This window comes from Angustibacter speluncae, assembly GCF_054777815.1.
In genome coordinates this window covers 1-57,671 of record NZ_BAAHAF010000035.1, presented here as the reverse complement: position 1 = coordinate 57,671, position 57,671 = coordinate 1, and the positions used below count along the sequence as shown (strand labels likewise).

The following is a 57,671-nucleotide window of genomic DNA, read 5'->3' as shown; positions in this document are numbered from 1 at the left end:
ACGAGCACGCCGCCGGACACCTGCCGGAGCTCGGCGGGGTCGCGGCGGTAGCCGTCCGGGAGCTCGAGCAGCCGGATGTTCTTCCTCTGCGACAGCAGCGCGAAGGCGTCGTCGTCGAACGACGGGGCGACGACGACCTCGGTGAACACCTCGGCCACCTGCTGCGCCATCGCGAGCGTCACCGGCCGGTTGGCGGCGATCACGCCGCCGAACGCCGACACCGGGTCGCACGCGTGGGCGCGGGCGTGCGCCTGCGCGACGTCGTCGCCGACCGCCAGCCCGCACGGGTTGGCGTGCTTGATGATCGCGACGGCCGGCCGGTCGAAGTCGTGCGCCGCGCGCAGGGCGGCGTCGGCGTCGACGTAGTTGTTGTAGGACATCTCCTTGCCGTGCAGCACCGTGCCCTGCGCGATACCGGGCGTCGCACCCTGCTCGACGTAGAGCGCGCCGGCCTGGTGCGGGTTCTCGCCGTACCGCAGGACCGCGGCCCGCTCGAGCGCGAGGCCGGTGTACGCCGGCCACCCGTGCTCGCCCACCTCGTCGAGGTGCAGCGCGCACCAGGTGGCGACGCCGGCGTCGTAGGCAGCGGTGTGCGCGAACGCCCGCGCGGCGAACCGGCGCCGGGCGGTGAGGTCGAAGCCACCGGCGCCCGCCGCCTCGACGACCTCGCCGTAGGCACCGGGGTCGACCACGACGGCGACGCTGGCGTGGTTCTTGGCCGCCGCGCGCACCATCGACGGGCCGCCGATGTCGATCTGCTCGATGACCTCCTCCGGCCCGGCGCCGGAGGCCACGGTGTCGGCGAACGGGTAGAGGTTGACGACGACGAGGTCGAACGGCTCGACCCCGAGGTCGCGCAGCTGCTGCTCGTGGTCGGGGTTGCGGCGGTCGGCCAGGATGCCGGCGTGCACCCGCGGGTGCAGCGTCTTCACCCGCCCGTCCAGGCACTCGGGGAAGCCCGTGAGGTCCTCGACCCGGGTGGCCGGGACGCCCGCGTCGGCGATGCGCGACGCCGTCGAGCCGGTGGAGACGAGTGCGACGCCCGCGGCGTGCAGGCCGGTGGCGAGCTCGGCCAGCCCGGTCTTGTCGTAGACCGAGATCAGCGCCCGGCGCAGCGGGCGGTGCTCGGAGCCGGTGGTCGGGGAGGCAGTCACGGGACGGTGACCCTTCTGTCGGTGACGGTCCAGCCGGAGCGGACCATGCGGCCCACGGTGTCGACGAGCATCGCCCGCTCGACGGTCTTGATGCGCTCGTGCAGCGACTCGACGTCGTCGTCGTCGAGCACCTCCACGGCGCGCTGCGCCACGACGGCGCCGGTGTCGACGCCCTCGTCGACGAGGAACAGGGTGCAGCCGGTGAGCTTCACGCCGTAGGCGAGGGCGTCGGCCGGGCCGGACGTGCCGGGGAACGACGGCGACAGCGCGGGGTGGGTGTTCAGCACCCGGCCGCCGAACCGGGCGAGGAACGCCGGGCCGGTGAGCTTCATGAAGCCGGCGAGCACCACCAGGTCGGGCTCGTGCGCCTCGACCGCGGCGGTGAGCGCGCGGTCCCAGGCGGCGCGCTCGGGGTGCTCCTTCAGCCGCCGGGCGAAGGTCGGGACGCCGGCGCGGGTGGCGCGGGCGAGGCCCTCGACCCCCAGCCGGTCGGAGCCGACGGCGACGACGCGGGCGCCGTAGGCGGGGTCGTCGCAGGCGTCGAGCAGGGCCTGCAGGTTCGTACCGGCGCCGGAGACGAGGACCACGATCCGCGCCGGGCGCCCCGCGGACGCCAGCGGGGGCACCCGGGTGCGAGACTCGGCCGTCACGGGTGCCGACGATAGCGGTGCCCCGCCCAGCCGCTGGACCGACCCAGGACGGAGGCCGTCGTGCCCGACCTCGCGCAGCGCGAGCCCGCACGAGACTCCTCGGTGCCCGGAGCCCGGCCGGACGCCCGCTCCTCCGGCCGGGTGCTGGCCTGGTGCCTGCTCGGCGGCGTGATGGCCTCGCTGCTGCCGCTGCCGTGGTCGTTGGCCTCGGGGGTCTTCTACCTGGCGGCGGGGGTGGCCGCGGTGGTCACCCTCGTCCGCCTGGTGCGCGGCGGCAGCCGTCGTCCGCTCGGCCTGGCGCTGGTGTCGGGCGGCCTGGTCCTGTCCGGCCTGATGGTGCTCGGCGTGCTCGGGCAGCTGCTCTTCTACCCGCTGTTCAGCGAGGCGCAGACGTGCCTGCGCACCTCGCTCACCGAGAGCGGGCAGGCCGAGTGCGAGGCGGAGTTCAGGCGGAGCGTGCTCGAGCTGCTGACACCCACGCGCTGACCCGCCGTCCCGCGAGCACCACCCCGACGAGCACGCCGACGGCGACCTCGAGCACGACCACGCCGGTGAGCAGCAGGGGCTGCGGGCCGACCTGCGCCAGCCGTCCCGGGCCCGCGGCGCCGGACGCCGCTGACGCGACGAGCAGCACCACGACGGCGACGCCCAGCACCAGGCCGGCGGCGTCGACGACGAGCGCGCGCCAGCCCGCCTCGGGGTCGCGGCGGGCGAGCAGCACGCCACCCACGGCGCCGCAGGCGACGACCACCAGGACACCGCCGAGGGCGAGCGCGGTCGGGGCGCTGGTGCCGGGGTCGGGCAGGCCGCCGAGCACCGGGAGCGCGGGCAGCGGCCCGAGCACCGTCCCCGCCGGCTGCACGAGCGTGCCGGCACCGACCGTGAACCCGGGCCCGGCCAGGTAGGAGAGCCCCCACACCGCCAGGACGGGCAGCAGGACGAGCTGCAGCAGCACCAGGCCGACGTGGCCCGCGGGACCCGGGTGCAGGGCCTCGTGCACGGCGAGCACCCGCTCGCGGCCGGCCCACAGCGCGACCAGGGTGAGCAGGGTCGCCGCAGCGGCGAGGGCGCCGAGCAGCCACGCGGCGGCGCGGGCGACGCCGAGCACCCGGTCGCGGTGCGTCCAGCGGCCGAGCCAGGCGGACAGCATCGGCAGCGCCGCGCCGACGAGGGACACGGCGACGGCGCCGACCGCGGCCTGCGGCGTCAGGGGGCGGGCGACGCCCGTCCCGGCCGCGAGCGCGCCGGCCGCGGCGGGCACGGCGTACCCCAGGACGAAGCCCGCCAGCGCGAGACCGAGCGAACGGCGCGGGACGGGGTCGCGCAGCGCCCGCAGCGCCTCGTGCACGCGGCGCCCGCCGACCCAGCACAGGGTGAGGGCGAGGGCGGTGAGCCCCAGGGGCACGAGCGAGAGCTCGCCCGAGGGCAGCGCCACCGCGGCGCCGTGGGCGAGGGCGAAGGCGTCGGCGCCGACCCGCGCGGCCTCGGTCCAGTGGGCGCCGACCCGCGCGGAGGTCAGCCAGACCAGCATCACGGGGACGAGCGCGAAGACGAGCCCGGCCAGCACGGCCTGGCCCCCGGCGAGCACCCCGACGAACACCGGCGACCCGAGCGCGGCGCGCTCGGGCGGTCGGGGGGTGCGCTCGCGCGCGGGGGTGCGCGGCTCGCGGGTCAGCAGGCTCATCGCGTCCATCGTCACCCGGCGGACGCCGAGCCCGGTGCTCCCACGCCGGGGAGGGGCGGGTCAGCCGGCGGTGTCGTCGAGGTCCAGGTCGCGGGTGCGCCACTCGTCCGCGAGCAGCGCGTAGGTCAGGCCGTCCATCCACTCGCCGCTGCGGTGCAGCGACTCCTTGACCGCGTGCGTCTCGCGGCGCATGCCGAGCCGCTCCATGAGCCGCCAGGACGGCCGGTTCGCCGCGAAGCAGTGCGCCTCCGCGCGCCGCAGGCCCATGTCCCAGAAGCACATCCGCAGCAGGTCGGACACGGCCTCGGTGGCGTAGCCCCGCCCGCCCGCGGCCGGGTGGAACGCCCAGCCGAGCTCGACCTGGGTGCCGGCGGCGCGGTCGCGCACCTCCGCCTGCGACCAGGCGTCCTCCACCCGCACCATCAGGTCGCCGACCACCTCGTCGGGCACGTCGCGCAGCGCCGCCACCACGGTGACGGCGAGCCGGTCGGGGGTCTGGTGCGCGGTGAACGCGTCGAGGTCGGCCGGTGCGGACGTGAGCCACTCGCTCACCTCCGGCAGCCGCCGGTACGCCCACATCGCCGGGACGTCGTCCGGGGTGGCCCGACGCAGCAGGAGCCGGGCCGTCTCGCGCGGCCAGGTGAGGCCCGCGAGCCGGTCCGGCTCCTGGTGCTGGTCGGTCACGGCGCTCCCCGTCAGAGGGACTGCATGATCTCCCGCATCAGCTGCGCGGTCTCGCTCGGCGTCTTGCCGACCTTGACGCCCGCGGCCTCGAGGGCCTCCTTCTTCGCCTGGGCGGTGCCGGACGAGCCGGACACGATCGCGCCGGCGTGGCCCATCGTCTTGCCCTCGGGGGCGGTGAAGCCGGCGACGTAGCCGACGACCGGCTTGGTGACGTGCTCGGAGATGTAGGCCGCGGCCCGCTCCTCGGCGTCGCCGCCGATCTCGCCGATCATCACGATCGCCGCGGTGTCGGGGTCGTTCTCGAACGCCTCGAGGCAGTCGATGTGGGTGGTGCCGATGATCGGGTCGCCGCCGATGCCGACGGCGGACGAGAAGCCGAAGTCCCGCAGCTCGAACATCATCTGGTAGGTCAGCGTGCCCGACTTCGACACCAGGCCGACCTTGCCCGGGCCGGTGATGCTCGCCGGGATGATGCCCGCGTTCGACTGCCCGGGGCTGATCAGGCCGGGGCAGTTGGGGCCGATGACCCGGGTGGTGCCCTTCGCCTTGGCGTGCGCCCACAGCTCGGCGGTGTCCTTGACCGCGACGCCCTCGGTGATGATCACCGCGAGCGGGATGCCGGCGTCGATCGCCTCGACGGCGGCGGCCTTGGTGAAGGCGGCGGGGACGAAGACCACCGACACGTCGGCGCCCGTCTCGGCCATCGCCTCGGCGACGGTGCCGAAGACCGGGACGCTGACACCGCCGTCGAACTCGACGGTCTCGCCGGCCTTGCGGGGGTTCACGCCGCCCACGATGTTCGTGCCGGAGGCGAGCATGCGCTGGGAGTGCTTCATGCCCTCCGAGCCGGTCATGCCCTGGACGATGACCTTGCTGTCCTTGGTGAGGAAGATCGCCATGTCGTCGGAACTCCCTGTCTCAGTTGGCCGAAGCCAGCTCGGCGGCCTTGCGGGCCGCGCCGTCCATGGTCTCCTCGATCGTCACGAGGGGGTGGTTCGCCTCCGCGAGGATCGCCCGTCCCTCGTCGACGTTGTTGCCGTCGAGCCGCACCACGAGCGGCTTGGTGGCCTCGTCGCCCAGCAGCTGCAGCGCCTGCACGATGCCGTTCGCCACCGCGTCGCACGCGGTGATGCCGCCGAAGACGTTGACGAATACCGCCTTGACCTGCTCGTCGCCGAGGATGACGTGCAGGCCGTCGGCCATCACCTGCGCCGACGCGCCGCCGCCGATGTCGAGGAAGTTCGCCGGCTTCACGCCGCCGAACTCCTCGCCCGCGTAGGCGACGACGTCGAGGGTGCTCATGACCAGGCCGGCGCCGTTGCCGATGATGCCGACCGAGCCGTCGAGCTTGACGTAGTTGAGGCCCTTCTCCTTGGCCTGCGCCTCGAGCGGGTCGGTGGCGGCCTTGTCCTCGAGGGCGGCGTGGTCGGGCTGACGGAAGTCGGCGTTGGCGTCGAGCGAGACCTTGCCGTCGAGCGCGACGACCGAGCCGTCCTCGGTGCGCACGAGCGGGTTGACCTCGACCAGGGTGGCGTCCTCGTCGCGGTAGACGACCCACAGCTTCTGCAGGACCTCGGCGACCGGGCCGCGCAGGTCCTCGGCGAACCCGGCGGCGGTGACGATCTCGTCGGCCTTGGCGGCGTCGATGCCGGTGGCGGGGTCGACCTCGACCTTGGCCAGCGCCTCGGGACGCTCCTCGGCGAGCTGCTCGATGTCCATGCCGCCCTCGACCGAGCACATCGCGAGGTAGGACCGGTTGGCGCGGTCGAGCAGGAGGGAGAAGTAGTACTCCTCCGCGATCTTCGCGCCCTCGGCGATCATCACGCGGTGCACGGTGTGGCCCTTGATGTCCATGCCGAGGATCTCGCCGGCCTTCTCGGCCGCCTCGTCCGGGCTGTGGGCGAGCTTCACGCCGCCGGCCTTGCCGCGGCCGCCGGTCTTCACCTGCGCCTTGACGACCACGGTGCCGCCGCCGAGCTCCTCGGCCGCGGCGCGCGCCTCCTCGGGCGTGGTCGCCACGACCCCGCGCAGCACGGGCACCCCGTGCTTCTCGAACACGTCTCGCGCCTGGTACTCGTACAGGTCCACGGGGTCCGTCCTTCGTCGTCGAGCGGGTGGGCGGCCCCGCAGCCGGCGCCTCGCGGGCGCGGCGGGAGGGGAGCCGGGGCGAGCCTAGCGGTGCCCCGACGAGGGTGCCGCGCGGCAGCGGGTGAGGCCGCTCACGCCTCGACAGATCGGTAACCGCGTGGTTACCTGTTCGTGTGGACGCCTTCGCCGCCCTCGCCGACGCCGGCCGGCGCGACCTGCTCGCGCACCTGGCGCGGACGGGTCCGTCGAGGGTGGTCGACCTGACCCGGGTGCTGGCCGACCGCGGCAACCCGGTGTCGCGTCCGGCGGTGAGCAGGCACCTGCGGGTGCTCGGCGAGGCCGGTCTCGTGCGCGCCACGACGTCCGGCCGCGAGCGCCACTACGAGCTCGTCGACGCCGGGCTCGACCCCGTCCGGGCCTTCGTCGGCGCCGTCGGCGCGCGGCCGCCGGTGCGACCCGAGCACCTCGACGCCCTCGACCTCGAGGTGCGTCGCACGGTCCGCGACGGCGCGGGCGCCGACCACCACCAGCAGCAGGAGGAGACGGCATGACCGCCACCCGCACCCCGTCCGGACGCCGCGAGCCGCGCGACGGGACGCCGCACCTGGTGCTCGACCGCACATTCAGGGCCCCCGTCGAGGACGTGTGGGCGGCGGTGACCGACCCGGCGCGCCTGGCGCGGTGGTTCGGCACCTGGCGCGGCGACCCGTCGACGGGGCGCCTCGAGGTGGCGATGACGTTCGACGGGATGCCCTTCGAGCCCTACGTCGTCGAGGTGTGCGAACCGCCGCACCGCCTGCGGGTGCGGTCGGTCAACGACGCGCCGGAGGAGAACTGGACGCTCGACCTGCGCCTGCGGGCGTCCGGCGCCGGCACCGCGCTCGAGCTCGCCCAGGTCGTCGACGCCACCACCGACGCGGCCGACGTCGGTCCCGGGTGGGAGTACCAGCTCGACCGGCTCGACGCCGCCGTGCACGGGTCCGACGAGGACGTCGCCGCCGTGGTGTTCGGCGAGCCGTACCGAGCGCTGGCGCCGCACTACCGGTCGCTGTTCGGTGCCCCGGGAGCCGGAACCGCCGCACGGGGTTAGCGTGGCGGCATGGCTCCTCGACCCCTGGTGGACGACGTCGACGACTCCGACCTGACGGTCACGGGGCGCAAGGAGTCGGCGGCCGGCCCGCGGGCCGTCGCCATCTCGCTCGAGCGGGCCACGACGCAGATGGGTCCGGTGCGCGCGGCCAAGGCGCTGCTCGCCCTGAACCAGACCGACGGCTTCGACTGCATGAGCTGCGCCTGGCCCGACCCCGAGCCGGGGCACCGGCACACCGCCGAGTTCTGCGAGAACGGCGCCAAGGCGGTCGCGCACGAGGGGCAGCGCGAGGTCGTCGGGCCGGCGTTCTTCGCCCGGTACTCGGTCGACGACCTCGCGTCCGCCTCGGGGTACTGGCTCGAGCAGCAGGGACGCCTGGCGCACCCCGTGGTGAAGCGCGCGGGATCGCGCCACTACGAACCGATCTCGTGGGACGACGCCTTCGCGCTCGTGGCCGACCACCTGCACCGGCTCGACTCCCCCGACGAGGCGGCGTTCTACACCTCGGGCCGCGCCTCCAACGAGGTCGCCTTCCTGTACCAGCTGTTCGCCCGCGCCTACGGCACGAACAACCTGCCGGACTGCTCGAACATGTGCCACGAGTCGACCTCGGTCGCGCTCGCCGAGACCATCGGCATCGGCAAGTCGTCGGTGTCGCTGCAGGACGTGCACGAGGCCGAGCTCATCGTGATCGCCGGCCAGAACCCGGGCACGAACCACCCGCGGATGCTGTCGGCGCTGCAGATCGCCAAGCGCGACGGCGCGAGGATCATCGCGGTCAACCCGCTGAAGGAAGCGGGGCTGCAGGGGTTCATGAACCCGCAGGAGCCGCTGGGCATGGCCGGGCGGACCTTCGAGCTCGCCGACCTCTACCTGCAGATCCGCAGCGGCGGCGACCTCGCGCTCTGGCAGGGCCTGGGCCGGCTGCTGCTCGAGGCCGACGATGCCGCTCCCGGCACGGTGGTCGACCGCGACTTCATCGAGCGGCACACCGTCGGTTTCGCCGAGTGGGAGCAGCACGTGCGCTCGGTCGACTGGGACGACGTCCTGGCCGCCACCGGTCTCACCATGGACGAGATCGGCGAGGCGGCCGCGATGATGGCCGCCTCGAAGCGCACCGTGACGTGCTGGGCGATGGGCATCACCCAGCACCACAACGCCGTGAACACGATCAAGGAGTTCGTCAACGTCGCCTTCCTGCAGGGCAACGTCGGCAAGCCCGGCGCCGGGCTGTTCCCCGTCCGCGGGCACTCGAACGTGCAGGGCGACCGGACGATGGGCATCTGGGAGAAGTCGCCGGACTCGTTCCTCGACGCCCTCGGCGCCGAGTTCGGCTTCGACCCGCCGCGCGAGCACGGCCACGACAGCGTCGACGTCGTCCGCGCGATGCGCGACGGCGAGGTCAAGGTCTTCATGGGCCTCGGCGGCAACTTCGTCCAGGCCATGTCCGACACCGAGGCCGTCGAGCACGCCCTGCGCAGGACCGCGCTGACCGTGCAGGTCTCGACCAAGCTCAACCGCTCGCACGGCGTCACCGGCGAGGAGGCGCTGATCCTGCCGACCCTCGGGCGCACCGAGATCGACCGCACCGGCGGTCGCGAGCAGCAGGTCACCGTCGAGGACTCGATGTGCAACGTGCACGCCTCGCGCGGCCGGGTCGAGCCGGTCTCGAGGCACCCGCGGTCCGAGGTCGACATCGTGAGCGGCATCGCCCGGGCGACGCTCGGCGACCGGTACGGCATCCGGTGGGACGTCTTCCCGACCGACTACGACGAGGTACGCCACCACATCTCGCGTGTCGTGCCCGGCTGCGAGGACTACGTCGAGCGGATCAAGCGGCCGGGCGGTTTCATCCTCCCCCACCCGCCGCGCGACTCCCGCGAGTTCCCGACCAAGGCCGGCAAGGGCATCTTCACGGTGAGCCCGCTGCAGGTCGTGCAGGTGCCCCAGGGCCGCCTGGTGCTGCAGTCGATCCGCAGCCACGACCAGTTCAACACCACGATCTACGGCCTCGACGACCGCTACCGCGGCATCCACCAGGGTCGTCGCGTGCTGTTCATCGGCGCCGACGACCTGCGCGAGCTCGGCCGCACCGACGGCGAGCTCGTCGACCTGGTCAGCGAGTGGGACGACGGCGTCGATCGCTGCGCCAAGGCGTTCCGGCTGGTGGAGTACGACACCCCGAAGGGGTGCGTGGCGGCCTACTACCCCGAGACGAACCCGCTGGTCCCGCTCGACTCCACCGCCGAGGCCAGCAACACGCCCACCTCGAAGTGGGTCGTCATCCGGCTCGAGGACCACGTCCCCGCCCGCGAGAGCGAGACCAAGGTCGACGGCATGCACGCCCCGCAGGGGCAGGAGCGCCGCCCCTCACCGATCCCCCACCACCAGAGCTGAGTCGGCCGTCGGTCGTCCCACCTCGCACACCTGGCGGTCACCTCGCACGCCTCAGGGCGTCTGCGACGTGACCGCCCGGTGCGCGGAGTCGTCGTGGCGGCGGCGACGGTGCGGGAGCGGGACTCAGCCGCCGAACAGGGACGAGGCCTTCACCAGCGTCTGGTAGACGCCGTACGCCAGCGGGATGCCGACCAGCGCCCAGGCGATCGCGATGCGCGCGGTCACCGTCCCACCTCCTTCCGCAGCGACTTCTCGTGGCCGGCGACGTCGACCACCAGGTCCTGCTCCTTCGCCTCGTGGAACCGCTCGGCCACCGGGCGCACCAGCAGGTTCGCCACGAAGCCGATCGCGAGCAGCACGACCATCGTCAGCAGCGCGGGACGGTACGCAGCGGCGGTCAGCTCGCCGGGGGTGCCCTGCGCGTCCAGGAAGGCGTTGACGATGAGCGGTCCGGCGACGCCGGCCGCCGACCAGGCGGTCAGCAGCCGGCCGTGGATCGCGCCGACCTGCAGGGTGCCGAACAGGTCGCGCAGGTACGCCGGGATGGTCGCGAACCCGCCGCCGTAGAACGACAGGATCACCACGGCGAGCAGCACGAACAGCGCCGTCGCGGTCGAGCCGGCGAGGGCGAGCGCGAGGTACGCCACGACGCCCACGCCGAGGTACACCATGTAGATCGGCTTGCGCCCGATCACGTCCGAGGTCGACGACCAGACGAAGCGCCCGGCCATGTTCGCCATCGACAGGATGCCGACGAAACCGCCTGCGACGGCGGCGGACACAGTGGACGTGCTGCCCTCGCGGAAGAAGTCCTGGATCATCGGGGACGCCTGCTCGAGGATGCCGATGCCGGCGGTGACGTTGCAGAACAGCACCACCCACAGCAGCCAGAACTGCGGCGTCCGGACGGCGTTGCGCGCGGTGACGTTCGCGGTCGTGACGAGCTTCTTCTCGCGGATCGACGACGGGTCGAACCCCTCGGGGCGCCAGTCCTCCGCGGGCACGCGCACGGTGAACGCGCCGAACAGCATGTACGCCAGGTAGACCACGCCGAGGGTCACGAACAACATCGCGACCGCCTCGCCCGAGGCGACCGACGCGGGGTCGGACGGGTCGAAGCCGGTGTCGTAGCGCTGCAGCAGCGCGGTCGACACCGGGCTCGCGATGAGCGCGCCGCCGCCGAAGCCCATGATCGCCATGCCGGTGGCGAGGCCAGGGCGGTCGGGGAACCACTTGATCAGCGTCGAGACCGGCGAGATGTAGCCGATGCCCAGCCCGATGCCGCCGATCACGCCGTACCCCAGGTAGAGCAGCCACAGCTGGCTCGTCCAGATGCCGAGGGCCCCCACCAGGAAGCCGGTGGCCCAGAAGCACGCCGAGGTGAACATCGCGGCGCGCGGGCCGTTGCGGTCGACCCAGGTGCCCATCACGGCGGCCGAGAGCCCGAGCATCACGATCGCGATCGAGAAGATCACGCCGATCTCGGTGAGACCCACGTCGAAGTGCTGCACCAGCGCGGTCTTGTAGACGCTGGTCGCGTACGCCTGGCCGATGCACAGGTGCACGGCGAGCGCCGCGGGAGGGATCAGCCAGCGGTTGAAGCCGGGTGCGGCGACCGTGCGGTCGCGCGCGAGGAAGCCGGGCAGCGTCGTCGCCATGGGCAGAGCATCACCCCGGTCGGACGATCCCGCGCGCCGGAACCCGTCCCGCGTGCTCACCGGGACGACGAACGGTCGCTCCCGCACGACGAGCGGTCGCCGTCGCGGCCACCCGGGCCCGCCGCCGGGCCGCGGCGACGGCGCCTTGCTACGTTGCGTACAGGGAGGGCCGACGATGTCGCTGCCGATCGGGTCCGACGCGGACCACGTCCCCGGGCCGCGCCCGGGCGCGCCGACGCGCGCCCCGGCCTCCGGGTTCTCCCGCGCCGGGACGGCCGCGGGAGCCGCCGCCCGCGCCCTGCTCAGCCCGCGCGGTGTCGCCGGCGTGGCCGTCGAGGCCGCCTGGAACGCCGCGCACCTCGCCGTCTACCCGCTCGGGCTGCTGCGCGACCACCACCGCGACCCGGAGGGGTACAGCCTCGACGGCCTCGGGCCGGCCCAGCGCGGTCTGCTCGTCGGCGACGTCGAGGCCGCCGGCACGCCGATCCTGCTGCTGCACGGCATGGTCGACAACCGCTCCATCTTCTCCCTGCTCCGACGCGGCCTGCGGCGCAAGGGCTTCGGTCGCGTCCTCACCCGCAACTACTCCCCCGTCACCAACGACGTGCGCGCGGCCGCGCGCGACCTGGCCGACGAGGTCGAGCAGATCTGCGCCCGCACCGGGTACGAGCGCGTGCACGTCATCGGCCACAGCCTCGGCGGGCTGATCGCGCGCTACTACGTGCAGCGGCTCGGCGGTGACGCGCGGGTGCACACCCTCGTCACGATGGCCACCCCGCACAACGGCACCCACGTCGCGCGTCTGGTGAGCACCGAGCTCACCCGCCAGCTGCGGCCGGGCAGCGACCTGGTCCGCGAGCTCGACGAGCCGACCGACCGCTGCCGCACCCGCTTCATCGCCTACTGGTCCGACCTCGACCAGATGGTCGTGCCGCAGCGCAACGGTCGCCTCACCCACCCCGACCTGCAGGTGCGCAACCACCTCGTCCGCGGTGCCGGGCACATGTCGCTACCGGTCTCCAGCCGGCTCGTGCACGAGATCTCCTCCGTGCTGTGCCGTCTCGACAGCGACGGCTCGGTCGCCGAGCACGGCGTCACCCCCCTGCACTGACACCTTCCTTCTCCGACCCGGACGCACCCGCGGCGGTCGACCGGGTGGTCGACCGCCGCGAGTCCGCCGGCGCGGCTGAGGGGCCGAGATCCCGTCAGCCGCAACCGGTCACATGTCCGGCCGCTGCACCACCGAGATGGCGTTCACGATCGGCGCCTTGTACGAGCGACGGTCCCAGAACTGCACGTCGACCGAGCCGCCCTCGGGCACCTCGATGACGTACGTGTGGGTGTCGGCCGTCAGCAGCCCGACCTCGTCGGCCACGTCGTGGCGCACCAGCGCCCACTCGCCGTTCACGGACACGTCGAACATCCGCCAGTCCGGCACGGCGCGGTTCTTCAGCTCCGCGAACTCCATCGTGACCTCGTACGTGCCCGCCGGCAGCGCGTCGAAGCGGTAGGCGTCCATGCCCTCCCGCTGGTCGCGGTAGAGCGGGTCGTCGACCGTCCCGTTGATCGGGGTGGTCGCCCGGGGCGTCGACACCGCGGCCGACGTGCCGACCCAGCCGAACGAGCCGGCTGCGTACTGCTGGTCGGGCACCCAGGGGTAGCCCTCGGAGTCGGTGTACGCGCCACCGCCGGCGTTGACCGCCGTCCAGTAGCCCGACACCACGACCTCGACCGGCACCGTGATCGCCGGCTGGCGACCGCTGTTCGTCGCGATCACCACGTTGGCGCGGTACACGCCGGCCTCGACCCCGGTGGTGTCGACGGTGACCTCGAGCGTGGTCGAGGCACCCGCCGCGACCTCGCCCTCGGTCGGCTCGACCGACAGCCACGGGACGTCGGTGTACGACGGCACGCCGCTGTCGATGCTGTAGACGGTGTTCGTCAGCAGGGACGCCGTCCACAGGTTGCCGGCCGCGTCGACCTCGAGCCCGCCGAGGGCGAACTCGTCCTCGCCCGGCACGGTGAAGCTGCTCACCGTGTCGCACGTGGCGGGGTCGAGGCGGTACACGGTGTTCGTCGCGCTGCTGGACGCCATCCAGAGCGCACCGGCCACCGAGTTCCAGCCGAGGCCGGCGATGCCGGTCTCGTCGGGGACGCAGCTGTCGAGGACCGCACCCGGCGTCGGGTGCGACTCGCCGGCCACGTGGAAGATCTCCTCGCTGTTCCAGCCGCCCACGTAGAACGTGTCGTCCTCCGGGACGTACGCGAGACCGCGCTGGGACACCGAGGACCACTCGGTGCCGGTGAGGGAGTACGAGACCTCGCCGGAGTCCTCGTCCCAGCAGTGGATCCCGTTGTCGCCGCCGACGGCCACCTGGCACACGACGCCCCGCTGGGTGTCGCGCGACATGTCGCCGGGCCACGTGCCGGCCCAGGGCGTCTCGTGCGAGCGGCCGGTCGCGGTCCCGTCCGCCTCGAACTCGACGTCCTTGGTGGGTGCGGACTCGACGTCCGAGACCCAGACCGAACCGCTCTCGCCGACGCCGACGCCCCACGCCGTGGTGAGGCCCTCGGCCTCCCACGAGGTGAGCACGTCGCCAGGCGCCTGCACGACCGCCTCGGAGCGCTGGCGCTCGGTGAGCGCCACCTTCCGCGACACCGCGTGCTCGTCGACGGCCGCCTGCTGGAAGGAGCTCAGCCGTGCCGGCGCCCCGTCGACCGCACCGCCGCCGGTCTCGGCGACCTCGAACGTCATCGGCGCCGAGCCGTCGTTGGTGAGGGTGAGGTCGGCGGTGCGCTGCGCCCCCTGCGGCAGCAGCCACTCCAGCGACGTCGGGTCGACCGACCCGCGGGCCGTGGCCAGCGAGAAGTCCTCGGTCACCCGGTCGTCCTGCTCGAGCACGACCTCGCGCTCCTGGGTGACGTAGTTCGTCTTCGTCACCGTGAGCGTGTAGGTGCCCACCGGCGCCTGGACGGTGTAGTCGCCGTCGGCGTCGGTCGAACCCTGCCGCACCACCTGCCCCTCGGCGTCGGTGAGGGTCACCGAGGCGCCGGACACGGGCAGGTCGTCGTTGGCGTCGGTCACGGTGCCCGTGACGACCCCGCTCGGCGGCAGGGCGAAGACGACCGAGAGCTCGTCGGACACGGCCGCGGTGTTGTGCGAGAACACCGTCGCCACCGTGCCGGACGCGTTCTCGATGCCCACGGTCGCCGAGTTGCCCGCCTCGCGCGGGACGCTCTCGTCGACGTTGCGGTAGGCCGTCACGACCGACCCGTCGGCGAAGACCATCGCCTCCGCGTCGAACCGCTCGGTGCCCGTCCCGAAGAACTTCACGTCGCGCCACTCGACGACGAAGGCCTGCCGGCCGTCGAGCGTCGCGGTGCCGGTGTAGACGCCCGACTGGGCGTCGACGAGCAGGTCGTCCCAGAACGCGTACACCGCGGCGTTGGGTACGCCGGGTGCCGGGAGCGCCACGTTGCTGTAGGCGGTCGCCGGGGCCAGGAAGTTCACGTGGCCGTTCGTCGAGACGTACGCGGTGGAGTACTCCTGGCCGTAGAACACGACCGGGAACGGCAGCGCCACGCTCGCCGACGACTCGTCGCCGGTGAGGGCGAGCGGGTTCGTCACCTCGGTGTAGACGCTGTCGCGCGTGTAGCAGTAGTAGCCGTAGGCGTCGACGACGTCGGTGAGCTCGAGCTGCACCGTCTCGTCGCCGTCCACGACGACGACCTCGCTGTCACCGCCGGAGCACGCCCCGGCCGGGTCGACCGCGACGGTGTACTCGCCCTCGGGCACCTCCGGGAAGGTGAAGGCGCCCTCCGCGTCGGTGACGGCGGGCTCGAGCAGGCTCGGCTCCAGCGTCACCTGCGCGCCCTCGACGGGCGCTCCACGGGCGTCGACCACCGACCCGGTGACCGCGTGCCGCGGCGCAGCGTCGAGCGCGATCGCGACCTCGGTGGTCGCGTCGACGGTGACCTCGGCCGTGGTCGAGGCCGCGGCGTAGCCGAAGGCCTGCACCTCGACGTCGTAGGTGCCGACCGGCAGCAGCGCCGAGAACGAGCCCTCGGCGTCGGTGGTGAGGGCGCGGTCGACCGGACCGGTCACCTCGACCGAGGCACCCGCGACGGGCTCGCCGGACGCGGCGTCCGTGACGTCGCCCGCGAGCGTGCCGGTGTCGCCCACCGGTGCCTGCTGCGCGGCCGCGAGGACGTCGAGCTTGCCCTCGCCCCAGACGTTGTTGTCGCCCGCGGTGCCGCCGCAGGTGAGGTCGGAGACGTCGATCGCGGTGCTGTCGAGCAGCGAGCGGGTGGAGTCGATGTCGCCGAGCAGCGCCGGCGCCAGCGACCACAGCAGCGCGACCGAGCCGGCCACGTGCGGCGCGGCCATCGAGGTGCCGGTGTAGCTGTCGTAGTCGTCACCCGGGACCGAGGACCGCACGTTCGTGCCGGGCGCCGAGATGGCGGGGCGGACGTCACCGTCCGCACCCGGGCCGCGGCTCGACCCCGGGGCGATCGCGCCGTTGGACTGGAAGTTGCCGACCCCGTAGGAGTACGGACCGTCGGCCGGCGACCCGGCCGTGTCGCAGCCGGGGCCGCTGTTGCCGTTGGAGAACACGCCGAACTGGCCGGCCGCGGTCCACGCCTGGACGATGTCGTCGTACCAGGGGTCGATGGCCGGGCCGTTCGCGCCGCCCCACGAGTTGTTCACGATGTGCGGGCGCTTCGAGACGTCGGGGTTCTCGCCGGCGGTGTCGGTCGGCTCGATCGTCCACTCGCCGCTCGCGAGCAGGTCGGCGTCCGAGCAGCTGCTGGTGCCGCAGCCCTTCGCGGCGATCCAGGTGGCCGCGGGGGCGACGCCGATCTGGTTCGCGCCGTCCTCGCCGACCATCGTGCCCATGGTGTGCGTGCCGTGGCCGTTGTTGTCGCACGGCACGGAGCCGTCGTCGCTGCAGTAGGCGCCCGGGTCGAACCAGTTGTAGTCGTGGGTGAAGGTGCCGTCGCCGTCGTTGCCGCGGTACTGCTCGACCAGGGCGGGGTGGTCGAACTGCACGCCGGAGTCGATGTTCGCGACGACCAGCCCCTCGCCGCGGCTGCCGTAGGTCGACCAGACGTCGTCGGCGTTGATCGCGGCGATGCCCCACTCGACGGCGTCGACGACCGCCTCCTGGGTGCCGGCCGACGGCTCCTCGATCGCCAGCTCGGTGGTCGCCGTGACGCGGCTGACGTTCGGCAGCGCGGCGAGCCGCGCGGTCAGGGAGCTGTCGACGTCCTCGACCAGGACGCGGTTGGAGACCCAGAACGCGCGGTGCGCCACGCCCTCGGCGTCCAGGTCGGCGAGTGCCTCGGCCTGGCTGGCGGCGGCCGTGGCCTTGAGCGCGTCGACCACCGCCTGACCGCGTGCGGTCCAGTCCTCGATCCGGGAGGCGCCGGCGAGGTCGGCGGTCTCGTCGAAGACGAGCCAGGCGTCGGCGCGGGCGCCGTCGGCCGTCGCGGCCGCGAGCGCGGGGTCGACGGCGGCCGGTGCGGCCCCCGTCGTCGTGGTCGCCAGCGACGCGGTGGGCGCCAGGGCGAGGGTGAGCGCGGCGACGGCTGTCGTCGCCAGCGCGCGCAACCTGGCGCGCGCGGGTGGGGCAGAGGGCACGGGACCTCCCGGGGACGACGCGGCGGGATCTCCGGCCGCGTGCCCGGCACCCTCCCGCTCCCGGCGCCGGGGCCCCAGGTCCGGACCGGGTCCGGAGCCGGGCAGTCTGCGGGCAGCAGCCGGGCACGCCGCGGTCACCGAGCACGACCGCCCGTCCGGTCACCGCGCGTCACCGACCCTCACGGTCGGTGCACCCGATGTCGTGAGAAGGGGTGACGAAACGGGCGCGCCGGTGCCATGATCTGCGCACGCTCGGGCGGCGGGGTGCACGGACGGTCCCGGCCCGAGGACGCGATCACGGTCACGGGGAGGACCAGTGCGCGAAGGGGTGGCGGTCGTCGGGCCGAGCGTGCCCACGAGGTCGTCGACCGGGCCGGCGGGCGGCGCGACGCTGCTCGACCTGCGCCCGCTCGCACGGCCCGACCAGGTGTCGGACCAGCGGCAGCCGCCGCCGGCGGAGGACGCGGGCGTCGTGGTCTGCGTGGGGCTCGACCCCGAGCAGGCCGTCGCGGTGCTGCGGCTGCTGGGTCGCGACACCTCGGTGGTGCTCGCCCCCGACGCCGCCCACGCCGTCCGGCTGCTCGGGCGCGGCGAGGCGGCACCGCCCGCCCCGGTCCCGCCGACCCGGCGGCAGGTGCACCGCGTCGGCGACGTCGAGATCGACCCGGACGCCCGCCAGGTCACCTGCCGCGACCAGCCGGTGCCCGTGTCGGCCCGCGAGTTCGACCTGCTGGTGGTGCTGGCGGGGCAGCCCGGCCGCGTGCACGGGTTCGGCGAGCTCACCGAGCGGGTGTGGTCGCGCGACTACCTCGGCGACGACGACTCCGTCGCCTCCGCGGTGAAGCGGCTGCGCCGTCGGCTGGCCGCCGCGACCGACGAGGTGCGCGTGGAGTCGGTGCGCGGCATCGGCTACCGGCTCGTGGTGACCGGCGGCAACGGCTAGAGCTTCTCGACCGGCGCGTACCGCAGCAGCAGCCGCTTGCTGCCCTCGGACCGGAAGTCGACGTGGGCGACCGTCTTGTCGCCGGTGCCGACGACCTCGGTGACGGTGCCGAGCCCGAAGGTGTCGTGGGTGACCTGGTCGCCGGGCTCGAGGTGCAGGATCTCGCGGTTGCCCGGCGAGCGGACGCCGGGTCGCTGCGCCAGCCGCGCGATGGCCGGGGTCTGCCCGAGCCCGACCCGGGGCCCGGCGGTGAGCTCGCGCCGCCAGGTGAGCAGGTGCTCCGGGACGTCGCCGAGGAACCGGCTGGGCGGGCCGTACTGCGGTGCGCCCCAGGCGCTACGGACGGCGGCGCGGGTGAGGTACAGCCGCTGGCGGGCGCGGGTGATGCCGACGTACGCCAGGCGCCGTTCCTCCTGCAGCTCGACGGGGTCGTCGAGCGAGCGCATGTGCGGGAAGACGCCGTCCTCGAGCCCGGTGAGGAAGACGACGTCGAACTCCAGGCCCTTGGCGGTGTGCAGGGTCATCAGGGTGAGCACGCCCTGGTCGACCCGGGCCTGCTCGGCCGCGCCGTCGGCGACCGCCTCGTCCGGCACCTCGTCGGCGTCGGCGACCAGCGAGACCTGCTCCAGGAAGTCGGCGAGCGACCCCTCCGGGTTGGCCTGCTCGTACTCGGACGCGACCGCCGCGAGCTCGGCCAGGTTCTCGATCCGGCTCTCGTCCTGCGGGTCGTCGCTCGCACGCAGCTCGGCCAGGTAGCCCGTGCGGTCGAGCACGGCCTCCAGGACGGTGACCGGCCCGGCGCCGGCCTCGACCACCGTGCGCAGCTCGTCGACCATGGCGTTGAAGCCGTTGATGGCGTTGAGCGAGCGCGACACCAGGCCCGGCGCCTCGCCCGCCCGCACCAGGGCCGCGTTGAACCCGATGCGCTCGCGCTCGGCGAGGAAGGCGATCATCGCCTCGGCCCGGTCGCCGATGCCGCGCTTGGGCACGTTGAGGATGCGCCGCAGGTTGACGGTGTCGTCGGGGTTCGCGAGCACCCGCAGGTAGGCCAGGACGTCCTTGACCTCGCGCCGCTCGTAGAACCGGGTGCCGCCCACCACCTTGTACGGGACGCCGGCCCGCACCAGCACCTCCTCGAACGCCCGCGACTGCGCGTTGGTGCGGTAGAAGACCGCGACGTCGCCGTACCGCACGCCCTCGCGCTCGTGCAGGGTCGCGACCTCCTCGGCCACGAACGCCGCCTCGTCGTGCTCGTTGTCGGCCGCGTACCCCACGACCTGCTCGCCGTCGCCCGCCTCGGACCACAGGTTCTTGGGCCGGCGGTCGGGGTTCTTCGCGATCACCGCGTTGGCCGCCGACAGGATCGTCTGCGTCGAGCGGTAGTTCTGCTCCAGCAGCACCGTGCGCGCGTCCGGGTAGTCGTCCTCGAACTCGAGGATGTTGCGGATCGTGGCGCCGCGGAAGGCGTAGATCGACTGGTCGGAGTCGCCGACGACGGTGAGCTCGGCCGGCTCGAGCACCGGCGCGGACGGGTCGGTGGGGTGCGCGAGGTCGTCGGCCCCGCCCACCAGCTCGCGGATCAGCGCGTACTGCGCGTGGTTGGTGTCCTGGTACTCGTCGACCAGCACGTGCCGGAACCGGCGGCGGTAGTGCTCGGCGACCTGCGGGAACGCCCGGAGCACGTTGACGGTGGTCATGATCAGGTCGTCGAAGTCGAGCGCCTGCGCCTGGCGCAGCCGCTGGGTGTACATCGTGTACGCCTGGGCCAGGATCTTGTCGTCCGGGCTCTCGGCCTGCGCCGCGTACGCCTCGTCGTCGACCAGCTCGTTCTTCAGCGCCGACACCCGGTGGCTGAACCGCCGCGGCGGGTAGCGCTTGGGGTCGAGGTCGAGCTCGCGGCAGGCCAGCGCCATCATCCGCTGGCTGTCGGCGGCGTCGTAGATCGAGAACGACTGCCGCATCCCGATCGTGGACGCCTCGCGGCGCAGGATGCGCACGCAGGCGCTGTGGAACGTGCTGACCCACATGATCCTGGCGCGCGGACCGACGAGCGTGCCGACCCGCTCGCGCATCTCGCCCGCGGCCTTGTTGGTGAAGGTGATCGCGAGCACCTGGCCGGGGTGCACGTCGCGCGCGGCGAGCAGGTAGGCGATGCGGTGGGTGAGCACCCGGGTCTTGCCCGACCCCGCGCCCGCGACGATGAGCAGCGGACCGCCCCGGTGCAGCACGGCCTCGCGCTGGGACGGGTTGAGCCCGACGAGCAGCTGCTCCGCGCGCTCGCGGGCGGCCTGCTCCCGGGTGGCCGGGCGGGCGGGCGTGGGCTCGGGCAGGCCGAGCTCGTCGAACAGGGTGCTCATGTCGCCGTCCACCCTAGGCGCCGCGGCCGACAGCCCGGGCCGCGGCCGCGGGTCACCAGAGGACGGCCACCAGGACGTTCACGAGCGCGAGGCCGCCGACCAGGTGGAACGCCCAGGTGGGGAGCGGGTCGCGGCGCTTCGTCGCCTCGGCGACGCCGGTCAGCACGATGGCGACCGCGAGCTTGACCGCCACCTTCGGACGGTTCGGCTCGTCGTCGAGGGCGCCGGACTCGAGCAGCCCGACCAGCAGGATGCCCGTGACGATCTGGGCCCGGGCGCCCCACACCAGGGCGGACGGGAACCGCGGCGCCCGCAGGCAGGTGAGGTAGCCGCCGACGACGGCGGCCATGCCCACGAGGTGGGCGACGACCAGGACGCTGTGCAGGGCCTCCACGGCGACGAACCTACCGACCGGCGGTCAGCGCCCGGTCGCGTACCCCTGCGCGCCACGCGGGTTCGCCGCGGCGCGGATCCACCCGCCGTCCAGCGCGACGGCGCTGAGCCGCCCGAGCGACCAGCCGTCGACGACCTCGACCTCGTGCCCGCGCTCGCGCAACCCGTCGAGGGTGGACGCCGGCCAACGGTCCTCGGCCACGACCACGCCGGGACGGGCGCGGCGGGGGTAGAACGAGGACGCCACGTGGTCGGTGTGCAGCATCGGCGCGTCGATCGCCGCCTGCAGCGCGAGGTCGGCGCCGCGGTCGCCGTGCACGGCGCGCAGCAGGAAGGTCAGGTGCCACTGGTCCTGCTGGTCGCCGCCCGGCGTCCCGAACGCCGTCCAGGGACGGCCGTCGCGCAGCGCGAGCGCCGGCGACAGCGTCGTGCGCGGCCGCACGCCAGGTCGCAGGGACGACGGCAGGCCCTGCTCGAGCCAGAACATCTGGCCGCGGGTGCCGAGCGGGAAGCCGAGGCCCGGCACCACCGGGGACGACTGCAGCCACGCGCCCGACGGGGTCGCGGACACCACGTTGCCCCAGCGGTCGGCGACGTCGACGTGGCAGGTGTCGCCGCGGGCGCCGAGGTCGCCCTCGACCCGGGCGTCGACCCGGCGGACGGTGGGCTCCCCCACCCCGGGGCTCGGCGTCGCTCCCCCGCCCCCGGTGGCCTCCGCGAGCGACGCGACCGGGGCGGGCAGCCGCGGGTCGGCGCCGCCCAGCCGGCCGGGCCGCAGGTCGTGCGAGGCGCGGTCGGGGTCGAGCAGGGCCGCCCGCTCGGTGGTGTACGCGGCGTCCAGCAGCGCGGCGCCGTCGGCGCCGTCGCCGTACCAGGCCTCGCGGTCGGCCATCGCGAGCTTGAGCGCCTCGACCACCGCGTGCACCCAGGTCGGGTCGGCGTCGTCGAGGCGGTCGGGCAGTCCGGCGCGGTCGAGGACGGCCAGCGCTTGCAGCAGGCTCGGGCCCTGGCCCCACGGCCCGGTCTTGGCGACCTGCACGTCGCGGTAGGTGCCGACCAGCGGCTCCTCGACGGTCGCCCGCCACCCCGCGAGGTCGGCGCCGGTGAGCAGGCCGCGGTGCCGCTCGCCGGAGGTGTCCATCCAGGCGCGGTCGCGGCCGAAGGCGTCGACGGCCTCGGCGACGAAGCCCTCGTACCAGGCCCGTCGGGCCGCCTCGAGCTGGGCGAGCCGGTCGGCGCCAGCCGCCTCGGCCTCGGCGAGCACGCGCTCGTAGGTGCGGCCGAGGCCGGTGAGCCGCAGCCGCGCCCACGGGGCCGGCGCCGCGCCGCCGACCAGGTAGGTGGCCGCGCTCGGCTCCCACTCCTGCTCGAAGGTCGGGGTCATCGCGGCGATCGTCGCGCTCACCCGGGGCAGCACCGGGGCCCCGTCGAGGGCGTACCCGATCGCCGGGGCGAGCACCTCGCGCAGCGGCAGCGTCCCCCAGCGGGCGAGCAGCTCGAGCCAGCCGCCGAAGGCACCCGGGACGACGGCCGCGAGCGGACCCGTGCCCGGCACGGCGTCGAGACCGAGGTCGGCGAACGCCTCGGCCGTGGCCGCAGCCGGCGAGACGCCCTGGCCGCAGACCACGTGCACCTGCCGGTCGGCCTCGCTCCACAGCACCACCGGCAGGTCGCCGCCGGGCCCGTTCAGGTGCGGCTCGACCACCTGCAGCACGAAGCCGGCGGCCGCCGCGGCGTCGAAGGCGTTGCCGCCGCGCTCGAGCACCCCCATGCCGGTCTGGGTGGCGAGCCAGTGCGTCGAGGCGACCGCCCCGAACGTCCCGGCGATCTCGGGGCGGGTGGACGTCAGGGGCATGCCGACACCCTCGCAGACCCGTCGCGACCCGGCAGGACGGGCCGGGACGGGCGCTGCCGAGGGACCTGCGCGGGCGGCCGCGTCAGGCGGCCTCGGGCAGGTAGTCCTCCCAGGTGACGTGCCGGCGCTCGGTGCCGCGGACCACCCAGCCCGCGCCGTGCGGCGCCACCGGGACGGTGCGCAGCGACCAGCCCATCTCCTGCGGGGTGCGGCTGCCCTTGAGGTTGTTGCAGCGCACGCAGCACGCGACCAGGTTCTCCCAGGAGTCCTTGCCGCCACGGCTGCGCGGGAGCACGTGGTCGACGGTGCCGGCCGTGGTGCCGCAGTACGCGCACAGGTGCCGGTCGCGGCGCAGCACGCCGCGGCGCGACACGGGGACCGAGCGGCCGAACGGCACGCGCACGTACCGCGTCAGCAGGATCACCGACGGGCGGTCGAGGCTGAGCGAGCCGGACACGACCGGCTGGTCGTCGGCCGCCAGCACCGACGCCTTGCCGGCCAGGACGAGCACCAGGGCGCGACGGAAAGAGACCACGGCGAGCGGCTCGTAGCCGGCGTTGAGGACGAGAGTGCGCATGCGTTCCACCTCGCTGTGCGGGTCCCGACGGCTTCGGGACACGTGAGGACGTCTGCTCGCACGCCTGACCTGGAGACGACGACAGGCGCCGTCCGGGACGGACGACGCCTGCTGACGGGCTCGCGGTGCGGGCGCACCGGGCGGTGCGGGATCCGGGTCATTGCCCGGCTCCGGCTCCGCTGCGGCCCCCAGCAGGGGCGGCTGCCGGGCAGCACCACACGGCTCCGCGCCCGGTGCGGGCGAAGACGCGCGGACTGGCCACGGCTACCTCCTGGGGTCGAGGTCCGGGACGGCCGTCCCGGACGACGCCAGGGTACGCGGCGGTGTGCGCGAGGTCACCGTCATTCGCGTCGACCCGCGGGTGAACAGTGCTCCTGGCTCGCTGGCGCTCGCGCGGCCCCGGCTCCACCGAGGGTCGACTCCTCCCACCTCGACTCGCTCGCTGGCGCTCCCTCGCTCGGCGCGCCGGAGCCGACCGGAGCCGGGACCGGGACGGGGTGGGACGCGACGCAGAAGAGCCCGGCCCCACGTCGGGGCCGGGCTCTTGCTGGAGGTCGAGGCTTCTTACCCGTTGAGGATGCGGTAGAAGCCGAAGTCCGAGGACCACATCTCGCGCTTGCTGACCACGCCGCCCGAGCTGGGGGCGTCGTACATCATGTTGCCGCCGGCGTAGATGCCGATGTGGCCCGGCTTGTAGACCAGGTCGCCGGGCTGGGCCTGGTCGCGGGAGATCTTCGTCGCCGAGCCCGCGATCGCGCTCGAGGTGCGGGGCAGCGAGATGCCGACCTGGCCGAAGACGTACTGCACGTAGCCCGAGCAGTCGAAGCCGGACGGCGAGGTGCCGCCGTAGCGGTAGGGCACGCCCGTGTAGCGGGCGGCGACGGCCATCACGTTCTCGCGCGAGGCCGACAGGTTGCCGTAGGACGCCGGGGCGGCCGACTCGCCCGAGGACGCCGAGCGGTCCGCGGAGCGCGAGGCCCGGGTCGTCGCCCGCGGGGCGGGCGGCGGCGGGGGCGGCGGCGGCGCCACGACCTGGCCGGCGACCGCACCGACGGCGTCGACGTTCGCGTCGGCCGGGATGCTGAGCGGCGCCTGGACGGCCTCGTCGGCGACCGGCGCGGCCTGCGGGGCCGGGGTGGCCTGCGTGGCGTCGGCCGCGCTGGCGTCGGCACCGCCCGGCAGGTCGATGACCGGGGCGGCGTCCGCGGCGCTGACGCCGAGGGAGACGACCAGGCCGGAGGACGCGGCCAGGACGGCGCCGCGGCGGCCGACGGTGCCGGCTCCGGCGGTGACCTGGGTGGCGATGGTGGACAGGGGTGTCTTGGGGCGGACCGCAGCGCGGTGCCGTCCCGGGACGCGACTCGTCACGAAGTGGGACCTCTCCTACCGCCTACGAGGTGAGCTGTCGGGTTCGGGTGGAGGTTCGTGTCACCCGGCCGGTCCGCAGCGTGCGTCCCGGCTTCACCCCGAGGTCCGTGGCCCCCGGCCACGGTCCAGAAGTGGTTCCCCCGCCCCTGCCAGGCGTCGATCGAGGGGGCCTGTCCGCAGTGGCAGGGCTCGGCGCCTGCGGCAGGGCCGGTCCGAGGGTCCGGAACGGCGGGGAAACCGTAACCCAGCGCCCACGCGAATGTCACACCGCGGTCACGACGGCGCGTCGGGGTGGTCGCACGGGCACCGCAGCGTGACGACAGGGCGTCCGGCTCACCCGCTCGGAGCAGCCGGGCGTGCCCGTCCGGCCTGGTCCGATCGGACCAGGCCCGCGGACGGGTGAGCGCCCCCGGACGGCGCCGGAGAAGGGCCTGGCGGCCCCTCGCTCAGGCCGGGACGGTGACGAAGATGTGGCTGGCCGTGGGGTTCGGCAGGTCGAGCTGGTCGTGGCCCTCGGCCCCGACGACGACGCCGCCGTCGACCGGGCGCACCTGCACCGTGCTGCCGGGCCGCACGCCGCTGCCGCTCAGCTGGCCGAGCAGGTCGGTGTCGACCTGCAGCGGCTCGCCCAGCCGGCGGACCTGCACCTGGGCGGCACCCTGCTGGGCCGCCGTGACCAGGGAGACGACGCCCGTGAGGAACGCGTCGTCGTCCGGGTGCTCGCCGAGCTCCTCGAGCCCGGGGATCGGGATGCCGTAGGGCGAGTGCGTGGGGTGCCCGAGCAGCTTCACCAGGTGCCGCTCGACCCGCTCGCTCATGACGTGCTCCCAGCGGCACGCCTCCTCGTGCACGTGCTCGTAGTCGAGGCCGATGACGTCGATGAGCAGGCACTCGGCCAGCCGGTGCTTGCGCATCACCGAGGTGGCCTTGGCGCGCCCGTCCGGGGTGAGCTCGAGGTGGCGGTCGCCGGAGACCACGAGCAGGCCGTCGCGCTCCATCCGGGCCACGGTCTGGGAGACGGTGGGGCCGCTCTGCTGCAGCCGCTCGGCGATGCGGGCGCGCAGCGGGACGATCCCCTCCTCCTCCAGCTCGAAGATGGTCTTCAGGTACATCTCCGTGGTGTCGATCAGGTCGCTCACGTTGCGCTCAGTCCTCCGGGTGCCGCGGCTGCCGCCTCGAGCGGCCAGCCTAGTGCTCAGCGTCCGCGGGGCCCGGGGTGTTCCTGCGCGGGGTGTTCCTGCCCGAGGTGCCGCGACGGCCCGCGGGCGGCACCCTGGCCCCGTGCCCGACACCGTGCTGTGGTTCCGCCGCGACCTGCGCCTGCTCGACCACCCGGCGCTGCAGGCGGCCGCCGAGCAGGCCGACGGCGGCCGGGTGCTGCCGCTGTTCGTCCTCGACCCGCGGCTGCTGCGCGGCGCCGGGGCGGCCCGCACCACCTACCTGCTGCGCTCGCTGGCGGCGCTGCGGTCGGCCACCGACGGCGCGCTCGTGGTGCGGCGTGGTCGGCCCGAGACCGTGCTGCCGCAGGTGGTGCGCGAGCTCGGCGCCGACGCCGTGCACGTCAGCGCCGACACCGCCCCCTTCGGCCGACGCCGCGACGACGCCGTCGAGGAGGCGCTCGAGGCGCCCCTCGTCCGCACGGGAACGCCGTACGCGGTCGGACCCGGCAGCGTCACCAAGGCCGACGGCACGCCGTACGCCGTCTTCACCCCCTTCTCCCGCGCCTGGGCCGACCACGGGTGGCCCGCACCGGCGGGCGGCCCGCCGACCGGGCTGCGGTGGGCGCGCAGCGTCGAGGGCGACGACCTGCCCGACGAGCCGGCGCTCGACGCCGACCTCCCCGCGGCGGGCGAGGACGCCGCCCGCGAGCGCTGGGAGGAGTTCCGCGACGACGCGTTGGGAGGCTACGCCGACGGCCGCAACCGGCCCGACCTCGACCGCACCAGCCGGTTGTCGGTGCACCTCAAGTACGGCGAGCTGCACCCGCGCACGCTGCTGGCCGACCTGGCGGGCCGGCGCGGCGACGGCGTGCGCACGTACCGGTCCGAGCTGGCCTGGCGCGAGTTCTACGCCGACGTGCTGTGGCACCAGCCGCGCACGGCGTGGGACTACCTCAAGCCCGAGCTGGGTCGGATGCGCTACACCCGTCCCGGGAAGGCGTTCGAGGCCTGGCAGCGCGGCGAGACCGGCTTCCCGCTCGTCGACGCCGGCATGCGCCAGCTGCTCGGGCAGGGCTGGATGCACAACCGGGTGCGGATGGTGACGGCCTCGTTCCTGGTCAAGGACCTGCACGTGGAGTGGCAGCACGGCGCGCGGCACTTCCTCGACCACCTCGTCGACGGCGACCTCGCCTCGAACAACCACGGCTGGCAGTGGGTGGCCGGCAGCGGCACCGACGCCGCCCCGTACTTCCGGGTGTTCAACCCGGTCGCGCAGGGAGAGCGGTTCGACCCGAACGGCGACTACGTGCGCCGGTGGGTGCCCGAGCTGCGGCACCTGGCCGGGAAGGCGGCGCACGCGCCGTGGGACGCCGAGGACGGCTACGCCCACGGCTACCCCGAGCGGGTCGTCGACCACAAGGTGGAGCGCCAGGAGGCGCTCGACCGGTACGCCGAGATCCGCGGCTGACCGAGCGCTCCTCGCCGGCCGGGGTCAGGCGCGGGAGCGGTGCAGCAGGTAGAGGAAGTAGGGCGCGCCGATCGCGGCCACCAGCAGGCCCGCGGGCAGCTGGCTCGGCGCTATCACCCAGCGGCCGAGGGTGTCGGCCACCACCAGCAGCACCGCGCCGAGCAGCAGGGCCACGGGCACCACCCGCAGGTGCCGCCCGCCGACCAGCGCCCGCGCCACGTGCGGCGCCACCAGGCCGACGAACCCGACGACGCCGACCGCGCTGACGGCCGCCGCGGTGAGCAGCGCGGCGAGCACGAGCACCACGAGCCGCGCCCGCTCGAGCCGGATGCCCACCAGCCGCGGGGTGTCGTCGTCCAGCGCGAACAGGTCGAGGTCGCGGTGCGCGGCCCAGGCGACCGGCAGCGCGACGGCCAGCACCACGAGCAGCGGCACGACCTGCGTCCAGGTGCGGTTGTAGGTCGACCCCGACAGGAACGTGTAGATCGTCGGGGTGTCCCACGGGTTGTCGTTCACGATCAGCAGGGCGGTCACGGCCGCCGTGCCGGCGGCGACGCCGATGCCGACCAGCACGAGCCGGTCCGAGCTGAGCCCGCCGCGCCAGGACAGGCCGTAGACCACGGCGAAGGACGCCAGCGCGCCGATCGCGGCGCCGACCGAGACCGAGCCGGTGGTGACCGTGCCGCCGGCCGCCGCGACGGTGACGACCACGGCGCCGAGGCCGGCGCCGCCGGTGATGCCGAGGATGCCCGGCTCGGCGAGCGGGTTGCGGCACACGGCCTGCACGACGGTGCCGGCGAGCGCGAGGGCGGCACCGCCGGCCAGGGCGGCCACGACGCGGGGCGCGCGCTCGTCCAGGGCGAACTGCACCGACACGACCGCCTGGTCGCGCAGCCAGTTCACGACGTCGCCGGTGAGCAGCATCGTGCTGCCGGTGAGCAGGCCGACGACGAGCCCGGCGACGGCGAGCGCCAGCACGAGGGCGAGGACGACGGCGAAGCGCAGGCGCGAGTGCGCGGCACCCGTCCGCGCGGCCGGTGGCTGGCGGGTCGGGCCGGCGTCGCGGGAGCGGCGCGCGAGCAGCACCAGGACGACCGCGCCGAGGATCGTCGTGGTGACGCCGGTCGGGATGCGCAGGGCGGCGTCGGCGCCCAGGGCGGCCCGCACCAGCGCGTCGGCGAGCAGCACCACCAGGGCGCCGACCAGGCCGGACAGCGGCAGCAGCACGGCGTGCCGGCTGACCGCGGGCACGACCTTCGCCAGCAGCCGCACGGCCGCCGGGGCGGCCAGCCCGATGAACCCGATCGGCCCGGCGACGTTCACGGCGCACGCGCACAGCACGACGGCCAGCACGGTGCCGACCACGCGCGTGCCGCGCACCGGGACGCCGAGCACCGAGGCGGTGTCGTCACCGAGCGCCATCAGGTCGAGGCGGCGCGACAGCACGAGCAGCAGGGCCAGCGTCACCAGCACGACCGGGGTCATCGCGCGGACGCCGCCCAGGCCGGTCTGGCTGAGCGTCCCGTTGCCCCAGGCGAACAGGCCGGTGGTCTCCTGGCTGAACAGCAGCAGCATCGCCCCGGCGACCGCGTTCAGCGCGAGCGCGAGCGCCGAGCCCGCGAGGACGAGCCGGGTGGTCGAGGTGGCACCCCCGCCGCCGAGCACCAGCACGACGCCGGCCGCGAGCAGCGCGCCGGCGAACGCGACCAGGCCCTTCCCGAGCAGCGGCAGCGTCAGCCCGAGCGCCGCGACGACGGCCACCGCCGCGTACGCCCCGGCGTTGACCGCGAGCGTGTCCGGCGAGGCGAGCGCGTTGCGGGCCAGCGACTGGAACACCGCGCCGGCCGCGCCGAGGGCGACGCCGACGAGCAGGCCGGCGAGCAACCGCGGCAGCCGCGAGTCGCTCAGCACGTCGACGACGTAGGGGTCGGCCCGGCCGAGGACGAGGTCGAGCAGGTCGCCCGCCCCGACCCCGGTGGTGCCCTGGGTGAGGTGCCACCCCGCCACCACGACCAGCGCGGCGACGACGGCCAGGGTCGCGGCGGACGCCGACACCGCCCCGCGGACCCCGACGCGCTCCGGTGCGGAGGCGTCGGGGCGGGGGGCGGTGCGGCGCGGGGCGAGGAGCGTCACGGCAGGACGGTCAGCCGCCGACAGAGGTGACGAACCCCTCGAGCAGCTGCTGCGCCGAGCGCGGGCCGCCGAAGGTCCAGATGCTGTCGGGGAACGCGACCGCGCGGTCGTTCTGCACGAACGCGGAGTTCGTCCACAGCGCGTTGCCCTCGAGCGAGGTGGCCCAGGTCTCGTCCTCGGTGCCGGTGTAGAAGAACCAGACGTCGCCGGCGGCGGTCAGGCCCTCGACGTCGGTCTGGCCGAGCCCGTACACCGGGTCGACCTCGCCCGCCCAGGCGTTGGTGAGGCCGACGGTCTCGCCGAGCTCGCCGACGAGCGAGCCCTGGCCGAACGGGCGGATCGACAGGGTCGAGCCGTTCACGTACGCGTCGGCGTAGACGAAGCCGGTGACGGCGGGGGCGGCCGCCTCGACGGCCGCCTTCGCGTCCTCGATGCTCGCGTCGAGCTCGGCGAGCACCGTCTCGGCCTCGTCGGCCTTGCCGAGGGCCTCGGCGACGAGGGTGAAGGTCTCCTCCATCTGCGCGAGCGGGTCGGCGGCGTCGGCGCCCTGGGTGACCAGCACCGGCACGTCGTACTCGCGCAGCTGCTCCAGCGCGGGGTCGCCCATCTCGGCGATCACCAGGTCGGGGTCGGTCTGGAACAGCGCGTCGAGGTTCACCTCGCCGCGGGTGCCGACGTCCGCGACGCCCTCGGGCAGCGCCTCGGCGCTGTCCCAGGTCGTGTACCCCGCGGGGTCGGCGACGGCGACGGGCTCGACGCCGAGCGTCAGCACCATCTCGGTCTGCTGCCACTCCAGCGTGGCGACGCGCTCGGCCGGACCGTCGAGCTCGACGGCGGTGCCCTCGGCGTCGGTGAGGCTGATCGCCTCGGCGGTCGCACCGCCGCCGGCGGGCTCGTCGCCCTCGGCCTGCGCGGTCGGCTGGGTGGAGCCGCAGGCCGCCAGGGCCAGCAGCGAGGCGGCGGTCAGCACCGTGACGGCGCCGCGGATCGTCCTGCTCATCGGGGTGGGTGTCCTTCGCTCGGTGGTGGTGCGGGGTTCAGGGGGTGGTGGCGCGGGCGGCGGCCCGGGCGTGGTGGCGCCCGCGCGGCTGGGTGCGCACGAGTCCGCTCTCGGGGTCGACGACGGTCTCGATCCGCAGCCCGTAGACCTCCGACAGCAGGTCGCCGGCCAGCACGTCGGCGGGCGGGCCGGCGGCGCGGACCCGCCCGTGGTCGAGCAGGACGACGGTGTCGCACACGGCGGCGGCCTGGTCGAGGTCGTGCAGCACGACGCCGACGGCGACCTGGTGGTCGTCGGCGAGGTCGCGCACCAGGTCGAGGGTCTCGACCTGGTACCGCAGGTCGAGGTGGTTGGTCGGCTCGTCGAGCAGCAGCACGCCGGTGCGCTGCGCGAGGCAGGTGGCGAGCCAGACCCGTTGCAGCTCACCGCCGCTCAGCTCGTCGACGGCCCGGGTGGCCATCGCGGCCGTGCCCGTCACGTCGACCGCCCACGCGATGGCCTCGCGGTCGTCGGCGCCGAGCGCGGAGAACCGGCGGCGGTAGGGGTGGCGGCCGAACGCGACCACGTCGTGCACCGTCAACCCGGACGGGCTCGGCCGGTTCTGGCTGAGCATCGTGACGCGGCGGGCGAAGTCGCGGGCGCCGAGGGCCGCCGCGGGCGAGCCGTCGTCGAGCAGGACGTCGCCGGCCTGCACCCGGTGCAGGCGGGCGAGCGAGCGCAGCAGGGTCGACTTGCCGCTGCCGTTGGGCCCGACGAGCGCGGTGACGCGCCCCGGGCGCAGCTCGAGCGAGGCGCCGTGCACGACGGTGGTGTCGCGGTAGGCGAGGGTGAGGTCGCGTCCGCGCAGGGCGGCCCCGTCCTCTGTCCGGGTGGTCACGGAAGGGAAGGCTAGCCTAAGTGAGGGTGCCCTTCGACCATCCGTCCCGCGGAGCGGTCAGAGCAGGCCGGCGTCGTGCATCGTGATCGCGACCTGCACCCGGTTGGTGGCCCCGAGCTTGGTGAAGATGCGCGAGATGTGCGCCTTCACCGTCGCCTGGCTCATGAACAGCTCGGCGGCGATCTCGGCGTTCGACCCGCCCCGGCCGACGGCGACCGCCACCTCGCGCTCGCGCTCGGACAGCGCCTCGACGGCGGAGCGGGCCCGGGTCTCGCGCGGGTCGTCGGCGGCGCCGGCGACCTGGCGGATCAGGCTCTGCGTGATCACCGGCGACAGGATCGGCTCCCCCGCGACCACCTTGGTGATTGCGTCGAGGATGCCGGCCGGACCGGTGTCCTTGAGCAGGAAGCCGTTCGCGCCGGCCGCCAGCGCGCGCACGACGTAGTCGTCCGCGTCGAAGGTGGTCAGGACGATGACCGCCGGCGGGGACGGCAGGGCGCGGATGCGCGCGGTGGCCTCGATGCCGTCGAGGACGGGCATCCGCAGGTCCATCAGGACGACGTCGACGCCGCCCCGCCGCACCCGGTCGACCGCCTCCTGCCCGTCGGCCGCCTCGCCGACGATCTCGACGTCGGACGAGCCGCCGAGCATCAGCGCGAGCCCGCCGCGCACGAGCGGGTCGTCGTCGGTCAGCAGCACCCGGGTCGTCACGGCGCTCACCCTGGCACAGCCCACGGGAGCCGGGCCGTGAGCACGAAGTGGTCGTCGACGACGCGGTGGTCGATGGCACCGCCCGACAGGGACGCCCGTTCGGCCAGCCCGACCAGGCCGAGCCCGGACGCCGGTGCGCTCGTGCGGCTGCCGGGCGCGAGCGGGTTGCGCACCTCGACCTCGAGCCCGTCGCCCGGGGCGCCCGCGACCCGCAGGGCGACGACCGCGTGCGGCGCGTGCTTGCGGGCGTTGGTGAGCCCCTCCTGCACGACGCGGTACAGCGTCCGCCCGGTGGTGTCGGGGACGGCGCCGAGGTCGGTGCCGTCGAGGTCGGCGTCGACCCGCATCCCGTCCGCCACGAGCTCGTCGACCAGCGCGGGGAGGTCGCGGGCGGCCGGCTGCGGCCGCTCGGGCTGCGCGTCGCCCGGGTCGTCGCGCAGGACGCCGAGCACCTCGCGCAGCTCGACCAGCGCGCGGTGGGAGCTCTCCTGGATGACGGCGGCGGAGGTGCGCAGCTGCTCGGCGTCGAGGTCGGTGCGGTAGACCATCGCGTCGGCGTGCATCGTGACGAGCGAGATGCGGTGCGCGAGCACGTCGTGCATCTCGCGGGCGATGCGGGTGCGCTCGGCGGTGCGGGCCTGGGCCACCCGGGTCGCCTGCTCGTCCTCGGCCCGCTGCGCCCGGTCGCGCAGCGTCCAGAGCAGCTCGCGGCGCGAGCCGACGTACAGGCCCCACGCCACCAGGGCACCGGTGAACGGGATGCCGACGCCGGCCTGGAAGAGCACGTCCCCGAGGCCGCCGCCGGCGGCGACGGCGCCGGGCCAGGCGAGCGCGTAGCCCAGCCCGGCCAGCAGCGTCAGGACCGCCACGGGCACGATCTCCCGCCAGCGGCGGCGGGTCGACAACGACACCAGCGCGAGCAGCGCGGGACCGGACGCGAGCCCGGACACCGCGGTCGCGAGGGTCGCCGCGACCGCGACCGCGACCGGCCAGCGACGGCGGAAGAACACCAGCACGAAGGCGGCGACGCCGAGCAGGACGTCGACCGCCACGAGCAGCCCGGCGGCGGGACGCTCGTCCTCGGCGAGGGTCACGATCGCCGAGCCCGAGATCAGCAGCACCAGCACCGTCCGCCAGGTGTGGCTCCACCAGGTCAGGCGCGGCTGCTGCGCGGGCGAGAAGGGCACGTCCGCAGGCTAGGCGAGCCGGGACGACCGGCGGCACGGCCGCACGGCGGCGCCGGGGTGGCCGCAGGTCGGTGCCGGGTGACCGGAAGTCGTAGCGGGACCTCGACCGGCGCGGCCCGGGTGCGGCCCCGCGGCCGATGCCGGCGCACCCTCGTGGAGGCGAGCGTGGACGCCATGATCACCGTGGAGCACCTCACCAAGGTCTACGGCTCGTTCCGGGCCGTCGACGACGTCACCTTCACCGCCCGTCCCGGACGGGTCACCGGCTTCCTCGGCCCGAACGGCGCCGGGAAGTCCACCACCATGCGGATCCTGTCGGGGCTCACCCCGCCGACCTCGGGCAGCGCCCTCGTCGGGGGCGTGCGCTACCGCGACGTCCCGAACCCGGCCACGCAGGTCGGCGTCCTGCTCGACGCCTCGGCCCAGCACGCCGGCCGCACCGGCCGCGAGGTGCTCGACCTGGCCGCGATCACGATGGGCCTGCCGCGCCGCCGCGTCGACGAGATGCTCGAGCGGGTCAGCCTGACGCCCAAGGAGTCGAAGCGGCGCATCCGCCACTACTCGCTCGGCATGCGGCAGCGGCTCGGCATCGCCCACGCGCTGATGGGCGACCCCAAGGTGCTGGTGCTCGACGAGCCTGCCAACGGCCTCGACCCGGCCGGCATCCACTGGATGCGCGGGCTGCTGCGCGAGTACGCCGACCGCGGCGGGACGGTGCTGCTGTCGTCGCACCTGCTGCACGAGATCGAGGTGATCGCCGACGACCTCGTGGTGATCGGCGGCGGCCGCGTGGTCGCGCAGGGCGCCACCCGGGAGCTGCTGCGGACGGCGGGCACCTTCGTCCGGGCCGCCGACCCGCGGGCCCTCGCCACCGCGCTCGCCGCTGCCGGCGTCGCGACCCAGGACGCCCACGACGGCGGCGTCCGCACCGAGACCGACCCCGAGCACGTCGGGCAGGTCGCCGCCGCGGCCGGCCTCGCGCTCGTCGAGCTGCGACCCGCCGACGGGATGGGCCTCGAGGCGATGTTCCTCGAGCTCACCGCCCGGACGCAGCGGGAGACGCCGTCCCAGCACGTCCCCGCCCAGCCCGCCCTCGCCACCACCGGAGCGAACCGATGAGCACCGCCACCCTGACCAAGAACCCCTCTGCCCCAGACCTCCCCGTCACGATCGACACCTCCCAGCCGCGCGTGCCGCTGCTGCGCCTGGTGGCGGTCGAGGCGCGCAAGCTGGTCGACACCCGGGCCGGCTTCTGGCTCGTCGCGCTCATGGTGCTGGCGAACCTGGTCGTCGTGGCCGGGGTCGTGGCCTTCGCGCCCGACCAGATGCTGACCTTCTCGTCGCTGCTCACCATCTCGACCGCACCGGCGGGCTTCCTGCTCCCGGTGCTGGCGATCCTGCTCGTCACCAGCGAGTGGTCGCAGCGCTCGGCGCTCATCACCTTCGGCCTGGAGCCGCGGCGCGGCCGGGTGGTCGTGGCGAAGCTGCTGGTGTCGCTCGTGGCGACCGTCGTCACCCTCGCGGTGGCGGCCGCGTTCGGCGCGGCCGGCACGGCCGTCGCGGCGGCGACGCACGACCTCGTCGACCCCTGGTCGATCACCCTGGCGGCCGTCGCCAACGCCGGCCTGGTGCTGGTGGTCAGCCTGCTGATGGCCTTCGCGTTCGGCATGCTGCTGATGAGCTCGCCCGCGGCGATCGTCCTGTACTTCGTGCTGCCGACCGTCTGGTCGATCGTCGCCTCGTTCGTGCCGTGGGTGCGCGACAACCTGCAGGAGTGGGCCGACCTCGGTGCCGCCCAGGGGCCGTTCTCCGGTGCGGAGTGGGCCACCGGCGACGACTGGCTGCGGCTCGCGTCGGCCGGCGCGCTCTGGGTGCTGCTGCCCCTGGCCGCCGGCGTCTGGCGGCTGCTGCGGTCCGAGGTGAAGTGACCCGGGCCGGTGCGGCGCTACCGTCGGGCGGGTGACCTCGCTCGTCGTGCCGCACCGGTTCCACGGCCCACCCGCCTCCGGCAACGGGGGCTGGTGCGCCGGCGCCCTGGCGGCCCACCTGCCCGGCGCCCCCGCCGTGCAGGTGCGGCTGCAGGCGCCGCCGCCGCTCGCCGTCCCGCTCGAGGTCGAGGTGTCCGGGGGCACCGCGACCGCCGCGCGGGACGGCGTCGTCGTGCTGACGGCCTCCACCGTCGACGACCCCGCGCTCACCGTCGTCGACCCGGTCGACCTCGCGACCGCCGAGGGGGCCTCGGCCCGGTTCGACGGCCTGGCCGACCACCCCTTCCCCACCTGCTTCGTCTGCGGCCCCGACCGGCTGCCGGGCGACGGCCTGCGGCTCGCGCCGGGCTGGCTGGACGACCGTCCGGGCGAGACCGCCTGCGCCTGGGTGCCGGACGACACGGTCGACGTCCCCCAGACCTGGGCGGCCGTCGACTGCCCCGGCGGCTGGTCCGGCGGCCTCGCGGGACGCCCGATGGTGCTCGGGACCGTGACGGGGCAGGTGCACCGCGCTCCGGCACCCGGCGAGCGCTGCGTCGTCACCGCCCGCCACCTCGGGACCGAGGGCCGCCGCACCCGCTCCGCCGCGACCCTGTGGTCGGTCGCCGGCGACGGCCCCGAGCTGCTCGCCACCGCCGAGCACGTGTGGGTCCAGGTCGACCCCGCCGCCTTCGGTCGCTGACCACGTCCAGGTGGCGGTCACCTACCGAACGTGGCGTGCGCGCCACGTGGAGTGCGTGCTCACCTCGCTGAGTCCGCCGCTCAGGGACGGACGAGGCGCAGGTCGGTCGGCGGCGGGTCGACGCCGAGGTCGCGGCGCAGCCGGGTGAGGTCGAGCTCGCGGCTGACGGCGAGGTGGCTCACCACGTAGCGGGTGAGCAGCGGCGGCTCGGACGCCCCGCGCGCCCGCGCCACCGCCTCGAGCGCCGTCCCGAGCCCGAGGGCGACCGGGAACGGCAGGTGCACGCGCACCGGCACCTCGCCGGTGGCCGCCCGGAACGCCTGGTCGAGCGCCGCCGCGAGCGGCAGCGGCGCCGCGTCGGCCACGTTCACCACGCCGGTCGCGGACGAGCGCACCGCCGCCACGCAGGCGCGCGCGAGCAGCTCGACCGACGTCAGGTGCACGCGGGTGGTCGACCACCCGGGCACCACGAGCACCCCCCGCCCGCGCACCACCCGCACGGCGTCGAGCAGGCGCGGCAGCAGCGTGGGGTCGCCCGGCCCGTACACCGCGTGCGGTCGCAGCACGACCGCATCGCGTCCGGCCGAGACCGCCTGCGCCACCACGGCTTCCGCCTCGGCCTTCGCCTCGCTGTACGGCCCCGCGTGCGCGCCGTCAGGGCCGTCGCTCTCGCGGACGACGCCCCGCTTCCACGGCGGGTACACGCTGGCGGTCGACACGTGCACGAACCGGGCGGACGGCCAGGTGGCCAGCGCGTGCCGGGTGCCGTCGACGGTGGCCGGACGCTGGCGCCCCAGCGGCGCCCAGTCGTCGACCGACGCGGCGGCGTGCACCACGGCCCCCACGTCGGGGACGCCCGCCGCCGGGCCGGCCGCCAGGTCGTGGCGGCGGTAGTCGACCGCCGCCGGCAGCCCGCCCGGGCGGGGGCGACGCGCCAGCCCGACGACGTCGTGCCCCGCCGCGAGCAGCGCCCGGCAGACCGCTCCGCCGACGAACCCGCTCGCCCCCGTGACCGCGACCCTCACGGGACCTTCCCGAGGCGGGACGAGACCCGTTCGCGCAGCGCGTCCTTGTCGACCTTGGCCGACCGCCCGGACGTCGGCAGCGCCGGCTCGACGAGCACGTGGTCGGGCAGCCAGGCGGCGTCGAGCACCGCGGGCAGCCGGCGGCGCACGTCGTCCGCCAGCCCGCGGCCGTCGCCCTGCACCGGCACGACGACGAGGGCGACCTCCTCGTCGGCGGTGCGCGGGTCGGGCAGCCCCACCAGGGCGGACGCGGCCACCCCGGGCAGCCGGTCGACCAGCGGCTCGACCAGCGCCGGGTAGATGTTCGTGACGCCGCGCAGGATCATGTCCTTCGCCCGTCCGCGCAGCTCGAGCCGGCCCCCCGGCAGCCGCGCGACCAGGTCGCCGGTGGCCACCCGGTCGAGCGGCGGACCGCCGAGGTAGCCCGGTGACACCTGGGGTCCGGAGACGAACAGCTCTCCCGCGCCGTCGATCTCGAGCCGCGTCCCCTGCACGGGACGTCCGAGCAGCAGCCCGGCGCGGGGTACCCGCCCGTGCGCCAGCAGCTCGTCGCCGTCGACGGTCGCGACCGGGAGCGCCTCGGTGAGCCCGTAGACGCCCAGCACGCGCGCGGACGGCACGGCGTCCCGGACGCGTTGCACGACAGCCGGCGTCACCGGTGCACCACCCATCGCGACGAGGCGCAGCGTCCGCGGCAGCGCGCCCGAGGCGGCAGCCGCGTCGACGGTCGAGGTCACCGCGTAGAGCACGGTCGCGTCGCGCTCGGACGCCGTCCGGGCGAGCCGGGCGCCGTCGGCGCCGACGGGCGCGAACGACCACGTGGCGCCGGCCACGAGCACCGGCAGGCCGATCATCATCTGGTCGGTGTGCACGACGTCGTCCGGGACGAGGTCGAGCCGCGGCAGCAGCGCGTGCAGCCCGGCGGCGAGGCTGCTGCGGCTGTGGGTGACCGCGCGCGGTGACGCGGTCGTGCCCGAGGTGAAGACCACGAGCGCGGTGGCGTCCGGGCGCACGGGCGGCGGCGCGACCCCGTCCGCCTCGCGCAGCAGCGCCGACCAGCGCAGCGCGTCGCGGGGCGCGCCGGGCAGCCACCGCCCGCCGACCAGCACGTGCCGCAGACCCGGCGCCCGCAGGTCGGGCAGCGCGAGACCGCGGCGAGCCAGCAGCCCGCGCAGCGGGCCGCTGGTGGCGAGGTGCACGAGCGGCTCGGCCATCGTCCAGACCGGGTGCGCCGCGGCGAGCCGCTCGGACGACAACCCCTCTCCCGCTCCGGGATCGGCGACCACCACGACACCACCCGCCGCGACCACCGACAGCGCGGCCACCACCGCGCGCGGACTCGGGCGCACCGCGAAGAGCACGCCGTCGCCCGGCGCCATCCCGTGCGCCACCAGCGCCGCCGCCCCGCGGCGCACCTGGTCGGCCAGCACGCCGTAGGTGAGCACCTGGTCGTCGGCCCCGACCGCGGCCACCCGCCCGGGCGAGGCGGCGCCGTGGGCGAGGACCGCCTCGACCAGGTCGCGCGCGGTCACGTCCCGGTCCTCGTCCCGGCCCCACCGGCCTGCAGCACGAGCCGGCGGTACGACGGGACGAGCACGCCGCGCGCCGCCTCGCGGTCCACGACCCGCACCGGCCGGCCGGGGTCGTGCGCGTCGAGCACCGCGCCGGCGACCGCCTCGATCTCGGTGCGTGCGAGGGCGGCCCCGAGGCAGAAGTGCGGACCGGCGCCGAACCACAGGTTGCGCACCTCCGCGGGGCAGGAGCGCCCCGGCTGCAGCCCGCCCGCGAGCCGCGTCGCCCACCAGGTCGCGACCAGCACCCGGTCGCCGGGTCGCACCTCGACCGGTCCGAGCCGCCCGGCGACGGTCGCCCGTCGCAGCATCGCCGGTGACGGCGTGGCCAGCCGCAGCGCCTCCGCGGCGAAGGGTGCGAGCAGCGTCCGGTCGGCGGCGACGTCGTCGAGGTGCCCGCTGTCGTGCAGCATCGCCACCACCCGCGGCGCGGCGCTGGTCACGGTCTCGGTACCGGTCAGCAGCAGCACCGCGGCCAGCGAGGGCGCCTGGGCGCGAGAGATGCTCAGTGCCGGCAGGCGCCCGAGCACGCTGTCGGTGCCGTCGGCGCGGTCGTAGGCCGCGGTGGCGGCGGCCGTCAGCGGAGCGAACAGCTCGCGCACCCGGGCGACCTGCTCCGCCGAGAGCCGGCGCGTGCCGAGCCCGACCATGCCGAGCACCTCGTCGCCCGCGTGCAGCAGCAGGTCGCCCGCCGCGGCGACCTCGTCCGGCGAGGCGCCGTCGTCGACGAGACCCACGAGCGAGGCGATCACGGCCGTGGCCGCGCGCCGCGTCACCTCGACCAGGTCGACCGGACGCCCGGCGGCCAGCGCGGCGGTGGCGTCCTGCAGCGGGGCGGTGAGCACGCGGGTGCAGACCTGCTCGGCGGCACGCGGGGTGAACAGCCCGTTCAGCGCGGTGCGCAGCCGGCGGTGCGGCTCGCCGTCCATGCCGATCAGCGTGCGGTGGCCGAGCACCCCGGCCCAGAGCGCGCCGGACGACCCGGGTCCGTCCTTGCGGTACGACGGGTCGGTGAGCACGCCACGCACGAGCGCGGGGTCGCCGACGAGCACCCCGACACCCGGCACCCGGCGGGCGGGCCGTCCGCGCAGCAGGGCCTCGACGAGCGGGAAGGCCACCGGGTGGGCGGCCCGCAGCAGGGCGTCCTCGTGCCGCAGCACCGCGTCCGCGCGCGGACGGGTGTCGACCGCGGTCACGGCCGACCGGCGCCGAGCCGCACGTCGACGACGTCGGGGGTGTGGGAGTGGTCGAGGTACCAGCGCAGCGTCGCCCGCAGGCCGTACGCGCGCAGCCGCCGGGCCGAGGCGCGCACCACGACGTCGCGGCGGTAGGCGACGCGCTCGCTCACCACCCGGACCCGGTTCACCAGCGCGCGGTCCTCGTGCACCTCCTCGATCGCGGTGCGGGGGAACCCGCCCGAGGCCTCGTAGGCGCGCGCCGAGACCCCGAGGTTGCACCCGGGGCACATGACGTACGGCCCCCGGTAGGGGCGTCCCTGCTCGTCGGAGCCGCGGTTGCTCGGCCGGTAGCGCCCGAACAGCGCCGCACCCGGGACCAGCAGCGGCACCAGCGTGCGCTCCCACAGCCGCAGGGGGAACTCGTCGGTGCGGGGCAGCATCGGGCCGGTCAGCAGCTCGTCGCCGGTCGCGAACCAGCGGCGGGCGTTCGCCGTCCAGTCGTGCCTCGGCAGCGTGTCGGCGTCGCAGCGGAGCACGTGGGTGGCGCCGCGCGAGATCGCCTCGCGCACACCGGTGTCGGCAGCCGCGCCCGTCCCCTTGCGCGTCTCGGTGACGACGTGCACGCCGAACGGGGCGGACGCCGCGAAGCGCTCGACCACGCCGACCGTGCCGTCGGTGCTGAGGTTGTCGACGACGACGAGCTCGAAGGCGGTGTCGTCCTGGGCGGCGAGCGCGGCGAGCGTGCCGCCGATGCCGCGCTCCTCGTCGAACGCCGGGACGACGACCGCGACCCGCACCGGCACCAGGGAACCGCTCACCACCGCAGCACCATCGTCCCGACGCTGATGCCGCCCGCGAGACCGACCAGCGCGACCAGCGACCCCCGCTCGAGGCGTCCGGTCTGCACGGCCCGCTCGAGCTGGAGCGGCAACGACGCCGAGGCGCAGTTGCCGTGGTCGGCCACCGTGACCTCGAGCTTCTCGCGCGGGATGCCGCACCGGTCGGCGAAGGCGTGCACGTACGGCAGCGTCACCTGGTGCACGGCGACGAGATCGCAGTCGTCCCAGGTGATCCCGGCCTCGAGCAGCACCTTCGTCACGGTCGCGGGTCCGACCGCCTCGAACGCCTCCTTGAGACGCGCGCCGTCGAGGTGGAAGTACGTGGCGTCGAGGTCGCGCGGCCGGCGCGAGCCACCGCCGGGCAGCGTCCCGGCGGTCCAGGCGGTCGAGTCGGCGGTGTGCCCCTGCGCGAGGATGCCGTCGCCCTCGGCGCACGCCTCGACCAGCAGCGCGGCGCCGGCGTCCGAGAGCGTGTAACCGGCGAACGACTCGGCGAGCTGGCGCAGGTCGCGCACCGCCCAGCGGGTCGCGCGCGACGGGCTCTCGCCGGTGACGACGAGCACCCGGCGGTACTGGCCTGCCCGCACGAGCGCGTCGGCCACCTGCACGGCGTTCAGCACCGAGTTGCAGGCGTTCTTGACGTCGAAGACCGGGCAGCGCGCGCCGAGCGTCGCGGCGACGATGTGCGAGGTGGCGGGCTCGACGAGGTCCTGCGAGGCCGACGCGAAGAGCAGCAGGTCGACGTCCCCCACGTCGAGCCCCTGGTCGGCGAGCAGCTTGCCGGCGGCGGCGACCGCGAGGTCGGAGGCCTGCCAGTCGTCCGGCATGACGTGCCGGCCGTGGATCCCGGTGGCCCTGCGGACGATGCCGGGCGGGGGGCGGAAGCCGGCGCTGGCCTCGACGACCCGCTGCTCGGTCTCCTCGCTGCTCGTCCACCGCGACGGCAGGTGCGTCGCGACCCCCGCGATCCGCGCTCCCGTGGTGCCCATGGGTCCCCTCCCCGTGTCGGCCCCGTGTCGGCCGGTCGGCCGGTGGACGCCGCGTCGGGCGGCCGTCCTGCGGCTCTACGGTAGGGGGTGGGGAGGGCGCGCCCAGGGCGTCCTGACGAGATCAGCAGGGGGACGCGTGCTCTTGACAACGGGTGGGCGGACGGTGCGCGGGGGCGGCGCGTGGTGGGAGCAGCGGCTGCTCGCGGCGGCCAACCCGGGGCTGTCGGCGCTGGTGGCCACCGGCCGCACCCTGGGCCCGGTGCGCGGTGGCGTGCTGCGCGTCCCGCGCCTCGGCGTCGTGGTCACCGACGCCGTGCTGATCCGCGAGGTGCTGAAGGACTACCGCTCGACCTCGCTGCTCGGCGAGGGCGGCGTGGGGCACCTGTGGGCGCAGGTGCTGGGCGAGTGGGTGCTCGACTCCTTCGACGGACCGGGCCACGTCGACCTGCGCCGGCGCTCCCGCGACCTGTTCACCGAGGCGAACGCGGCCGGCATCGTCGGTCCGGTCTTCGACGGCCCGGTGGGGCGCGCGGTCGCCCGGCTCGAGGGCGGCGGGACGCTCGACGTCGCCGCCCTCGCCCGCGAGCTGGTCGGCCGGATGGTCGTCTCGCTGCTGGGGCTGCGGCTGCCCGACCTGGCCGACGACGACGCCGACCCCGCGCCGTACCTCGAGGTGTACGCGGCAGGCGAGCGGCTGGCCGGGCTCGCGGTCGGCACCCAGGCGAGCACCCACCTGTCCGACGACACGGTCGCGAGGGCGCGCGAGCTCGTCGGCGAGCTGACCCGCGACGTGCCGCAGGCGTTCCGCGAGAGCGGTCCCGACACCCTGCTCGGTCGCTGCCGCGAGATGGGCCTGTCCGAGCGCGAGTCGACCGGGCTCGCCACGCTGCTGCTGGTCGCCGGCACCGAGACGGCGGCGAGCGCGATGGGCCGCACGGTCGCGCTGCTGGCCGACACGGGCCAGGTCGCCGACGTCGTCGCCGACCCGTCCCTCGTCCCGGACGCCGTGCGCGAGGGCCTGCGGGTCAGCACGCCGGCCCCGGTGATCGGACGGAACATCGTGCGCGACACCAGGATCGGACGCCTCGACGTCAGGGCCGGCGAGCGCGTCGTGCTGCTCACCTACGTCGCCGACAACGTCACCGGCGCGTTCGACGTGCACCGCCCGTACGACCCGTCGACCCGCCAGCTGTGGTTCGGCGCCGGCCGCCACCTGTGCCTGGGAGCGCCGGTCGCGAAGGCCGAGATCGCGCACGTGGTGGGGGCTCTGGCCGGCACGGGACGCCGGTGGCGGGTCGTGCGCCGCGACCCCGCCCGGCGCGCGCTGATCCCCACCTACGCCCGGCTGGACGTCGAGCTCGTCTAGCCCCGTCCCCCCTTCCCGATCCGCCGTGTTCCCGGGCGTTCGCGCGTGTCGCACCCCGACAAGGCGGCGATCCGGAGTGCGGTGACCTCAGTCGCCCGCCCGGGTCACGCGGACGTCGGGCACCTCGATCGCCAGCGCGGTCTCGAGGGCGCGCACCTGGTCGGTGAGCGCATCCTCCGGGACCAGTGCCTCGCCCGGGAACACCCGCACCGCGAGGACGCGCCGCCGTCCCGACCCCTCGAACCGCCACGACGCGCGCAGCCGCCCGTCGTGCAGCAGGACGCAGGCGAACAGGCCGTTGCCCTGCGTCCAGTACCAGGGCAGGTGGGCCTCGTCGACGAAGCGCTGCCGCCGCTTGCTGTCGCGGCCCATCAGCAGCCCGTCGAACTCCGGGAGCAGCCGGGTGCCCGGGTCGGGATCGCCGCCGCGGACGCCGTCGGCCAGGTCGAGGTAGGTCTCGCCGTCCGGGCCGGGCCGTCCGACCAGCTCGTCGCCGAGCGCCGCGACAGCCGCGTCGACGTCGGTGAGCCGGTCGCCGGTGAACCACGCGACGTCGCGCCGGCTCGACGGACCGAACCAGCGCACGTGCCCGCGCACCACCTCGACCAGCGCGGCCCGCGGGTCGGCCACGACCCGCTCGCGCGGACGGGACAGCAGCTCGGCCGCCGAGCGGTACACCGGCGCGGTCTGCCGGTCCCACGCCGACGACGCCAGCGGCCGCCGCACCAGGGCGCTGTGGCCGTGGGCGAGGCCCCGCGCGAACGAGTCCAGCTCGTCGGCCCGCGGGTGCCCGAGCTCGCGGAGCCGGTCGGCGAGGTGCTCCCGCAGCTCGTCGGGCGTGCGCCACCCGCCGGTGGCGAGCTCCTCCACCGAGGCGCGGACGGCGAGCGCGTCCTCGAGCGGGAGGCCGAGCCCGCGCTGCCACCACGCGGCCAGCGTGCGCCGCGAGACGGCGTCGAGCAGCTCGTGCTGCGGCACCGTGCTGGTGTGCACCGTGCCCCGCACCGACGTCCCGCGCACGAGCCGGTGCGACTCGTACGCCTCGACGACGGCGTCGCGTGCGACGCCCGGCAGCCGCGACGACGCGGTCACGAACGGCGAGCGCGCCACCTGCGACTGCACCGGCCCGACCCGGTCGACGAGCTCGACCACGGCGTCGGCGCCGCGTCCGCGCACCGACGGGAACTGGCGGCGCAGGGTGGCGCGGGCGAGCTGCTCCCAGGTGTACGGGCGGAGCACGTCAGGCCGGTGCGGACGACCCGAGCCGGGTGGCCTCGTCGTCGACCCACAGGCCGACCAGGCCGCGGAAGTGGTCCATGAACCGGTCCTGCTCGTGCGGCGGGTACGTCGCCTGGACGGTGTCGCGCAGCAGCCGCTCGAACGACGGGCCCTGCACCCACTCGTGCACCCGCTCGGGCACGTGGGCGAGCTCGCCGGCGCAGAACTCGGCGTACCGGTCGGCCTCGAAGTGCTCGTCGGCCAGCGCCAGGTAGGCGTCGACCTTCTCCTCGTAGCTGCGGTCGGAGTCGGCGACCTCGAAGTACCGGGCGGTGCGCAGGTCGAGCTGCGGCTGCCGGCCGCGGAGGAGCGCGAACACCGACCAGCGGACGAGCGCCGTGATCGCCCACGGGAAGTAGTAGTGCAGCGAGGTGACCGCGACGTCGGGGCACGCGTTCGCGTAGTCGATCGGGTAGACCTCGTCGCCGGCGACGAGCATCTCGGCCGAGTTGAAGTCCCAGCCGAAGAAGGCGTTCACGATCCGGCTGATCGCCGCGCACTCGTGACCCGCCTTCGGCGAGAGGAACTCGTACGCCACGGCGTAGCGCTCGTGCATCGGCTTGTCGGGCTGGAACCGCATCACCATCGTCTCGGGCCCGATCGACAGCGCCCGCGCGAACTCGTCGTAGTCGACGGTGGCCTGCAGGTGCATGAGCATCTGCCCGGACTCGTCGTAGGCGCGGTGCAGGTCGGCGCGGTCCTCGATGCGCGAGACGCCGCGCCACCCGCCGCCGTCGAACGGCTTCATGTACAGCGGGTACCCGAGGTCGTCGGCGATCGCGTCGAGGTCGAAGGACTGGTTGTACTTCTCGGACGTGTACGCCCAGCGCACGTTGTCGACCGGGTTCTTGTACGGGACGAGCACGGTGCGCGGCACCTTGAGCCCGAGGCGAAGCATCGCGCAGTACGCGCTGTGCTTCTCCATCGACTGGAACGTGAACGGCGAGTTCAGCAGGTAGGTGCCGTTCATCAGCGCGGCCTTCTTCAGCCACTCGCGCGGGTGGTAGTACCAGTAGGCGAGCCGGTCGATCACCAGGTCGGGCCGCGCGGGGTCGGTGAGCTCGAACGGCTCGATGGTGAGCCGTTCGCTCGCGACCTCGTGGGTGCGGCCGCCGTGGGCGACGGGGCCCACCGTGCGCAGCACGTGCTCGAAGGCGGTCGGCCAGTCCTCCTCGGCGCCGAGGAGCAGACCGATCAGGTGCGTGGTGCGGTCAGCCATGGCCCGAACCTAGCGGTGACGCGCACCGCCGACCAGTGGTCAGAGCAGGCGCGGCAGGTGGTGGGCGACCTGCCGCTGCCACCACGGCCAGTCGTGCGCGCTGTCGTGCCCCCACTCGTCGAGCTCGCACCAGATGCCCTTGTCCTGCAACAGCTTCGCCATGTCCCGCGTCGACGGCAGCGACCCGGTGGGGTGCACCTCCCACGGACCCTGGCCGACCACGAGCACCGTGCGCAGCCGCGAGCGGAGCCAGTCGAGGTGGTCGCCGTCGAGGTTCCGCACGTAGTCGGTGGGGTTGGTGAAGTAGGCGGCGTCGCCGCGCTCGCCCCAGGCGTGCCAGGCCGACGGGTCGTAGCTGCCCGAGAGCGCGAGCACGCGGTCGACCACGTCGGCGTGCCGCAGCCCGAGCGAGAGCGCGTGGAAGGCGCCGAGGCTGCAGCCGGTGGCCACCAGGCCGCGACCGTCGTCGCCGGACCCGGGGCTGTCCTGGCGGACGAACGGCACGACCGCACCGAGCAGCCAGCCCTCGTAGTCCTGGTGCCGGCGGGCTCGCTGCTCCAGGGACGCGCCGCGGTCGCTCCACGACAGGTGGTCGAAGGAGTCGACGCAGTAGAGCTTGACCCGGCCCTCGTCGAGCAGCGGGCGCAGGGCGTCGACCATGCCGTTGTTCTCGTAGTCCCACGCCCGGCCCTGCTCGGACGGGAACACGAGCACCGGCTGCCCGTAGTGGCCGTACCGGACCACGGTGCCGGGCCGGTCCATCCCGATGGTGCCGAGCTCCACCTGCTCGCGGTCGGTCACGGTGCCTCCTCGCTCACGACGCGGTCTCGGTCCAGAGCCGCCGCAGCAGGGTGCCCAGCCGCGGGTCGAGCACGTCGCGCCACGACGTGTAGTTGTGCATGTCGGGGTGCTCCACCCAGTCGACGTCGAGACCCAGCGACGACAGGTGGGCCGACATCACCCGGTTGCAGTGCACGTTCTCCTCGGTGGCGCCGCACGACATCGCGACCAGCGGGGTCGACGGCGCCTCGGTCGCCGCCAGCACCTCGGCGACGAAACCGGTGACCTCGGCGAAGAACTCGAAGCGGCTCTCCTGCGGGTCGGTCGTCGGGGTGAAGAACGAGCCGGACTGCAGCAGCAGGGCGCCGAACGTGCCCGGGTGCGTCCACTCGGCGTGCAGCGCCGCGAGCGCGCCGAGGCTCGCACCCGAGAGCGCGAGATCGCCCGAGACGGCGTAGGTCTCGCGCAGGAACGGGACGACGTGCTCGACGAGCGCGGCCGCGTAGCCCGGGTTCGCGGCGTACCGGCGGTTGCGCTCCCCCGGCACCAGCAGGGCCACCCGCATCGGCGGCAGCTCCTGGGTGGCCACCCCGGCCCCGACGAAGTGCGTCAGGCCCGCGAACAGCGCGAACTCGGGCCCGTCGTGCGCCAGCAGCAGCGGCAGCGGCAGCGTGGGACCTGCGCCTTCGGGCGCCCAGACCATCAGCTGCACCTCGCCGACCGGCGTGCCCTCCACGACGTGGTCGGTCACCGTCCAGGGCACCGACTCGGTCTCGGTCCACGCGGGCACCTGGTAGCCGGGCAGTGCGAGCCAGCTCTTGTCGCCGAACGCCCCGCCGACGACGTTCGGGTTGGTCGGGTCCAGCACCCAGACCTCGTCGCCTCCCGTCGTCACGCCCTGGAGCTTGTACTCGAGCCGGTGCACCGACGGGCGCGGCAGCCGCAGCTCCCACCCGCCCTCGACCCGCTCGAAGTCGAGCTGGTCGCCCGGCACCCCGATCTCCTGCCAGAGCCGCAGGGATGCCAGCTCGCCGTCGGGGTCGGCGTAGCGGAACACCAGCTCGTTGCCCTCGGTGCCGCTCACCCAGCCGGGATCGTCCGACGAGGGCGTCGCGCTCGGCGCGACGTCGGACGGGACCGGCATCCGTCCACGGTATCCGCCCGGCCCGCTGCCGCGAGGCGGGACGCTCAGGGCTGGGGGTCGCGGGCGTCGTAGGCCCAGAACCGCGGCTGGCGCACGGCCAGCAGCACGGTGACGACCAGCACGGCCAGGCCGCCCGCGATCGCCGCCCAGGCCTCGGTGGTCAGGTCGCCGAGCGTCCCGAGCACGAGGTCGCCCAGGCGCGGGCCGCCCGCCACGACGACGATGAACACGCCCTGGAGCCGGCCGCGCATCGAGTCGGGGGTGGCGGTCTGCAGGATCGTGGTGCGGAACACCGCCGACACCGTGTCGCTCGCGCCGGCCGCCGCCAGGCACGCGGCGGCCGGCCAGATCGTCCAGTGCGGGCCTCCGCCGGGCGGGGGGCCAGGAGCGAGCGCCACCACGACGCCGAAGGCGGCCACCCAGGTGCCCCACGAGAGCACCGCCAGCACGACCGCCCGCCCCTGGTACCGGACGTTGCCGAGCGGGCCCGACAGCAGGCCCGCGAGCACGGTGCCGGCCGCGAGACCGGCCGACAGCACGCCGACCGTGAACGCGCCGCCGCCGATGAGCGCGGCGCCGATCGCGGGGAACAGCACCCGCGGCATGCCCAGGATCATCGCGCCGAGGTCGACCAGGAAGGTCATCCGGACGTTGGGCCGGGTGCCGAGGTAGCGCAGGCCCTCGACGACCGAGCGCAGGCCGGGCGGGCTCGTCTGCCCCTGCGGCGGCACCGACGGCAGGCCGACCAGCAGGACGAGGGTGACCACGAGCAGCGCCGACTCGACGGCGTACGCGGCCGTGTAGCCCACCCGGTCGATGAGCACGGCGGCCAGCAGCGGGCCGATCATCAGCCCGGTGCCCATCGTCAGGCTGCCGAGCGCGTTGGCCGCGGGCATCAGCTCCGGCGGCAGGATGCGCGGCATGATCGTCGTCCGCGCGGGCTGGTTGATGCCGAACAGGCCGTTCTGGACGGCCACGAGCAGGTAGAGCACCCAGACGCTGCGCAGGTCGGCCCACGACTGCAGCGTCAGCAGCACGGCGACGGCGAAGGTGCCGGTGGTCGACAGGATCACCACCGTGCGCCGGTCGTGCGCGTCGACGACCGACCCGCCGTACAGACCCATCGCGACCAGCGGCACGAGCGCGAACAGGCCGACCAGGCCGACCGAGAACGTCGACCCGGTCACCTCGTAGACCTGCAGGCCGACGGCGGTGGTCGTCAGGTGGGTGCCGATGCCGGACAGGAACGCACCGGACCAGAGCCGCCGGTACGGGACGCTCACCCGCAGCGGGGTGACGTCGGCGAGGAGGCGGGGCACGTGCTCCATCCTCACCCGCGGCCCGGGAGGCCGCGCACCCGGGCGGACCCGCGCCCGGGCAGGGAACAGCCCACGGGGTTCCGGTCCTCACCCGAGGAGGGTCCGGCGCTCGCTGCGGACGATCAGCGACCCCGTGGGCTGCGGTGACTGCCGGAGACTGCCGGTAGTCCGCCCGTTGTGCTCAGCGGGCTGCCTAGGCGGCAGCCACCTCACGCGTCCGACTGTCATTCACGACGTGGACCACCTCCTTTCCCGTGTACGGCCACGCTACGTCGCGATCCGGACGGCGTCCACGGGGTTACCGCGATCCGGCCGCGGGCAGGTCGTGGCAGGCGTCCCACCACCGCCGGGTGAGCGCGGTGAGGAGCTCGCGGGCAGCGCTGTCGGGGAGGTCGGTCGTGGTGCAGATCGCCTGCACGTACGCGGCCGCGTCCGGCGGGGTCACCAGCGCGACGCTGTGTCGGACGGTGCGGCCGTCCACGACGTCCCAGCCGTTCTTGTGCGCCACATCGGTGCCGGGCGGGAGCCCGGCGACCACGTCGTCGGTGTGCTCGTTCGCGCGCAGCAGGGCGAGCGCGTGCGCGGTGCCGGCGGCGTCGAGCAGGCGCCCGCCCGCGAGCGCACCGAGCAGCACCGCGAGGTCGCGCGGCGTGGTCGCCAGCACGAGACCGGCGCGCGCGGCCGGCACGTCGTCGACGAGCCGGTCGACGGCGGTGGCGGTGCAGCCGGCGTCGGCGAGCACCTCGCGCACCGGGCCGAGCCCGGTGGCCTCGAGGACGAGGTCGGTGGCCAGGTTGGACGAGCGCACGACCATCCGCTCCACCAGCCACGACGCCGGGACGGACGAGCCGACCGCGTCCCAGACGTCCTCGTCGTCGTCCTCCTCGCGCAGGACGGCGAACCGCTCGCCCGGGACCGCGGACGCGAACGCGGGGTGCACCGGCACCGGGCGCGACGAGACGTGCAGCCCGGCCCGCGCCGCGGCCGCGAGCACGGCGACCTTCACCGTGCTGGCCGCGGGGTGCACGACGTCGGCACCGCTCTCGTCCCACGCGGGGACGCCCGGCGCGGCGCCCGCCGGACCCACCCACCAGCCGACGCCGTCGGGCAGGACCTTCACAGGACGCTCACCCGCGGGAGTCTGCCCCGTCGCGCATACTGCCGGGGTGCTGACCGAGCTGCGCCGCCCCCGACCGCTCGTGCACGGCGACACCGTCCGCGTGGTCGCGCCGGCCGGCCCGATCGACCCCGACCGGCTGCAGGTCGGGGCGCACCTGCTGGAGTCGTGGGGGCTGCAGGTCGAGGTCGGGGAGCACGTCCTCGGCCGGCACCGCAACGGCTACCTCGCGGGCACCGACGGCGAGCGCGCCAGCGACTTCGTCCGCGCCTGGTGCGACCCGCACGTGGCCGCGGTGCTCTGCGCCCGCGGCGGGTACGGCGTGCACCGCATGCTCGACCAGGTCGACTGGTCGGCCCTGCGCGCGGCGCGCCACGACGAGCCCCCGCCGTTCCTGGTCGGCTTCAGCGACGTCACCGCGCTGCACGAGGCGGTCTCGGTCGAGCTCGGCGTCGCCACCCTGCTCGGGCCGATGGTCGCCTCGCACCGGTTCCACGACGACCCGGTGTCGCAGGAGCACCTGCGCGAGACGCTGTTCGGCAAGGACCCCGGCCCGGTCGGCGGCGACGACGTGCGCACCCTGGTGCCGGGCACGGCCGAGGGCGTCGTGGTCGGTGGCACCGCGACCCTGCTCGCCGCCGGCGTCGGCGCCCGGTCCTCCCGCCGGTCCGCGGCGGGGACGCTGCTCGTGCTGGAGGACGTCGACGAGCCGATGTACCGCCTCGACCGGGCCCTCACCCAGCTGCGGCGCGCGGGCGCGCTCGACGGCGTGGCCGGCGTCGTCGGCGGCACGTGGTGGGGCTGCGGGTCGCCGGACTCGGTCGACGAGCTGCTGCTCGACCGGCTGGGCGACCTCGGCGTCCCGATGGTGAACGGGGTCGACGTCGGGCACGGCGTGCGGCACCTCACCGTCGCGCTCGGCAGCCGCGGGCGGCTCGACGCCGACCGGCGCGTGCTCGTGCCGGGGCCGGCGACGCAGGGCTGAACCCGCCCGCCCGGCGGTGTCGAGGGCGGCGCGGCCGCTCCGACGTCCCACGTGATCGACCGTAAGACCGACCGTCCGAGCGAGGAGCACCCGTGCGCTACGTCGTCCTGATCCACAGCAACCCCCAGCCGTGGGGGCACCCCACCAGCGACTACCTGGCCGAGCACCGCGCGCTGCCGCAGGCGCAGCGCGACCGGCTGCAGGCCGAGTTCGAGCGCGTGCTCGGCGAGCTGAGCGAGGCCGGCGAGCTCGTGCACGGCGAGGCGCTCGGCGACCCGTCCGCCGCGCGGCTCTACCGCTGGGCCGGCGACGAGCCGGTCGCCACCGACGGCCCGTACTCGGAGGCCAAGGAGCACCTGGCGGGCTTCTTCCTCGTCGACGTCACGCCCGAGCGCGCGCACGAGATCGGCCTGGCCTTCTCCGGCCCGGGCGAGACCGTCGAGGTGCGCCCGGTGATGTGGCCCGGTGGCGACGACGACTGACCTCGACGCCGTCGTCGAGGACGTGTGGCGGCGCGAGTCGGCGCACGTCCTCGCGGCGCTGCTCCGCCGTCACGGCGACCTCGGCGACTGCGAGGACGCCGTGCAGGAGGCGCTCGAGGCCGCTGTGCGGCAGTGGCCCGCCGACGGCGTGCCGAGCAACCCGCGGGGCTGGCTGGTGCGGGTGGCCTCGCGGCGGCTGGTCGACCGGGTGCGGTCGCGGACGGCGCGGGAGCGGCGCGAGGTGGCCGACGCCGTCGCGCTGCGGGTCGACGACCCGGTCGGTGCGGCCCGTGCCGGCGCGGACGCCGAGGGGGCCGACGCCGACGACACGCTGCGGCTCATGCTGCTGTGCTGCCACGACTCGCTCAGCCGTCCCTCGCAGGTGGCGCTCACGCTGCGGTGCGTCGCGGGCCTGACCACCGAGCAGGTGGCCGCCGCCTACCTGGTGCCGGTGCCGACGATGGCCCAGCGCCTGAGCCGGGCGCGGGCGGTGCTCCGCGACGGCGGCGCCCGGTTCGAGCTGCCCTCGCCCGACGCGCTGCCGGCCCGGGTGGGCGCCGTCCTCGACGTCTGCCACGCCACCTTCACCCAGGGCTACGCGCTGAGCGGCGGCGACGCGGTGGTCGACGCCGACCTGGCCGGCGAGGCGGTGCGGGTCACCCGGCTGCTGCTGGCCGCCGTCCCCGACCACGCCGAGGTGGCGGGGGCGCTCGCGCTCATGCTGCTCACCCACGCCCGCACGCCGGCCCGCACCGACGGTGCGGGCGACCTGGTGCCGCTGCGCGACCAGGACCGCGCCCGCTGGGACGCCGCGATGACCGCCGAGGGCCTGGCGCTGCTGGAGCGGACGCTGCCGCGCGGCCACGTCGGCCGCTACCAGCTCGAGGCCTCGATCGCCGCCGTCCACGCGCAGGCGCGGCGGTGGGACGAGACCGACTGGCACCAGATCGCGCTGCTGTACGCGATGCTGCACGATGTGGCGCCGTCGTCGGCCGTGACGCTGAACCGCGCTGTGGCGGTGGCGATGTCGCGCACGCCGCAGGAGGGTCTCGCCCTGCTCGCGCCGCTGCTCGCGGACCCGTCGACCCGCCGGCTGCACCGCGTGCACGCCGTGCGCGCGCACCTGCTCGAGGACGTCGGCGACCTGCCCGCCGCGGCGGACGCCTACCGAGAGGCCGCCCGGCTCACCGCGAGCCGGCCGGAGCAGCGCTACCTGCACCGCCGGGCCGAGCGGGTGGTAGCGCGTTGACTCAGGGCTGGAGCCGCGTCCCCGTCCACCGGGTCGGGTCGTCGAGCAGCGCGGGCTGGTCGTCGGCCGCCGTCCACAGCCAGCGGTCGTGCAGCCGCGAGCGCTGCCCGGCCCAGAGCTCGATCGCGCGCGGCCGGACGCGGTACCCGCCCCAGAAGTCCGGCAGCGGCAGCACCTCCTGGCCCTCGAACCGGCGCTCGACGTCGGCGACGGCGGCCTCGAGGTCGGCCCGCGAGGCCAGCGGCTCGGACTGCATCGACGCCCAGGCCGCGACCTGCGAGCCGCGGGGCCGCGAGGTGAAGTACGCGAGCGTGTCCTCCTCGCTCACCCGCTCGACCTCGCCGCGCGCCCGGATCTGCCGGTGCATCGCGTGCCAGAGCAGCACCACCGAGGCGACCGGCCGGGCGGCGAGCTCGCGTCCCTTCGCCGACGTGGTGGCGGTGAAGAACACGAGGCCGCGGGCGTCCAGGTGCTTCAGCAGCACCGTGCGCGCGTCGGGCGCACCCAGCTCGTCGACGGTCGCGACGACCATCGCGCCCGGCTCGACGACGCGCTCGTCCTCGCTCGCCTCGAGGTACCAGGTGCTCATCGCCTCGAGCGGCGTGCCGGACGTCAGGACGTCCGGGATGTGCTCGCTGCTGTAGTCGATGCGGGCGCTCGGGTCGACGACCCCGTCGTGAGCCATGTGCCCGACCCTAACCAGCGCGGCGGGACCCGGCCCTTCGTCCCGGCGGCGGACTGGACCATGATGGGCGCGGCACCACGGGCCGGCGACGACGCCGCGCACCGTCCGGGCCAGGAGAGGGGAACCCATGGCAGCGCAGGCCGACCCGTCGTTCGTCCCGGGGCTCGAGGGCGTCGTCGCGTTCGAGAGCGAGATCGCCGAGCCCGACAAGGACGGCGGCGCGCTGCGGTACCGCGGCGTCGACATCGACGACCTGGTCGGACGGGTGTCGTACGGGCACGTGTGGGGCCTGCTCGTCGACGACGCCTTCAACCCCGGCCTGCCGCCGGCCGAGCCGTTCCCGCTGCCGGTGCACACCGGCGACGTGCGGGTCGACGTGCAGAGCGCCCTCGCGCAGCTGGCGCCGATCTGGGGCTTCCGCCCGCTGCTCGACATCGACGAGGGGCAGGCCCGCGACGACCTCGCCCGCGCGTCGGTGATGGCGCTGTCGTTCGTGGCGCAGTCGGCCCGCGGCCAGGACCGGCCGATGGTGCCGCAGCGCGAGGTCGACAAGGCGGGCACGATCACCGAGCGGTTCATGATCCGCTGGCGCGGCGAGCCCGACCCGCGCCACGTCGAGGCCGTCGACGCCTACTGGGTGTCGGCCGCCGAGCACGGCATGAACGCCTCGACCTTCACCAGCCGCGTGATCGCCTCGACCGGCGCGGACGTCGCGGCGTGCCTGTCCGGCGCGGTCGCGGCGATGAGCGGTCCGCTGCACGGCGGCGCCCCGTCGCGGGTGCTCTACATGCTCGAGGGCGTCGAGCGCACCGGCGACGCCCGCGCCTACGTGCGCGAGGTGCTCGACAAGGGCGAGCGGCTGATGGGCTTCGGGCACCGCGTCTACCGGGCCGAGGACCCGCGCGCCCGCGTGCTGCGCGAGACCTGCCGGCGGCTCGACGCGCCGCGGTTCGAGGTGGCCGCCGCGCTCGAGGAGGCCGCGCTGGCCGAGCTGCACGAGCGGCGTCCCGACCGGGTGCTCGCGACCAACGTGGAGTTCTGGGCGGCCGTCGTCCTCGACTTCGCCGAGGTGCCCGCCTCGATGTTCACGCCGATGTTCAGCTGCGCCCGCACGGCCGGCTGGTCGGCGCACGTGCTCGAGCAGAAGCGCACCGGCCGGCTCGTGCGCCCGTCCGCCCGGTACGTGGGGCACGGCCCGCGCGGGGTCGACGCCGTCACCGGCTGGCCCGTCGCCTGAGACGCGCCGCCGCCCCACGGCGGCGGTGCGGCAGGATGGCGGCGTGAGCACGACGACGCCGCCGATCGAGATCCCCGCCGGCCTGCTGCCCCGCGACGGGCGGTTCGGCTCCGGGCCCAGCAAGGTGCGCCCCGAGCAGGTCGACGCCCTGCGCGCGCAGGCCACCACGCTGCTCGGCACCTCGCACCGGCAGGCGCCCGTGCGCTCGCTGGTCGGGCGGGTGAGGAGCGGCCTGGCAGAGCTGTTCTCGCTCCCCGAGGGGTACGAGGTCGTGCTCGGCAACGGCGGGTCGACCCTGTTCTGGGACGTCGCGACGCTCGGCCTGGTGCGGGAGCGGTCGCAGCACCTGTCGTTCGGCGAGTTCTCGGCGAAGTTCGCGTCGTGCACGGCGGCGGCCCCGTTCCTCGCCGACCCGTCGGTGATCTCGTCGGCACCGGGCTCGCGGCCGGAACCGTTGGCGGAGAACGGTGTCGACGCCTACTGCTGGCCGCACAACGAGACCTCGACCGGTGTGACCGCGCCGGTCCACCGCGTCGACGGCGCGGCCGACGACGCCTTGGTGCTGGTCGACGCGACGTCGGGTGCCGGCGGCATCGAGGTCGACGTGTCGGCCTGCGACGTCTACTACTTCGCGCCGCAGAAGTCGTTCGCGTCCGACGGCGGGCTCTGGATCGCGCTGATGTCGCCGGCCGCCGTCGCCCGGGCCGAGGAGCTCGGTGCGTCCGGTCGGTGGATCCCGGACGGCCTGAGCCTGACCACCGCGATCAGCAACTCCCGGCTCGACCAGACCTACAACACGCCGGCCTTGGCGACGCTGGTGATGCTCGCCGAGCAGGTCGACTGGATGCTCGCCGGCGGCGGCCTGTCGTGGGCCGCGGGGCGCAGCGCGGAGTCGTCGTCGCACCTGTACGGCTGGGCCGAGGCGCACGCGCTGGCCACGCCGTTCGTGACCGACCCCGCGCACCGCTCCCCCGTGGTCGGCACCATCGATCTCGACGGGTCGGTCGACGCGCTGGCCGTCGCGGCGGTGCTGCGCGCGAACGGCGTGGTCGACACCGAGCCCTACCGCAAGCTGGGCCGCAACCAGCTGCGCGTCGCGATGTTCCCCGCGATCGACCCCGACGACGTGCGCGCACTGACCGCCTGCGTCGACCACGTGCTGGAGCGGCTCACCCCCTGAGCATGCGGGCGAGCGCCGGCTCGACCTGCCACTGCTCGACGAGCTGCTCGTACTCGGCGACCACCTCGGGGCGCGCGGGGGCGCCGGTGCGCACCGCGCGGATCATCGCGTTGCGCGGGGTGTGGGCGGAGTCGACGAACTCGACCACCTCGACGCGGTAGCCGTGCTGGCGCAGCAGCAGCGAGCGCAGGGCATCGGTGAGCACGTCGGCGAACCGCTCGCGCAGGATCGGGTGGCGCACGAGCGCGCCGTACGGCGAGGGCGGCTCGTGGCCGGCGGCGGTGAGCTGACGCTGCACGTCGTGGTGGCAGCACGGCGCGGCGAGCACGACCGGCGCCTGCCACCGCACCGCCCGAGCGAGCGCCTCGTCGGTGGCGGTGTCGCACGCGTGCAGGGCCAGCACCACGTCCGGGTCGCCGCCGAGCACGGGACGCGGGTCCGCGTCCGCGATGGTGCCGGGCACGAGCTCGAGACCCTCGAGGCCCGCGTCGCGGGCCCGCTCGGCGCTGCGCTCGACGAGGTCCTCGCGCAGCTCGACGCCGACCGTGCGCGTGCCCGGGCGCACGGTCGACAGGTACCGGTGCGCCCCGAAGGTCAGGTAGGCGTTGCCGCAGCCGAGGTCGACGACCCGCAGCGGCCCGTCGCCGATCGCTCCCACCTTGCGCGCCCGGGCGAGCACGGTCTCGGTCGAGCGCAGGAACGCGTCGACCTGCCGTCGCTTGTCGCCGTCCGCACCGAGCACCGCGAACAGCGGGTCGGACGGGTCGAGCAGCCGCTCCTTGGCCCGGTCGTGGGCGGTGTCGCGCGGCCGTCCCGCCGCGGGCCCCTCGTGCAGCAGGGCGTCGCCGCGCTTGGTCACCCGCACCTGGAGGGTCGCGGTGGTGGTCTCCACGTGCCAGTGGCGGTACGGCAGCGCGAGGGCCTCGTCGACGGCACCGGCGAGGGCGTCCGCGTCGCGCGCCGGGACGGTGCGCGGGGTGACCCGGGGGCCGGTGCGCCCCGTCAGCTGCAGCGCCGGGCCGTCCTTGAGGTCGACCGGACGCACCTCGAGCCGCTCCGGGTCCGGCGGCGCGGCGCCCCGAACGCGACCGCTCGCCACGGCGCGCACCAGGTGCTCGACGTCGAGCAGGGCGTCGCGCAGCCGCGCCACGACGGAGTCCTCGAGCGGCATCGCGTCCCTTCCCTGGTGGTCCGACCGGGCCCACCGTAGGACCGGGGCGGCCGGGCGGCGTCCCGGTGGCGGCGCGTGACCTGCGGCCCCACCATCCGTTGTACCTCCTGACCGGGGGTGGACGACGGGCCGACGAGGGCCCGGGAGGAGGCCGCGCCGATGGGTGCCGGGACCGGACCGAGCACGGGACGCCGCACGCTGCGCCTGGACGCCGGCAGGATCGCCGCGGTCGTCCCGGTCGCCGTCCTGCTCGCCGCGGGCTCCGCGGTGGCGGTCGGTGGTGGACCTGCGGCGACGGAGGGGCTGCGGGTCCCCGACCGGGCCGTCGAGGCGCCGAGCGGCGCGTCCGGCGCCGCGCTCGACGACGACGGCGGCTTCGTGCGCGTGCCGGGCGGCGCCGGTCCGGTGCTGCCGGCGGCCGGTTCCGGACCGTCGGCCCAGGGCGGCAGCGGCGGGCAGGTGCGCATCGACCGCGGCGGCATCCCCGCGCGGGCCCTGGTCGCCTACCAGCAGGCCGAGCGGCTGCTCGCCGCCGGCGACCCCGGGTGCCACCTCGACTGGGCGCTGGTCGCGGCGATCGGGCGCGTCGAGTCCTCGCACGGGCGCTTCGGCGGGAACGCCCTCGGTACGGACGGCGTGGCGCGTCCCGGCATCATCGGCATCGCGCTCGACGGCAGCCGGGGCACTGCGCGGATCCTCGACACCGACGGCGGCCGCCACGACCGCGACACGCGCTTCGACCGCGCGGTGGGGCCGATGCAGTTCATCCCGGGCACGTGGTCGTCCGTCGGCGTCGACGCCGACCGCGACGGCGCGCGCGACCCGCAGGACGTCGACGACGCCGCGGCCGCCACCGGGGTCTACCTGTGCTCGGGCCCGGGCGATCTTCGCCAGCGGTCCGACCGCGAGCGCGCGGTGTTCCGCTACAACCACTCCGACGAGTACGTGCGCACGGTGCTCGCGATCGCCGACGCGTACGCGCGCGGTGTCGACGTCGTCGACGCCTCGGCGCTGCCGCCCGGCGCGCAGCCGGTGGGGGGATCCGCAGCCGCGCAGCGCCCGTCCGCGACGGCCGCGCCCGCTCCGGCGCCTGCTGCCAGCTCGCCGGCGGC

Annotated in this window: 50 protein-coding genes and 1 riboswitch (1 of these 51 running past the window's edge); of the genes, 17 read left to right on the top strand and 33 right to left on the bottom strand. The window is 75.2% G+C overall.

Going from position 1 to position 57,671, the window contains the following annotated elements; all coding sequences use genetic code 11:
* Both purH and purN read right to left on the bottom strand, forming a co-directional pair.
* Positions 1-1,154 carry the 5' portion of a bifunctional phosphoribosylaminoimidazolecarboxamide formyltransferase/inosine monophosphate cyclohydrolase gene (gene purH / locus ACYVKY_RS04250; protein WP_460433749.1) on the bottom strand. The gene continues 430 nt to the left of window position 1, outside the view, so only the first 1,154 of its 1,584 coding nucleotides appear in the window; its start codon is at positions 1,152-1,154; the stop codon falls past the left edge of the window.
* The gene (gene purN, locus ACYVKY_RS04245) at positions 1,151-1,804 is read right to left on the bottom strand and encodes a phosphoribosylglycinamide formyltransferase (RefSeq protein ID WP_460433748.1); all 654 of its coding nucleotides are present in this window, start codon (positions 1,802-1,804) and stop codon (positions 1,151-1,153) included. The genes purH and purN overlap by 4 nt, the downstream gene beginning before the upstream one ends.
* A gap of 60 nt (positions 1,805-1,864) precedes the next feature.
* Here purN and ACYVKY_RS04240 point away from each other — a divergent pair, with 60 nt between their 5' ends.
* A complete protein-coding gene (locus ACYVKY_RS04240; RefSeq protein ID WP_460433747.1) occupies positions 1,865-2,290 on the top strand; it encodes a hypothetical protein in 426 nt (141 codons plus the stop codon).
* On the opposite strand, the gene ACYVKY_RS04235 is transcribed toward ACYVKY_RS04240, so the two are convergent.
* Genes ACYVKY_RS04235 through sucC form a run of 4 tightly spaced genes read right to left on the bottom strand, consistent with a single transcriptional unit; the run spans position 2,250 to position 6,260 of the window.
* A complete protein-coding gene (locus tag ACYVKY_RS04235; RefSeq protein WP_460433746.1) occupies positions 2,250-3,488 on the bottom strand; it encodes a cell division protein PerM in 1,239 nt (412 codons plus the stop codon). The two genes, ACYVKY_RS04240 and ACYVKY_RS04235, sit on opposite strands and share 41 nt — an antisense overlap.
* Positions 3,489-3,548: 60 nt before the next feature.
* On the bottom strand, positions 3,549-4,172 hold the full coding sequence (locus ACYVKY_RS04230) for a GNAT family N-acetyltransferase (protein ID WP_460433745.1): 624 nt from the start codon (positions 4,170-4,172) through the stop codon (positions 3,549-3,551).
* Positions 4,173-4,183: 11 nt separating this feature from the next.
* On the bottom strand, positions 4,184-5,071 hold the full coding sequence (gene sucD, locus ACYVKY_RS04225) for a succinate--CoA ligase subunit alpha (protein ID WP_460433744.1): 888 nt from the start codon (positions 5,069-5,071) through the stop codon (positions 4,184-4,186).
* Between the two features lie 19 nt (positions 5,072-5,090).
* Positions 5,091-6,260 carry a succinate--CoA ligase subunit beta gene (sucC, locus tag ACYVKY_RS04220; protein ID WP_460433743.1) on the bottom strand — a complete coding sequence of 390 codons (1,170 nt, stop codon included), beginning with the start codon at positions 6,258-6,260 and terminating at the stop codon, positions 5,091-5,093.
* 173 nt (positions 6,261-6,433) lie between these two features.
* On the opposite strand from sucC, the gene ACYVKY_RS04215 reads away from it, so the two are divergent.
* From ACYVKY_RS04215 to ACYVKY_RS04205, 3 genes are read left to right on the top strand one after another with little or no spacing between them, the layout of a single operon-like run.
* The gene (locus ACYVKY_RS04215) at positions 6,434-6,811 is read left to right on the top strand and encodes an ArsR/SmtB family transcription factor (protein ID WP_460433742.1); all 378 of its coding nucleotides are present in this window, start codon (positions 6,434-6,436) and stop codon (positions 6,809-6,811) included.
* Positions 6,808-7,350: an SRPBCC family protein gene (locus tag ACYVKY_RS04210; protein WP_460433741.1), complete on the top strand. Its 543-nt coding sequence runs from the start codon at positions 6,808-6,810 to the stop codon at positions 7,348-7,350. Before ACYVKY_RS04215 ends, ACYVKY_RS04210 begins: the two co-directional genes overlap by 4 nt.
* 9 nt (positions 7,351-7,359) lie before the next feature.
* A complete protein-coding gene (locus ACYVKY_RS04205) occupies positions 7,360-9,747 on the top strand; it encodes an FdhF/YdeP family oxidoreductase (RefSeq protein ID WP_460433740.1) in 2,388 nt (795 codons plus the stop codon).
* Positions 9,748-9,870: 123 nt separating this feature from the next.
* Here ACYVKY_RS04205 and ACYVKY_RS04200 read toward each other — a convergent pair whose 3' ends face one another.
* Entirely contained in the window at positions 9,871-9,972 is a 102-nt protein-coding gene (locus ACYVKY_RS04200) for an MFS transporter small subunit (RefSeq protein WP_460433739.1), read from the bottom strand.
* Positions 9,969-11,405 (bottom strand): OFA family MFS transporter, encoded by a 1,437-nt coding sequence (locus ACYVKY_RS04195; protein ID WP_460433738.1) that lies wholly within the window; start codon positions 11,403-11,405, stop codon positions 9,969-9,971. Before ACYVKY_RS04195 ends, ACYVKY_RS04200 begins: the two co-directional genes overlap by 4 nt.
* A gap of 175 nt (positions 11,406-11,580) precedes the next feature.
* Here ACYVKY_RS04195 and ACYVKY_RS04190 point away from each other — a divergent pair, with 175 nt between their 5' ends.
* Positions 11,581-12,516 (top strand): esterase/lipase family protein, encoded by a 936-nt coding sequence (locus ACYVKY_RS04190; RefSeq protein WP_460433737.1) that lies wholly within the window; start codon positions 11,581-11,583, stop codon positions 12,514-12,516.
* A gap of 108 nt (positions 12,517-12,624) precedes the next feature.
* Here the strand turns inward: ACYVKY_RS04190 and ACYVKY_RS04185 are convergent, their stop codons facing one another.
* Positions 12,625-17,046, bottom strand: a complete 4,422-nt coding sequence (locus ACYVKY_RS04185) for a carboxypeptidase regulatory-like domain-containing protein (protein WP_460433736.1) — start codon at positions 17,044-17,046, stop codon at positions 12,625-12,627.
* Positions 17,047-17,395: 349 nt separating this feature from the next.
* Here ACYVKY_RS04185 and ACYVKY_RS04180 point away from each other — a divergent pair, with 349 nt between their 5' ends.
* The gene (locus ACYVKY_RS04180; protein ID WP_460433735.1) at positions 17,396-17,989 is read left to right on the top strand and encodes a winged helix-turn-helix domain-containing protein; all 594 of its coding nucleotides are present in this window, start codon (positions 17,396-17,398) and stop codon (positions 17,987-17,989) included.
* On the opposite strand, the gene pcrA is transcribed toward ACYVKY_RS04180, so the two are convergent.
* From pcrA to ACYVKY_RS04150, 6 genes are all read right to left on the bottom strand, one after another.
* Positions 17,986-20,346, bottom strand: coding sequence for an ATP-dependent DNA helicase (pcrA, locus tag ACYVKY_RS04175; protein ID WP_460433734.1), 2,361 nt, complete (start codon positions 20,344-20,346; stop codon positions 17,986-17,988). The genes ACYVKY_RS04180 and pcrA overlap by 4 nt on opposite strands.
* A gap of 52 nt (positions 20,347-20,398) precedes the next feature.
* Positions 20,399-20,740: a hypothetical protein gene (locus tag ACYVKY_RS04170; RefSeq protein WP_460433733.1), complete on the bottom strand. Its 342-nt coding sequence runs from the start codon at positions 20,738-20,740 to the stop codon at positions 20,399-20,401.
* 24 nt (positions 20,741-20,764) lie between these two features.
* Positions 20,765-22,594, bottom strand: a complete 1,830-nt coding sequence (locus ACYVKY_RS04165; RefSeq protein WP_460433732.1) for a gamma-glutamyltransferase family protein — start codon at positions 22,592-22,594, stop codon at positions 20,765-20,767.
* Positions 22,595-22,676: 82 nt separating this feature from the next.
* A complete protein-coding gene (locus ACYVKY_RS04160) occupies positions 22,677-23,171 on the bottom strand; it encodes an HNH endonuclease (protein ID WP_460433731.1) in 495 nt (164 codons plus the stop codon).
* Positions 23,172-23,735: 564 nt separating this feature from the next.
* Positions 23,736-24,539 carry a C40 family peptidase gene (locus tag ACYVKY_RS04155; protein WP_460433730.1) on the bottom strand — a complete coding sequence of 268 codons (804 nt, stop codon included), beginning with the start codon at positions 24,537-24,539 and terminating at the stop codon, positions 23,736-23,738.
* 5 nt (positions 24,540-24,544) lie between these two features.
* Positions 24,545-24,705: riboswitch (cyclic di-AMP (ydaO/yuaA leader) on the bottom strand.
* A 280-nt stretch (positions 24,706-24,985) separates the two neighbouring features.
* Positions 24,986-25,678: a metal-dependent transcriptional regulator gene (locus tag ACYVKY_RS04150; protein WP_460433729.1), complete on the bottom strand. Its 693-nt coding sequence runs from the start codon at positions 25,676-25,678 to the stop codon at positions 24,986-24,988.
* Positions 25,679-25,820: 142 nt separating this feature from the next.
* Between ACYVKY_RS04150 and ACYVKY_RS04145 the strand changes: the two genes are divergently transcribed.
* Complete coding sequence (locus ACYVKY_RS04145) at positions 25,821-27,167, top strand: cryptochrome/photolyase family protein (RefSeq protein WP_460433728.1); 1,347 nt, start codon at positions 25,821-25,823, stop codon at positions 27,165-27,167.
* A 24-nt stretch (positions 27,168-27,191) separates the two neighbouring features.
* On the opposite strand, the gene ACYVKY_RS04140 is transcribed toward ACYVKY_RS04145, so the two are convergent.
* The 5 genes from ACYVKY_RS04140 to ACYVKY_RS04120 are packed head-to-tail and all read right to left on the bottom strand — an operon-like array spanning position 27,192 to position 33,075.
* On the bottom strand, positions 27,192-29,300 hold the full coding sequence (locus tag ACYVKY_RS04140; RefSeq protein WP_460433727.1) for an iron ABC transporter permease: 2,109 nt from the start codon (positions 29,298-29,300) through the stop codon (positions 27,192-27,194).
* Positions 29,301-29,310: 10 nt separating this feature from the next.
* Positions 29,311-30,300, bottom strand: a complete 990-nt coding sequence (locus tag ACYVKY_RS04135) for an iron-siderophore ABC transporter substrate-binding protein (protein ID WP_460433726.1) — start codon at positions 30,298-30,300, stop codon at positions 29,311-29,313.
* Between the two features lie 37 nt (positions 30,301-30,337).
* A complete protein-coding gene (locus tag ACYVKY_RS04130; RefSeq protein ID WP_460433725.1) occupies positions 30,338-31,177 on the bottom strand; it encodes an ABC transporter ATP-binding protein in 840 nt (279 codons plus the stop codon).
* Positions 31,178-31,234: 57 nt separating this feature from the next.
* On the bottom strand, positions 31,235-31,888 hold the full coding sequence (locus tag ACYVKY_RS04125) for a transcriptional regulator (RefSeq protein ID WP_460433753.1): 654 nt from the start codon (positions 31,886-31,888) through the stop codon (positions 31,235-31,237).
* A gap of 5 nt (positions 31,889-31,893) precedes the next feature.
* Positions 31,894-33,075, bottom strand: a complete 1,182-nt coding sequence (locus ACYVKY_RS04120) for a sensor histidine kinase (protein ID WP_460433724.1) — start codon at positions 33,073-33,075, stop codon at positions 31,894-31,896.
* Between the two features lie 174 nt (positions 33,076-33,249).
* On the opposite strand from ACYVKY_RS04120, the gene ACYVKY_RS04115 reads away from it, so the two are divergent.
* The 3 genes from ACYVKY_RS04115 to ACYVKY_RS04105 are packed head-to-tail and all read left to right on the top strand — an operon-like array spanning position 33,250 to position 35,745.
* Positions 33,250-34,194 (top strand): ABC transporter ATP-binding protein, encoded by a 945-nt coding sequence (locus ACYVKY_RS04115; protein ID WP_460433723.1) that lies wholly within the window; start codon positions 33,250-33,252, stop codon positions 34,192-34,194.
* Complete coding sequence (locus ACYVKY_RS04110) at positions 34,191-35,003, top strand: ABC transporter permease (RefSeq protein WP_460433722.1); 813 nt, start codon at positions 34,191-34,193, stop codon at positions 35,001-35,003. The genes ACYVKY_RS04115 and ACYVKY_RS04110 overlap by 4 nt, the downstream gene beginning before the upstream one ends.
* Before the next feature lie 31 nt (positions 35,004-35,034).
* Positions 35,035-35,745, top strand: coding sequence for a hypothetical protein (locus ACYVKY_RS04105; protein WP_460433721.1), 711 nt, complete (start codon positions 35,035-35,037; stop codon positions 35,743-35,745).
* 80 nt (positions 35,746-35,825) lie between these two features.
* On the opposite strand, the gene ACYVKY_RS04100 is transcribed toward ACYVKY_RS04105, so the two are convergent.
* Genes ACYVKY_RS04100 through ACYVKY_RS04080 form a run of 5 tightly spaced genes read right to left on the bottom strand, consistent with a single transcriptional unit; the run spans position 35,826 to position 41,347 of the window.
* Entirely contained in the window at positions 35,826-36,770 is a 945-nt protein-coding gene (locus ACYVKY_RS04100; RefSeq protein WP_460433720.1) for an NAD-dependent epimerase/dehydratase family protein, read from the bottom strand.
* The gene (locus ACYVKY_RS04095; protein ID WP_460433719.1) at positions 36,767-38,302 is read right to left on the bottom strand and encodes a class I adenylate-forming enzyme family protein; all 1,536 of its coding nucleotides are present in this window, start codon (positions 38,300-38,302) and stop codon (positions 36,767-36,769) included. The genes ACYVKY_RS04100 and ACYVKY_RS04095 overlap by 4 nt, the downstream gene beginning before the upstream one ends.
* Positions 38,299-39,537, bottom strand: a complete 1,239-nt coding sequence (locus tag ACYVKY_RS04090) for a cytochrome P450 (protein ID WP_460433718.1) — start codon at positions 39,535-39,537, stop codon at positions 38,299-38,301. Before ACYVKY_RS04090 ends, ACYVKY_RS04095 begins: the two co-directional genes overlap by 4 nt.
* On the bottom strand, positions 39,534-40,337 hold the full coding sequence (locus ACYVKY_RS04085; protein ID WP_460433717.1) for a glycosyltransferase: 804 nt from the start codon (positions 40,335-40,337) through the stop codon (positions 39,534-39,536). The genes ACYVKY_RS04090 and ACYVKY_RS04085 overlap by 4 nt, the downstream gene beginning before the upstream one ends.
* Positions 40,334-41,347, bottom strand: coding sequence for a 3-oxoacyl-ACP synthase III family protein (locus ACYVKY_RS04080; RefSeq protein WP_460433716.1), 1,014 nt, complete (start codon positions 41,345-41,347; stop codon positions 40,334-40,336). Before ACYVKY_RS04080 ends, ACYVKY_RS04085 begins: the two co-directional genes overlap by 4 nt.
* Before the next feature lie 136 nt (positions 41,348-41,483).
* On the opposite strand from ACYVKY_RS04080, the gene ACYVKY_RS04075 reads away from it, so the two are divergent.
* Positions 41,484-42,713, top strand: coding sequence for a cytochrome P450 (locus ACYVKY_RS04075; protein WP_460433715.1), 1,230 nt, complete (start codon positions 41,484-41,486; stop codon positions 42,711-42,713).
* Positions 42,714-42,800: 87 nt separating this feature from the next.
* Here the strand turns inward: ACYVKY_RS04075 and ACYVKY_RS04070 are convergent, their stop codons facing one another.
* The 6 genes from ACYVKY_RS04070 to ACYVKY_RS04045 form a co-directional block, all read right to left on the bottom strand.
* Positions 42,801-43,952 carry a winged helix DNA-binding domain-containing protein gene (locus ACYVKY_RS04070; protein WP_460433714.1) on the bottom strand — a complete coding sequence of 384 codons (1,152 nt, stop codon included), beginning with the start codon at positions 43,950-43,952 and terminating at the stop codon, positions 42,801-42,803.
* A 1-nt stretch (position 43,953) separates the two neighbouring features.
* Positions 43,954-45,210: an ATP-grasp domain-containing protein gene (locus ACYVKY_RS04065; protein WP_460433713.1), complete on the bottom strand. Its 1,257-nt coding sequence runs from the start codon at positions 45,208-45,210 to the stop codon at positions 43,954-43,956.
* Between the two features lie 39 nt (positions 45,211-45,249).
* Positions 45,250-45,972, bottom strand: coding sequence for an esterase family protein (locus tag ACYVKY_RS04060; RefSeq protein ID WP_460433752.1), 723 nt, complete (start codon positions 45,970-45,972; stop codon positions 45,250-45,252).
* Positions 45,973-46,024: 52 nt separating this feature from the next.
* Positions 46,025-47,134 (bottom strand): alpha/beta hydrolase, encoded by a 1,110-nt coding sequence (locus ACYVKY_RS04055; protein WP_460433712.1) that lies wholly within the window; start codon positions 47,132-47,134, stop codon positions 46,025-46,027.
* Positions 47,135-47,178: 44 nt separating this feature from the next.
* The gene (locus tag ACYVKY_RS04050; RefSeq protein ID WP_460433711.1) at positions 47,179-48,453 is read right to left on the bottom strand and encodes an MFS transporter; all 1,275 of its coding nucleotides are present in this window, start codon (positions 48,451-48,453) and stop codon (positions 47,179-47,181) included.
* Positions 48,454-48,751: 298 nt separating this feature from the next.
* Positions 48,752-49,573 carry a serine hydrolase gene (locus tag ACYVKY_RS04045; protein ID WP_460433710.1) on the bottom strand — a complete coding sequence of 274 codons (822 nt, stop codon included), beginning with the start codon at positions 49,571-49,573 and terminating at the stop codon, positions 48,752-48,754.
* Between the two features lie 49 nt (positions 49,574-49,622).
* On the opposite strand from ACYVKY_RS04045, the gene ACYVKY_RS04040 reads away from it, so the two are divergent.
* From ACYVKY_RS04040 to ACYVKY_RS04030, 3 genes are all read left to right on the top strand, one after another.
* Positions 49,623-50,555, top strand: coding sequence for a S66 peptidase family protein (locus tag ACYVKY_RS04040; protein ID WP_460433751.1), 933 nt, complete (start codon positions 49,623-49,625; stop codon positions 50,553-50,555).
* 92 nt (positions 50,556-50,647) lie between these two features.
* Entirely contained in the window at positions 50,648-51,037 is a 390-nt protein-coding gene (locus tag ACYVKY_RS04035; protein WP_460433709.1) for a YciI family protein, read from the top strand.
* Positions 51,021-52,286 (top strand): RNA polymerase sigma factor, encoded by a 1,266-nt coding sequence (locus tag ACYVKY_RS04030; protein WP_460433708.1) that lies wholly within the window; start codon positions 51,021-51,023, stop codon positions 52,284-52,286. The genes ACYVKY_RS04035 and ACYVKY_RS04030 overlap by 17 nt, the downstream gene beginning before the upstream one ends.
* A 1-nt stretch (position 52,287) precedes the next feature.
* Here the strand turns inward: ACYVKY_RS04030 and pdxH are convergent, their stop codons facing one another.
* A complete protein-coding gene (gene pdxH, locus ACYVKY_RS04025; RefSeq protein WP_460433707.1) occupies positions 52,288-52,971 on the bottom strand; it encodes a pyridoxamine 5'-phosphate oxidase in 684 nt (227 codons plus the stop codon).
* A gap of 127 nt (positions 52,972-53,098) precedes the next feature.
* On the opposite strand from pdxH, the gene ACYVKY_RS04020 reads away from it, so the two are divergent.
* Together ACYVKY_RS04020 and serC are read left to right on the top strand one after the other, a co-directional pair.
* Entirely contained in the window at positions 53,099-54,208 is a 1,110-nt protein-coding gene (locus ACYVKY_RS04020) for a citrate synthase 2 (RefSeq protein WP_460433706.1), read from the top strand.
* A 43-nt stretch (positions 54,209-54,251) separates the two neighbouring features.
* Complete coding sequence (gene serC, locus ACYVKY_RS04015; RefSeq protein WP_460433705.1) at positions 54,252-55,388, top strand: PLP-dependent aminotransferase family protein; 1,137 nt, start codon at positions 54,252-54,254, stop codon at positions 55,386-55,388.
* Here the strand turns inward: serC and ACYVKY_RS04010 are convergent.
* On the bottom strand, positions 55,378-56,538 hold the full coding sequence (locus ACYVKY_RS04010) for a class I SAM-dependent methyltransferase (protein ID WP_460433704.1): 1,161 nt from the start codon (positions 56,536-56,538) through the stop codon (positions 55,378-55,380). The two genes, serC and ACYVKY_RS04010, sit on opposite strands and share 11 nt — an antisense overlap.
* 180 nt (positions 56,539-56,718) lie before the next feature.
* On the opposite strand from ACYVKY_RS04010, the gene ACYVKY_RS04005 reads away from it, so the two are divergent.
* Positions 56,719-57,671: lytic transglycosylase domain-containing protein (locus tag ACYVKY_RS04005; protein WP_460433703.1), on the top strand; the 953-nt coding region annotated here is incomplete at its 3' end.

Excerpts from the sequence above, each read along its gene's own strand:
- ACYVKY_RS04235 (WP_460433746.1), bottom strand. The coding sequence starts at position 3,488 with ATGAGCCTGCTGACCCGCGAGCCGCGCACCCCCGCGCGCGAGCGCACC.
- sucD (WP_460433744.1), bottom strand. The coding sequence starts at position 5,071 with ATGGCGATCTTCCTCACCAAGGACAGCAAGGTCATCGTCCAGGGCATG.
- ACYVKY_RS04210 (WP_460433741.1), top strand. The coding sequence starts at position 6,808 with ATGACCGCCACCCGCACCCCGTCCGGACGCCGCGAGCCGCGCGACGGG.
- ACYVKY_RS04205 (WP_460433740.1), top strand. The coding sequence starts at position 7,360 with ATGGCTCCTCGACCCCTGGTGGACGACGTCGACGACTCCGACCTGACG.
- ACYVKY_RS04195 (WP_460433738.1), bottom strand. The coding sequence starts at position 11,405 with ATGGCGACGACGCTGCCCGGCTTCCTCGCGCGCGACCGCACGGTCGCC.
- ACYVKY_RS04190 (WP_460433737.1), top strand. The coding sequence starts at position 11,581 with ATGTCGCTGCCGATCGGGTCCGACGCGGACCACGTCCCCGGGCCGCGC.
- pcrA (WP_460433734.1), bottom strand. The coding sequence starts at position 20,346 with ATGAGCACCCTGTTCGACGAGCTCGGCCTGCCCGAGCCCACGCCCGCC.
- ACYVKY_RS04165 (WP_460433732.1), bottom strand. The coding sequence starts at position 22,594 with ATGCCCCTGACGTCCACCCGCCCCGAGATCGCCGGGACGTTCGGGGCG.
- ACYVKY_RS04160 (WP_460433731.1), bottom strand. The coding sequence starts at position 23,171 with ATGCGCACTCTCGTCCTCAACGCCGGCTACGAGCCGCTCGCCGTGGTC.
- ACYVKY_RS04135 (WP_460433726.1), bottom strand. The coding sequence starts at position 30,300 with ATGAGCAGGACGATCCGCGGCGCCGTCACGGTGCTGACCGCCGCCTCG.
- ACYVKY_RS04115 (WP_460433723.1), top strand. The coding sequence starts at position 33,250 with ATGATCACCGTGGAGCACCTCACCAAGGTCTACGGCTCGTTCCGGGCC.
- ACYVKY_RS04110 (WP_460433722.1), top strand. The coding sequence starts at position 34,191 with ATGAGCACCGCCACCCTGACCAAGAACCCCTCTGCCCCAGACCTCCCC.
- ACYVKY_RS04080 (WP_460433716.1), bottom strand. The coding sequence starts at position 41,347 with ATGGGCACCACGGGAGCGCGGATCGCGGGGGTCGCGACGCACCTGCCG.
- ACYVKY_RS04065 (WP_460433713.1), bottom strand. The coding sequence starts at position 45,210 with ATGGCTGACCGCACCACGCACCTGATCGGTCTGCTCCTCGGCGCCGAG.
- ACYVKY_RS04060 (WP_460433752.1), bottom strand. The coding sequence starts at position 45,972 with ATGGACCGGCCCGGCACCGTGGTCCGGTACGGCCACTACGGGCAGCCG.
- ACYVKY_RS04055 (WP_460433712.1), bottom strand. The coding sequence starts at position 47,134 with ATGCCGGTCCCGTCCGACGTCGCGCCGAGCGCGACGCCCTCGTCGGAC.
- pdxH (WP_460433707.1), bottom strand. The coding sequence starts at position 52,971 with ATGGCTCACGACGGGGTCGTCGACCCGAGCGCCCGCATCGACTACAGC.
- ACYVKY_RS04020 (WP_460433706.1), top strand. The coding sequence starts at position 53,099 with ATGGCAGCGCAGGCCGACCCGTCGTTCGTCCCGGGGCTCGAGGGCGTC.